The sequence below is a fragment of the Streptomyces sp. NPDC058308 genome, assembly GCF_042880275.1.
Classification (GTDB): Bacteria; Actinomycetota; Actinomycetes; order Streptomycetales; family Streptomycetaceae; genus Streptomyces.
The window spans coordinates 163,108-205,054 of the sequence record NZ_JBHVZA010000017.1 but is presented as its reverse complement, the minus strand read 5'-3'; the positions used below and the strand labels follow the sequence as shown (position 1 = coordinate 205,054).

The 41,947-nt window shown below is 70.6% G+C and carries 41 protein-coding genes and 1 pseudogene; 14 read left to right on the top strand and 28 right to left on the bottom strand.

Annotated elements, in window-relative coordinates:
* The 5 genes from ACFVYL_RS23765 to ACFVYL_RS23745 form a co-directional block, all read left to right on the top strand.
* On the top strand, positions 1-227 hold a 227-nt coding region (locus ACFVYL_RS23765), incomplete at its 5' end, for a pyridoxine 5'-phosphate oxidase C-terminal domain-containing protein (protein ID WP_389719246.1).
* Between the two features lie 75 nt (positions 228-302).
* A complete protein-coding gene (locus ACFVYL_RS23760; RefSeq protein WP_389719244.1) occupies positions 303-809 on the top strand; it encodes a PhzA/PhzB family protein in 507 nt (168 codons plus the stop codon).
* A 56-nt stretch (positions 810-865) separates the two neighbouring features.
* Positions 866-1,891, top strand: coding sequence for a methyltransferase (locus ACFVYL_RS23755; protein WP_389719243.1), 1,026 nt, complete (start codon positions 866-868; stop codon positions 1,889-1,891).
* A gap of 64 nt (positions 1,892-1,955) precedes the next feature.
* Entirely contained in the window at positions 1,956-3,101 is a 1,146-nt protein-coding gene (locus ACFVYL_RS23750; RefSeq protein ID WP_389719241.1) for a phage tail sheath family protein, read from the top strand.
* Positions 3,102-3,295: 194 nt separating this feature from the next.
* Positions 3,296-3,781: a hypothetical protein gene (locus ACFVYL_RS23745; protein ID WP_389719240.1), complete on the top strand. Its 486-nt coding sequence runs from the start codon at positions 3,296-3,298 to the stop codon at positions 3,779-3,781.
* Between the two features lie 134 nt (positions 3,782-3,915).
* On the opposite strand, the gene aroC is transcribed toward ACFVYL_RS23745, so the two are convergent.
* From aroC to ggt, 15 genes are all read right to left on the bottom strand, one after another.
* A complete protein-coding gene (aroC, locus tag ACFVYL_RS23740) occupies positions 3,916-5,100 on the bottom strand; it encodes a chorismate synthase (RefSeq protein ID WP_389719262.1) in 1,185 nt (394 codons plus the stop codon).
* 16 nt (positions 5,101-5,116) lie between these two features.
* Positions 5,117-6,406, bottom strand: a complete 1,290-nt coding sequence (gene aroA, locus ACFVYL_RS23735; protein WP_389719239.1) for a 3-phosphoshikimate 1-carboxyvinyltransferase — start codon at positions 6,404-6,406, stop codon at positions 5,117-5,119.
* A 150-nt stretch (positions 6,407-6,556) separates the two neighbouring features.
* Positions 6,557-7,543 carry a 3-oxoacyl-ACP synthase III family protein gene (locus ACFVYL_RS23730; RefSeq protein WP_389719238.1) on the bottom strand — a complete coding sequence of 329 codons (987 nt, stop codon included), beginning with the start codon at positions 7,541-7,543 and terminating at the stop codon, positions 6,557-6,559.
* 137 nt (positions 7,544-7,680) lie between these two features.
* Positions 7,681-8,856 (bottom strand): hydroxymethylglutaryl-CoA synthase, encoded by a 1,176-nt coding sequence (locus ACFVYL_RS23725; RefSeq protein WP_389719237.1) that lies wholly within the window; start codon positions 8,854-8,856, stop codon positions 7,681-7,683.
* 3 nt (positions 8,857-8,859) lie between these two features.
* Positions 8,860-9,921, bottom strand: coding sequence for a hydroxymethylglutaryl-CoA reductase (locus ACFVYL_RS23720; RefSeq protein WP_389719235.1), 1,062 nt, complete (start codon positions 9,919-9,921; stop codon positions 8,860-8,862).
* A complete protein-coding gene (gene fni / locus ACFVYL_RS23715) occupies positions 9,918-11,009 on the bottom strand; it encodes a type 2 isopentenyl-diphosphate Delta-isomerase (protein ID WP_389719234.1) in 1,092 nt (363 codons plus the stop codon). The genes ACFVYL_RS23720 and fni overlap by 4 nt, the downstream gene beginning before the upstream one ends.
* Positions 11,006-12,124, bottom strand: coding sequence for a phosphomevalonate kinase (locus ACFVYL_RS23710; protein WP_389719232.1), 1,119 nt, complete (start codon positions 12,122-12,124; stop codon positions 11,006-11,008). The genes fni and ACFVYL_RS23710 overlap by 4 nt, the downstream gene beginning before the upstream one ends.
* Complete coding sequence (gene mvaD / locus ACFVYL_RS23705) at positions 12,124-13,218, bottom strand: diphosphomevalonate decarboxylase (protein WP_389719230.1); 1,095 nt, start codon at positions 13,216-13,218, stop codon at positions 12,124-12,126. Before mvaD ends, ACFVYL_RS23710 begins: the two co-directional genes overlap by 1 nt.
* Positions 13,208-14,245 carry a mevalonate kinase gene (gene mvk / locus ACFVYL_RS23700; protein WP_389719228.1) on the bottom strand — a complete coding sequence of 346 codons (1,038 nt, stop codon included), beginning with the start codon at positions 14,243-14,245 and terminating at the stop codon, positions 13,208-13,210. The genes mvaD and mvk overlap by 11 nt, the downstream gene beginning before the upstream one ends.
* A 171-nt stretch (positions 14,246-14,416) precedes the next feature.
* Entirely contained in the window at positions 14,417-15,319 is a 903-nt protein-coding gene (locus ACFVYL_RS23695) for an aromatic prenyltransferase (RefSeq protein ID WP_389719226.1), read from the bottom strand.
* A 418-nt stretch (positions 15,320-15,737) separates the two neighbouring features.
* On the bottom strand, positions 15,738-17,129 hold the full coding sequence (gene hydA, locus ACFVYL_RS23690) for a dihydropyrimidinase (protein ID WP_389719225.1): 1,392 nt from the start codon (positions 17,127-17,129) through the stop codon (positions 15,738-15,740).
* A 102-nt stretch (positions 17,130-17,231) separates the two neighbouring features.
* Complete coding sequence (locus tag ACFVYL_RS23685; RefSeq protein WP_389719224.1) at positions 17,232-18,515, bottom strand: aspartate aminotransferase family protein; 1,284 nt, start codon at positions 18,513-18,515, stop codon at positions 17,232-17,234.
* Entirely contained in the window at positions 18,512-19,354 is an 843-nt protein-coding gene (locus ACFVYL_RS23680; protein ID WP_389719223.1) for a nitrilase-related carbon-nitrogen hydrolase, read from the bottom strand. Before ACFVYL_RS23680 ends, ACFVYL_RS23685 begins: the two co-directional genes overlap by 4 nt.
* 247 nt (positions 19,355-19,601) lie before the next feature.
* A complete protein-coding gene (locus tag ACFVYL_RS23675; RefSeq protein WP_389719222.1) occupies positions 19,602-21,047 on the bottom strand; it encodes a hypothetical protein in 1,446 nt (481 codons plus the stop codon).
* A 187-nt stretch (positions 21,048-21,234) separates the two neighbouring features.
* Positions 21,235-23,064 (bottom strand): gamma-glutamyltransferase, encoded by a 1,830-nt coding sequence (gene ggt, locus ACFVYL_RS23670; RefSeq protein WP_389719220.1) that lies wholly within the window; start codon positions 23,062-23,064, stop codon positions 21,235-21,237.
* A 104-nt stretch (positions 23,065-23,168) separates the two neighbouring features.
* On the opposite strand from ggt, the gene ACFVYL_RS23665 reads away from it, so the two are divergent.
* From ACFVYL_RS23665 to ACFVYL_RS23655, 3 genes are all read left to right on the top strand, one after another.
* Positions 23,169-23,924 carry a hypothetical protein gene (locus ACFVYL_RS23665; protein WP_389719218.1) on the top strand — a complete coding sequence of 252 codons (756 nt, stop codon included), beginning with the start codon at positions 23,169-23,171 and terminating at the stop codon, positions 23,922-23,924.
* Positions 23,925-24,057: 133 nt separating this feature from the next.
* The gene (locus ACFVYL_RS23660) at positions 24,058-25,248 is read left to right on the top strand and encodes an Ig-like domain-containing protein (protein WP_389719217.1); all 1,191 of its coding nucleotides are present in this window, start codon (positions 24,058-24,060) and stop codon (positions 25,246-25,248) included.
* Positions 25,249-25,364: 116 nt separating this feature from the next.
* Positions 25,365-26,975 (top strand): CocE/NonD family hydrolase, encoded by a 1,611-nt coding sequence (locus ACFVYL_RS23655; RefSeq protein ID WP_389719215.1) that lies wholly within the window; start codon positions 25,365-25,367, stop codon positions 26,973-26,975.
* 51 nt (positions 26,976-27,026) lie between these two features.
* Here the strand turns inward: ACFVYL_RS23655 and ACFVYL_RS23650 are convergent, their stop codons facing one another.
* From ACFVYL_RS23650 to ACFVYL_RS23630, 5 genes are all read right to left on the bottom strand, one after another.
* Positions 27,027-27,914, bottom strand: coding sequence for an amino acid ABC transporter permease (locus ACFVYL_RS23650; RefSeq protein WP_389719213.1), 888 nt, complete (start codon positions 27,912-27,914; stop codon positions 27,027-27,029).
* Complete coding sequence (locus tag ACFVYL_RS23645; RefSeq protein WP_389719212.1) at positions 27,911-28,555, bottom strand: amino acid ABC transporter permease; 645 nt, start codon at positions 28,553-28,555, stop codon at positions 27,911-27,913. The genes ACFVYL_RS23650 and ACFVYL_RS23645 overlap by 4 nt, the downstream gene beginning before the upstream one ends.
* A 9-nt stretch (positions 28,556-28,564) precedes the next feature.
* Entirely contained in the window at positions 28,565-29,470 is a 906-nt protein-coding gene (locus tag ACFVYL_RS23640) for a glutamate ABC transporter substrate-binding protein (protein ID WP_389719211.1), read from the bottom strand.
* 30 nt (positions 29,471-29,500) lie between these two features.
* Positions 29,501-30,244 (bottom strand): amino acid ABC transporter ATP-binding protein, encoded by a 744-nt coding sequence (locus ACFVYL_RS23635; RefSeq protein WP_389719210.1) that lies wholly within the window; start codon positions 30,242-30,244, stop codon positions 29,501-29,503.
* Between the two features lie 114 nt (positions 30,245-30,358).
* Positions 30,359-30,802 (bottom strand): DUF6278 family protein, encoded by a 444-nt coding sequence (locus tag ACFVYL_RS23630; RefSeq protein ID WP_389719209.1) that lies wholly within the window; start codon positions 30,800-30,802, stop codon positions 30,359-30,361.
* 265 nt (positions 30,803-31,067) lie between these two features.
* On the opposite strand from ACFVYL_RS23630, the gene ACFVYL_RS23625 reads away from it, so the two are divergent.
* The 4 genes from ACFVYL_RS23625 (at position 31,068) to ACFVYL_RS23610 (ending at position 34,487) form a co-directional block, all read left to right on the top strand.
* Positions 31,068-31,214, top strand: coding sequence for a hypothetical protein (locus ACFVYL_RS23625; protein WP_389719208.1), 147 nt, complete (start codon positions 31,068-31,070; stop codon positions 31,212-31,214).
* Positions 31,211-31,981, top strand: coding sequence for a PRC-barrel domain-containing protein (locus ACFVYL_RS23620; protein WP_389719207.1), 771 nt, complete (start codon positions 31,211-31,213; stop codon positions 31,979-31,981). Before ACFVYL_RS23625 ends, ACFVYL_RS23620 begins: the two co-directional genes overlap by 4 nt.
* Positions 31,978-32,430 (top strand): hypothetical protein, encoded by a 453-nt coding sequence (locus ACFVYL_RS23615; protein WP_389719205.1) that lies wholly within the window; start codon positions 31,978-31,980, stop codon positions 32,428-32,430. Before ACFVYL_RS23620 ends, ACFVYL_RS23615 begins: the two co-directional genes overlap by 4 nt.
* Positions 32,431-32,708: 278 nt before the next feature.
* Positions 32,709-34,487 (top strand): SGNH/GDSL hydrolase family protein, encoded by a 1,779-nt coding sequence (locus ACFVYL_RS23610; protein ID WP_389719204.1) that lies wholly within the window; start codon positions 32,709-32,711, stop codon positions 34,485-34,487.
* Positions 34,488-34,500: 13 nt separating this feature from the next.
* Here ACFVYL_RS23610 and ACFVYL_RS23605 read toward each other — a convergent pair whose 3' ends face one another.
* The 6 genes from ACFVYL_RS23605 to ACFVYL_RS23580 all read right to left on the bottom strand — a co-directional run bounded on the left by ACFVYL_RS23605 (position 34,501) and on the right by ACFVYL_RS23580 (position 39,884).
* Positions 34,501-35,280 (bottom strand): exodeoxyribonuclease III, encoded by a 780-nt coding sequence (locus tag ACFVYL_RS23605; RefSeq protein WP_389719202.1) that lies wholly within the window; start codon positions 35,278-35,280, stop codon positions 34,501-34,503.
* A gap of 245 nt (positions 35,281-35,525) precedes the next feature.
* A complete protein-coding gene (locus tag ACFVYL_RS23600) occupies positions 35,526-36,158 on the bottom strand; it encodes an MBL fold metallo-hydrolase (RefSeq protein ID WP_389719261.1) in 633 nt (210 codons plus the stop codon).
* A 55-nt stretch (positions 36,159-36,213) separates the two neighbouring features.
* Positions 36,214-37,512, bottom strand: coding sequence for a 4-carboxymuconolactone decarboxylase (gene pcaC, locus ACFVYL_RS23595; RefSeq protein ID WP_389719201.1), 1,299 nt, complete (start codon positions 37,510-37,512; stop codon positions 36,214-36,216).
* A 379-nt stretch (positions 37,513-37,891) separates the two neighbouring features.
* A complete protein-coding gene (locus tag ACFVYL_RS23590; RefSeq protein ID WP_389719200.1) occupies positions 37,892-38,440 on the bottom strand; it encodes a phosphatase PAP2 family protein in 549 nt (182 codons plus the stop codon).
* Between the two features lie 255 nt (positions 38,441-38,695).
* Positions 38,696-39,121, bottom strand: coding sequence for a tautomerase family protein (locus ACFVYL_RS23585; protein WP_389719198.1), 426 nt, complete (start codon positions 39,119-39,121; stop codon positions 38,696-38,698).
* A 61-nt stretch (positions 39,122-39,182) separates the two neighbouring features.
* Positions 39,183-39,884 carry an SDR family oxidoreductase gene (locus ACFVYL_RS23580; protein ID WP_389719197.1) on the bottom strand — a complete coding sequence of 234 codons (702 nt, stop codon included), beginning with the start codon at positions 39,882-39,884 and terminating at the stop codon, positions 39,183-39,185.
* A gap of 90 nt (positions 39,885-39,974) precedes the next feature.
* Between ACFVYL_RS23580 and ACFVYL_RS23575 the strand changes: the two genes are divergently transcribed.
* Complete coding sequence (locus tag ACFVYL_RS23575) at positions 39,975-40,463, top strand: winged helix-turn-helix transcriptional regulator (RefSeq protein WP_389719196.1); 489 nt, start codon at positions 39,975-39,977, stop codon at positions 40,461-40,463.
* Positions 40,464-40,519: 56 nt separating this feature from the next.
* Here the strand turns inward: ACFVYL_RS23575 and ACFVYL_RS23570 are convergent.
* A pseudogene (locus ACFVYL_RS23570) lies at positions 40,520-40,687 on the bottom strand (IS5/IS1182 family transposase); the annotation flags it as partial.
* Positions 40,688-40,927: 240 nt separating this feature from the next.
* Here ACFVYL_RS23570 and ACFVYL_RS23565 point away from each other — a divergent pair.
* Complete coding sequence (locus ACFVYL_RS23565) at positions 40,928-41,299, top strand: hypothetical protein (protein WP_389719263.1); 372 nt, start codon at positions 40,928-40,930, stop codon at positions 41,297-41,299.
* Between the two features lie 387 nt (positions 41,300-41,686).
* Here the strand turns inward: ACFVYL_RS23565 and ACFVYL_RS23560 are convergent, their stop codons facing one another.
* Complete coding sequence (locus ACFVYL_RS23560; protein ID WP_389719195.1) at positions 41,687-41,899, bottom strand: hypothetical protein; 213 nt, start codon at positions 41,897-41,899, stop codon at positions 41,687-41,689.
* Positions 41,900-41,947: the final 48 nt, after the last annotated feature.

Genomic DNA, 41,947 nt, shown 5'->3' with positions numbered 1-41,947 from the left:
CCCAGAGCGAACCCCTGCGCGACCTCGACCACGCCGAAGAACTGCGCACCCAGGCCCTGGAACTGGCCGCCCTGCAACGCCCGCTGCCCTGCCCCACAGCCTTCGCCGGCTACCGCCTGCGCCCGGCCAGCGTGGAGTTCTGGGCCAACGGCACCGACCGCCTCCACGAACGCCTGCGCTACGACCGCACCCCCACCGGCTGGCACCCCACCCGCCTCCAGCCCTGACACCGCGGCGCCCTCGCCCGCGGGCCACACCACGTCGTCCGTCCCGCCCCTGCTGGCCTTCCGTCCGGAGAGATCATGACCACGTCACCGCCCGCCGAACCCGCCGCGTCCGCCCCGGTGTTCACCAACCACCTCGAGCTGCGCGCCCGCAACCGGCGGGCCGTGGAGCAGTACATGGAGATCGGGCCCGAGGCCCGGCTGCGCCGCTACACCCTCTACACCGAGGACGGGACCGCGTCCCTGTTCAACACCGACATCGGCCGCCCCATCACCGTCCAAGGCCGCGAGAAGCTCCAGCGCCACGGCGAGCTCTCCCTCAAGGTGCTGCCCGACTGGGAGTGGTTCGACGTGCAGATCTACGAGACCCAGGACCCGGCCGTCATCTGGGTCGAGTGCGACGGCGAGGGAACCATCCGGTTCCCCGGTTATCCCGAAGGCCGTTACCGGAACCACTTCATCCACGGCTTCACCCTGCGCGACGGACAGATCGCCGCCAGCCGCGAATACACCAACCCCATCGAGCACATGCGCGCCCTGAGCATCGAGACCCCTCACATCCAGCGGGACTGGATCCCCTCCTGAACCGCCGGAGCGACCCCGCCCCCGCCCCGTACCCACCATCCGCATGGAGAGAGATCATGACCCCCGACAATGCCCCCCGGCCGGCCGCCCGCGCCGCCATCGACCTCGTCACCGCCGCCTGGCACACCCAGGCCGTCTACGCCGCGGTCAAGCTGGGGCTGCCCGATCTGATCGCGGCGGGACACACGGGTCCGACGGACCTCGCCCGGGCCGCCGGCGCGGACGAGGACGCCGTCCGGCGACTGCTGCGCCTGCTCCTGCGGCTCGGCGTGGTCGACGGTGACGAGAACGACGGCTACCGCAACACCGACGTGGGCGAGCTGCTTCGCGATCAGCCCGGATCGCTACGCGATGTGTCGCTGCTCTACGGCGAGGAGTTCTACCAGGCGTGGGGCAGCTCCATCGAGACGTTCCGCACCGGCAAGACCGGTTTCGAGAAGGCGTACGGGACGTCGCTCGTCGGCTACCTGCGTGAGGACGCCGACGCCGCGAAGCGCTTCCAGCGCGCCATGCAGGCCCAGGCGAACAACTTCGCCTTCGACGCGGTCCCCCAGCACATCGACTTCACGGCCGACCGGCACGTCGTCGACATCGCCGGAGGCAGCGGTCAGCTGCTGGCCAGGGTCCTCGGCTCCGCCCCCGAGGCCCGCGGCACCCTGCTCGACCTGGAGCACACCCTCCCCATCGCCCGCGCGCACCTGGAACAGAGCGTGGGCACGGACCGCACCGAACTGATCGCCGGTGACATGTTCACCACCCCGATGCCCAAGGAAGCGGACACCTACCTGCTGTCCCGGGTTCTCGGCGACTGGTCGGACGACGACTGTGTGCGCCTCCTGCGGTCCATACGTGAGGCCATGGCCTCGAAGTCCCGCCTCCTGATCATCGAACTGGTCGTCCAGGAAGGCAAAGCCGGCCTGCTGGCCCCGCTCTGGGACCTCCACCTGATGGTCGTCAACGGCGGGCATCAGCGTTCCATCGGCGAGTACCGCGATCTTGCGGCCCGTTCGGACCTGGCCATCGAGCGCTCCGTACCGCTTCCCATGGAGGCATCGGCCCTCATCCTCACCCCCGCGGGCTGAGGACCGGCCGGGGCGGACCGGCGAGCGAGCACCTTCCGGAAACCGTCGTGACCGAGGAGTCCGCATGTCACCACAGCAGCCGCATCAGCCGCGTACAGCCGGCGCCACCGGGCCCTTCGGCCCGGACACCGGCCGGGAAGCGGGCCACGGAGCGCCCGTCATCCACGGCGTGCCCACAGCGGTGGCCGCTTTCGTCGGGGACGCCCGGAGCCTGCCGGAAAAGCCGGCCTACGTCCGCCATCCGCAGGAGTTCATCGAGGCGTTCTCGACGCGCGGGACCGACGACGAGGCGCTCTCTCATGTGCACGATGCCGTGCTCGGCCACTTCCGCAACGGGGGTGGCGGGGCATGGCTCCTCGGCACGGCCGGCGGCGGAGACCGGGTCGCCGCCTACCGTGCCGCTCTCGCCCGGCTGGAGAAGCTTGTGGAGGTCACCCTCGTGGTGACCCCGGACCTGTGGCGGGTGGAGAGCGACGCGCACGCCATCGCACGGGCGGTCGCCGAGCACTGCGGCCGCCTGGGCAACCGGGTCGCACTGCTGCACACCCGGCAGGGCATCGCCCCCGCCGACGTGCGCAGACCGTTCGAACTCGCCGAGCCGGAAGCCCAGTTCGTCGCCGTGCACTACCCATGGATCACCGTGACCGCGGCCGACGGCACGGAACGCCTGGTGCCGCCCTCGGGGCACGCGTCCGGACTGTGCTGCCGCGTCGACATCGAGCGCGGCGTGCACACGGCCCCCGTGGGCGCCCTGGTGGGGGTGGTGAAGCAGGAGTGGGAGATGTCCGCCGACGAGCGGGAAACGATCAACGATCTCGGGGTGAACTGCCTCCGGTTCGTGCCGGGGCGGGGCATCCGGGTGACGGGCGCGCGCACGCTGTCCACCGAGCCCGACTGGGCGGACCTCGGCGTGCGGCGTCTGGTGAACCACGCCCGCGCCTCACTCGCGCAGGGAACCCGGTGGGCCGCCTTCGAGACCGACACCGCCCAACTGCGGGCGCTGGTCCGCCAGTCCGCCGTGACCTTCCTGCGGGGACTGTGGCGCCGAGGGGCGCTGCGCGGCGGCTCCGCGGCCGAGGCGTTCGAGGTCGTGTGCGAGAAGGGTACGGCGGGCGGCCGGCTGGCCCTCGGCATCGGCCTCGCCGCCGTACGGCCGGCCGAGTTCATCACTTTCCGCATCGAGCACCCAGCCGAGAACAGAGTTCCCTGACCAGAACCTACCGGCCATCAAGGCGATGCCTTCTAAGGAGATTCAAAGCAATGGAGAGTCATTCATGCTCGCGGAACCACGGACAGGAACTGCGCGCAGCCGCAGGACCCGTCCTCTGTGACCCTTGCGTCAGAAAACTGGAACGCAATCTGCGCGCTCTTCCCGGACTGCACCAAGAGGGTCTGCACCACGTCATGGCGACCTCTCGGCGGCGTAATCCGACCAAGGTCTCCGGGAGCCGCAAGCGCGATCATCTGAATGTCGCCGCGCTCGACGCGAGGAGCAACATCCTTGCCATTCTGGAGGCGTGGGCGCATTACGCGGCGGACGAGCTCGGCATTCCGGCCCCGGCCCGTTCCGTCCCGCACCTGACGTGTTTCCTCCTGCTCCATCTGGAGTGGCTGGCGGTCCAGCCCCCTGCGGCGGACTTCGCGGACGAGATCCAGGAACTCCACGTCGAACTGATGCGTGTCATCGAGCCCGACCGCGGTGACCACCGCTCCCTCACCAGGCAGTGCGTGGTGGACAGTTGCACGGGGACGATCGACGCCTCACCGCAGCACGCCGCGACCGCGGGAGCGGGCAGCAGCATCAGCTGTTCGTCGGGGCACTCGTGGGAGATACGGGAGTGGCTGGTCCTGCGGCACCTCATGGACCGGCAGAGCAGGGAAGCGGCCTGACACCGCCGCGACGGCCTTGAAACACGGCCGGCACCGTCCTTCGTCGGGCCTGTTCAGCGGGAGAGAGCAGGACGGAACGAGGCGGGGCCGGCCCCGTGTTCAGCCCGCCGTCGTCCCCGCGACGCCGGAACCGGTCACCGGATCTGCAGGTTGTCGAGGTAGGACCGCACGTTGCGCCGGGTCTCCGGCACGCTGTCGCCGCCGAACTTCTCCGCCACCGCATCGGCCAGGACCAGCGCGACCATCGCCTCCGCGACGATCCCCGCCGCCGGCACCGCACACACATCGGACCGCTGATGATGCGCCTTGGTCGCCTCACCCGTCGCCACATCCACCGTCGCCAGCGCCCGCGGCACCGTCGCGATCGGCTTCATCGCCGCCCGCACCCGCAACAACTCACCCGTGGTCAGACCACCCTCCGTACCACCGGAACGGCCCGAGGTGCGCCTGATCCCGTCATCCGTGGCGACGATCTCGTCATGCGCCCGCGACCCCGGCACCCGCGCCAACTCGAAACCGTCCCCCACTTCCACACCCTTGATCGCCTGAATACCCATCAGCGCAGCCGCCAGCCGCGCACCCAGCCGCCGGTCCCAGTGCACGTGCGAACCCAAACCGACCGGCACCCCATACGCCAGGACCTCGACCACCCCACCCAGGGTGTCCCCGTCCTTGTGCGCCTGATCGATCTCCGCGACCATCGCCTTCGAGGCATCCGCGTCCAGACACCGCACCGGATCCGCATCCAGCTTCCCGACATCAGCAGGCGTCGGGTACACCCCGTAGGGGGCCTTCGCCGCCGCCAGCTCCGTCACATGCGAGACGATCTCGATCCCGGCCGTCTCCTTGAGGAAGGAGCGGGCCACCGCACCCAGCGCCACCCGCGCCGCCGTCTCCCGCGCCGAAGCCCGCTCCAGGACCGGGCGGGCCTCCTCGAAGCCGTACTTCTGCATCCCCGCCAGATCCGCGTGCCCCGGACGGGGCCGGGTCAGCGGGGCATTACGCGCCAGATCGGCCAGCACCGCCGGATCGACCGGATCGGCCGACATCACCTGCTCCCACTTGGGCCACTCCGTGTTCCCGATCATCACCGCGATCGGCGAACCCATGCTCAGCCCGTGCCGCACACCACCCAGGAACGTGACCTCATCACGCTCGAACTTCATCCGCGCACCACGCCCGTACCCAAGACGCCGCCGCGCCAGATGATCCGCCACCATCTCCGTGGTGACCGGCACGCCGGCGGGAAGCCCCTCCAACGTCGCGACAAGCGCGGGTCCGTGCGACTCCCCCGCGGTCAGCCAACGCAACCTGCTCAACGGATGCTCCTCATGCTCAGCGGGATGTGCTCGACGCAAGCGCGTAGCCGGTGAACAGGCGTCGCATCTCGTCGTGGAACTCTGGGAAGGTCTTCGCCACGCAGTCCGGGTCGTCCAGCGAGATCGTGTCCGGTACGGCGAGCCCGAGGACCGAGAACGACATCGCGATCCGGTGGTCGCGCCGGCAGTCGATGCGGGTGGGGCGCGGCACTCCGGGGTGGACGGTGATCCAGTCCGGTCCCTCGGCGGTCTCGATGCCGCAGGCCCGCAGGTTCGCCGCCACGGCGGCGACGCGGTCGGACTCCTTCAGCCTCGCGTGCGCGACACCGCGGATGGTGATGGGTGCGTCGGCCAGGGGCGCGATGGCGGCGAGGGTCATGAACGTGTCCGAGATCTCGCCCATGTCGACGGTGAAGCCGCCGCGCAGCGGTCCGGTGCCCGTCACCGTGGTGGCCGTCGCGCCCACGTGCACCTCGGCGCCGGTGCGTGCGAGGACCTCGACGAAGCGGAGGTCGCCCTGGAGGCTGTCGGCGCCGAGGCCGGGCACGGTGACGCTGCTTCCGGTGACGGCCGCGGCGGCGAAGACGTACGAGGCGGAGGACGCGTCGGGCTCGACCGCGACGTCGGTGGCGGCGTACGGCCGCGGTTCGACGTGGAGGGTGCCGTCCTCGCCCTCGTCGACGCGGGCTCCGAAGCGGCGCATCAGCGCCAGTGTCATGTCTACGTAGGGCCTGCTGACCAGGCTTCCGGTGCGGATCCGCAGGCCTTCGCGCATCAGGGGCGCGGCCATCAGGAGCCCGCTCAGGTACTGGCTGCTCAGCGACGAGTCCACCGTGAGCTCGCCACCCGCCAGGCCCTGGGCGCGGATCAGTAGGGGGAGTCCGTTGCCGGGGCCGGGTTCCAGGTCGGCGCCCAGCGCGCGGAGCGCGTCGAGCAGGGGTCGCTGCGGGCGGGCCCGGAGCTGTGCCGAGCCGTCGAAGAGGAAGGCGCCGTGTCCGGTGGCGGCGAACGGCGGCAGGAAGCGGGCCGCGGTGCCGGCGTCCGCGCACCAGGGCCGGGCGGAGCCGGACGGTCCGCGTCCCGTGCCCGTCACGTCCCAGTACTGGTCCCGCGGGCCGGTCCGCACGGTGTGGCCGCACGCGCTCAGCGCCTCGCGGAACGCGACGGTGTCCTCGCTCACCAGGGGAGCGTGCACTCTGCTCGTGCCGTCGGCGGCGGCGGCCAGCAGGAGCAGTCGGTTGGTCAGGCTCTTGGATCCCGGTATGCGGGCGGCCAGGCCGGTGCCCGGCTCGTTCTCCGTGATCACGCGGGTGCCTCCGTGCGGCGGGGTGATGGGGGGGACCAGGCCGGGGAGCTCTCGCGGGGGAAGGGGGAGCTCCCCGGCCCGGTCGGGGGACGGTGGCCGGCCGGGACCGTCAGGAATCCGGCCGGACGCACCGGGCGAACGGCGGCGACGTCACCATTCGAGCAGGGCGAGCCCCGCTGCCATGCCGCCGCCGAAGCCGGCGAGGAGGACCAGGTCGCCGGGGCTGAAGGCGCCCTTGCGGGCGGCCGCGTCCAGGGTGATCGGGATGGAGGCGGCGCCCGTGTTGCCGTACTCCTCCAGCGTGAGGTGTGTGGTGGCGCGGGACAGCGACAGGTCCTCGACCACGGTGTCGAGCATGACGCCGTTGGCCTGGTGCGGCACGAAGTGCGCGATGTCGTCCGGCACCACGCCCGCCTCGTGCAGGAACTGCTTGGTCAGCTGCGGCAGTTGCTCGACGACGAAGCGGCGCACCTCGCGCCCGTCCATCGTGAAGTACTGCAGCCCCGCATCGAGCGCGGCCCGGTCCGGGGGGACCCGGCTGCCGCCCGCGGGCACCTGGATCAGGTCCGACAGATCACCGAAGGTGTGCAGCGCGACATGGCGTATCTTCGGGCCGCGGCCGGGGCCGAGGACCATCGCGCCGGCCCCGTCGCCGAACAGCACGACCGTCTTGCGGTCGGCCGGGTTCAGGATCCGCGAGTACACGTCGGCGCCGATCACCAGCGCGTGACCGCCGGTCTTCGACAGCATGCCCTCGACCACCGACAGCGCGAACACACTGCCGGAGCAGACCGCGTTGACGTCGAAGGCCGCCGCGCCGAGGGCGCCCAGCTGCTGCTGCACGAACACCGCGGTCGGCGGCTGCGGCCGGTCCGGTGTGGACGTGGCCACCACGATCAGGGACAGCTGTGCCGCCGTGATGCCCGCGGACTCCAGCGCGGCGCGGCCCGCCGCCGCCGCCAGGTGCGAGGTGGCCTGCCCCGGCGCGGCCCAACGCCGTTCCCTGATCGCGGTCTTACGGACGATCCACTCGCCGTCGACCCCGGCCGGAGCCCCGACCTCGTCATTGGAGACGATGCGGTCCGGCACCTGGGAGCCCGTACCGAGAACTGCGATATCGGTTGCGATACCGGTCATTCGCCTGCCCTACCCTCAACGCGACGTGAATGGACTGTGCTCATGGCCGGCGCCTGGACGGCCCCGCCGCACCCGCGCGCGGCGTGCGCGGGCAGCCTCCACGGGCCGCCCGCGCACTGGTGGACCCGCACGATGCCCTACCGCCGCTCGTAGATCCGCTTGTGGCCGCGCAGGGCGGCGAGACGGAACTGCCCGCTGCTCTGCACCGGCGTCGGGTAGTCCCCGCCGTCGGTGGGGAAGGACCGCTCGTGCAGCTCGCGGTAGCCCGCGTAGTCCAGCGGCTTGCGCCGCTCGATCGACGCGCGGTGCTCCGCCGTGCGCAGCTGCTCCCGGTAGCCGGGCACGACCTGTCCTGCGAAGAACTCGGCGACGCTGCCCGAGCCGTAGCTCAGGAAGCCGATCGAGCGGCCGGTCAGGTCCTCGGCCTGGTCGAGGAGCGCGGCCAGGCCCAGGTAGACCGACGCCGTGTAGCTGTTGCCGATCACCTTGTTGTACGCGGTGGTCCGTCCGAGCGCGTGCTCGATCGCGTCCTTGTCGGTGTCGTAGCCGCAGTAGTTCAGCAGGTGCCGGTGGGCCTTGTAGGCCATCTTCGTGAACGGCTGGTGGTAGCAGAACGCGGCGAACTCCTCCAGGGGGTGTCCGCCCTGCTCCGTGTAGTCCTTCCAGCAGCCCTCGACGGCCTGGAGGTAGGCGGAGATCGACTCCTGCCCGTCCACCAGCGCCGCGTCCCGGTAGTTGGGCCGCCAGAAGTCCATCACGTCCGCGGTGAACAGCCCCGAGGGGCCGTCGAGCCGCAGCAGTGCGGGGTCCGCGCCCACCAGCATCGCCACCGCGGCGGCGCCCTGGGTGGCCTCGCCGGGGCTGTCCAGTTCGTACTTGGACACGTCACTGGCGATCACGAGGACCTGCTGGGAGGGGTCGCGCGCGACGAGGCCCAGCGCGAACTGCAGCCCCGCGGTCGCCCCGTAGCAGGCCTGCTTCAGCTCCACCACCCGCGCCGCCGACGGCAGCCCGAGCAGCGAATGCACGTACACGCCACCGGACTTGGCCTGGTCGATCGAGGACTCGGTCGCGAAGACGACCGTACGGATGCGCTCGCTGCCGTGCCGCTCGATGATCGGCGCGGCCGCTGATGCGGCCAGCGTCACGATATCCTCGTCGGCCGCCGGCACGCTCATCGACTCCTGGCCGATGCCTATGTGGTACTTGCCGATCTCCGTGCCGTTGTACGCGGCGAGCGCCGTGTGCGGCAGAACGAACTCGGTCGTCGCGAACGACAGATCATGAATACCTATGCCTGAACCACTGGCCATGACTCACACACCGACCTTTTCCGTCTGGTTGTCGCGCTCCAACTGGACGTGCGCACGCATCAGTTCACCGGGGTTCGTCTGGGCGGCGAGGAGCGAGAGCTCTCCGCACAGGACCGTCGCCGCCCCGATGACCGCGAGCCTGCGGGCGTTCTCCCCGGGCTCGCGCTCTTCCCGGCAGCCGAGCCGGGCGAGGTTGGTCTCCACGAACTCGAGCCCCTTGCCGTTGCCCACGGTGCCGACGATCAGGTTCGGCAGGGTGCAGGCGAAGTAGAGGTCGCCGTCGCGGTCCTCGGCCATCGTGACGCCCTGGGAGCCCTCGACGATGTTGGCCGCGTCCTGGCCGGTCGCCAGGTAGAAGCCGAGCAGCATGTTGGCGTAGTGGGCGTTCGCCGAGCGGATGCCGCCGGCGAGCAGGGTGCCGAGCATGTTCTTGCGGATGTTCAGCTGGACGACCTTGGCGGCCGTCGTGTGCAGGACATCGGTGACGATGTCACGGGGGATCAGCAGCTCCGTGACCACGTTCTTGCCGCGGCCGAGGATGCCGTTGATCGCGGTGGCCTTCTTGTCCGTGCAGTAGTTGCCCGAGATCGACCCGTAGGAGATGCCGGGGATTGTCTCGAGCAGGTGCTTCAGGAGCGCGTCGGACGCGAGGGTCGCCATGTTGTGCCCGGACGCGTCACCGGTGGTGAACTCGAACCGGATGAACAGCAGGTTGGCGTTGATCTCGTGCCGGATGTTGATCAGCTGGGCGAACCTGCTGCAGCCGCGCACGACTTCGCGCAGCTCGTCGATCCGCGCGTCGATGGCGCGGGCGGCCACGTACGCGGTCTGCGCGTCCGTCGCCTCCACAAGGACCGAGCGGGTCATGCGCTCGTCGACGAGGGTGGCGACGATGCCTTCCTTGACCAGCCGGGACACCTTCGCGCCGCGGCCCACGGAGGGCCACAGCGGCGTCTCGTACGTGGCGAGCGGGACCTGGGTCTCGGTGGTGGCGACGTTCCCGGAGATGCGCACGGGTCCGACCCAGCGCATCGGGACGCCTGCTATTGCGTGTGTCTCGGTCATCGGGTGCTTCCCGTCAGCTCGTGGGCGGCCTCGGCGGAGCGCGAGCGCTGGGCGAAGGGCCCCGTCTCGATGCCCCGGTCGGCGCAGAAGTTACGGAGTTCGCCGTGGATCAGGAGATCGCAGCGCCGCAGGTCGGCGGGGGTGCGGGCGCCGAGCATGGTCTGCATGGCCGCCAGCTGGTCGAGCCAGGTCGAGATCTGCGCGATCAGCGCGGAGACGCCCTCGTCCTTCAGCGTGCGCAGGAACCCGCCGGAGACGCCGACGCCGGACGCGCCGAGCGCGAGGGCGCGGACCACGTCGAGCGCGTTGCGGACGCCGCCGGAGGCGAGGACGGGGATGCCGACGTCCTGCGTGTCGAGGAGGCACGCGGCGGTGGACTGGCCCCAGCCGTGCAGGAACGCGTACTCGCGCAGTTCCCTGCGGCCGTTCTCGATGCGGGCGAAGTCCGTGCCGCCCCGGCCGCCGAGGTCCGCGACCTGGACGCCCAGGGTCTCCAGGAGCAGGACGGTCTCACGGCTGAGGCCGTTGCCGACCTCCTTGACGATCACGGGGACGTCGACGGCCGCCGCGATCTTCTCGATCTGCGGGACCCAGGACGAGAACGACCGGTCGCCCTCGGGCATCGGCGTTTCCTGGGCCGTGTTGATGTGGATCTGCAGGGCGTTGGCCTGCACCAGGTCGATGGCGCTCTGTGCCTTGTCGACCGACGCGGTCGCGTTGACGTTGGCCAGGACGAACCCGTTGGGGTTCTCCTTGCGCAGCACGCTGAACGTGTCGGCGCACGACGGGTCCTTGAAGTACGCGCTCATGGAGCCGGAGGCGACGGCGACACCGGTCTCGCGGGCGGCGATGGCCAGGTCGCGGTTGATGACGCCGGTGCTGACGCTGCCGCCGGTCATCGCGTTGATGTAGAGGGGCACCGGCCAGGAGATGCCGGCGAAGGTCGTGGCCAGGGACACGTCCGGCCGGTCGATCCCGGCCAGGGCGTGGTGGACGAACGACACCTCGTCGAACTGGTTGTGTCCGCTGTGCTGACGCTGGTGCTCGACAGCGAGCCGGACGTGGTCGTCCTTGCGTTGAGAGATCATTCTTCGTTCCCTTCCATGGCGGGACGGATCGGCAGGGGCCGCACACCCGCCGTGGTCCACCGTTTCTGTACGTGAGCGATGTCCTGTGACACCTCGGCGTCGAGCAGCGCGATGCCGCAGTCGCCACCGCCCGCCCCCGAGGGCTTGGCCGCGCCGCCGACGGCTTCGGCGGCGTCGCACAGCGCGGTCAGCTCGGTCGTGAAGATGCCGAGCCCGACCGTTTCGTCGAGGCGCGCCAGCTCCTGTCTCGCCCGCCGGATCTGCCGCAGCAGGTCCTCGCGGTTGCCTTGCTCCAGTGCGTCGATCGAGGCACGCACGAAGTCGTTGGTGGTCTGCAGGAACCTCTGGTGGGAGGCGGTGCCCCGCCACGTCCGCCGGTGCAGGCCGGAGACGAGCGAGGAGGTCGAGGCGGGTGTGCCGGTCCAGCCGACCTCCAGCGAGAGGCCTTCGGGCGGGGGCAGCCTGCGCACCGCGAACCCCGGCCAGGGCTCCCGCAGCGCCTTCTCGACGCCCGATCTTCGGGCCAGGTCGAGCACGGCGGTACGGTCGGGCGCCTGATAGGCGAGCCAGCCGCCCCAGGTGCTCGCGGCGAGATCACCGCCGGAGGCCTTGGCCTCGATGCCCGCCGTGGCGAGCATCGCGAGGCGGTACCGGGCGTCGCGGGACAGATCGAGGCCGCAGAAGGCGGCCACCGCGTCGACGGTCGCCACGGTCACCGCGCCGCTGGACCCCAGCCCGAACTTCGTGCCGTTGTCGTGCAGCCCGCTGGCCACCGAGACGTCCAACGCCGGTGCGGGCAGGCCGCGTTCGGCAAGGAGCAGGGTCACGGTCTCGACGGCCGCCGCCACATGGGCCAGGCCGTCGCGGAGTAGCTGTCCGTCCTGCGGCTGCGCTCCGCCGAGCCGGCCGTCCCGCCACCGGCAGTGCGCCGTGCGCGGCAGGAGGTCGGAGGAGAGGCTGACGCCGCCGGGGGCGCCGGGTTCGGAGACGGTGACGGTGACGTAGCGGTTGACCGCCACCAGGATCGCCGGGTTGCCCGGCTCCACCACCGCGTACTCGCCCGCGACGAACAGCTTGCCCGGCGCGCGCCGGGCGACCGTCCGCTGCGGGGACATCACCCGTCCTCGTTCAGCAGCCGTGCTCCCGGGCCGGGTCGCGCGATGTGGATCGCGCCGCCCTGCGCGGCGCCGCGCACCACGTCGGCGACCCGGTCCGCGTCCGCGCTGCGGCAGAGCACCTTCACGTTCGGCCCGGCGTCCATGGTCGCGTAGGCCGCCACGCCGTCGCGCCGGAGCCGCAGCACGCTGTCGAGCACGGTGAGCGTGGCGGGCGAGAGGTAGCGCACCGCGGGACGGGCCGCCAGCATCGTGGCGTGCATGCCGAGCGCGTTGCGCTCCGCGATCTCGCCGACCGCTTCGAGGTCGCCGCGGCCGAGCGCCAGGCGCATGTCGGCCAGGTCGTCCTTGCTGGAGACGGCCCAGGGCTCGTAGAGGGGCGAGGTGTCGACGGTGCGTCGCATGGCCGCCCGGCTGGACACGTCCTTGGGTCCGGCGTTGACGACGGCGACGACGAGGGCGGGGTCGAGGGGGCCCGCGGGCACCGGCTCGGCGTACGAGCTCAGGTCCGCCTCCTCGTCCGTGCCGTCCGCCCGGCCCGCGTGCCAGACCACGAAGTCCCCGAAGAGGGACCGGGAGGCCGATCCGGAGCCGCGCCGGGCCAGGCGCGACAGCGCGGTGACGTCGAGGTCGAGGCCGTAGGCGGCGGCCGCGGCCAGGGCCAGGGCGGCGAATCCGCTGGCGGAGGAGGCGAGGCCCGCCCCGGTGGGGACGGTGTTCTCGGTGTCCACGACGGCCGGGTGGCCGACCCCGGCCAGCTCGCGCACCAGGTCGAGGAAGGTGATGATGCGCTGTCGCGCGTCGCCCTCCGCGGGCTTGCCGCCGAGCGTCACCTCGTCGTGACCGGCGTCGGGGGCGAGTCGGACCCGGGTGGTCGTCGGGAAGATGTCCAGGGTCATGGAGAGGCTGTCGGTGCGCGGCAGGATGAGCCGCTCGTCGCGCTTGCCCCAGTACTTGATGAGGGCGATGTTCGGGTGCGCCACGGCGGTCGCGGCACCCGCCGTGTCCGTGGCCGCGCGCACCGCCGTGTCCGCCGCGCGCACTGTCGTGTCCGTGGCCGCCCGCACCGCGGTGGCCTGCTGTTCAGCGCCCATGGCCGGCGAACCCCCTCAGCGGTACGACCCACGTCTGTACGGCGCCGGCCTCGTGCAGCTGCCGGGTCACCGCGCTCGCCTGTTCCGACTGGGTCAGCGCGATCACGCAGCCGCCTATGCCACCCCCCGTGATCTTGGCGCCGAGGCTGCCCGCCCCGAGCGCTCCCTCGACCAGTGCGTCGATCCGACCGGTGCTCAATCCGGCGGCGCGCAGCAGCTCGTGATACTCCGTCATGCGCGAGCCCAGCTCCTCGGACTTGCCGTCCGCGAGGGCGTGCCTGGACTCGTCGGTGAGCTCCGTGGCACGGCGTACGAACCGCTCCTGCGCACCGGAGTGGCGCTGGAAGCCTTCGCGCAGCAGCCCGACGGCGTCCTTGGTGCGTCCCACCTCGCCGCTGTCGGCGACGATGAACAACCCGTCGCAGCCGATCGGCAGTTCCTCGGCCAGGCCCTGCTGGAACAGCAGGGGCCCGGACGCGCCCACCGCGATGGCGTCGACGCCGCTGGCGCGGCCGTGTGCGACGTTCTCGGCGGTCTGCACCAGGTCGAAGGCGGTCTGCGGGGTGACCTCGCGGTCGAAGAGGTCGGCAAGGGCGAAGACGACCGCCCGCGCGCAGGCCGCGCTGGATCCGAGGCCGCGGCCCGGCGGGATCGCGCAGTCCAGGATCACGTCGAGGTGTACGCCGTCGGTCACGTCCATGGTCGACCGGAATTCGGCGGTCAGCCGCCGCAGCCAGTCGGACGCCTGCGTCGCCACCGGCCGCGAGGCGGAGCCGGTCATCGTCAGGGACACGCCGCCGGTGTCGTCCGGCGTCCTGGCGGACCAGCCCGCGCTGGCCGTGACGGTCAGTTGGGGCACCGGAAGCGCCAGGGCGGGAGCGCCGTAAACAACCGCGTGCTCCCCCAGCAAAATGGTCTTCGCATGGGCGCGGCCGATACCGACCGAGCGAACGCGACGGATTTCTGACACCCCCTCCGCCGAGGCCGGTGGCGTCAACGCACTCAGCTCCCTTTGTCTTTTCTGCATGGAGATCGCATCATCCTGAGTTCTGGGTAGGAATGAAGCCGGCCCGGTGCCGACAGAGCCTCGGCCGTTCCAGAAGAATGGGCTTGGTGAGAAGCAGTGAATTGCTTCTCACCAAGCCCTTTTTTCTTCTAGCCTCTGGGCGTGCGACGCCCGGCGAGGATGGCGATCGTCTCACGCATCGGAATGCAGGAGCTTCTCAACACGCTTCTGCCACTGGTAGTACGTAGCGATCTTGTGGTACTCGCCCTTGGGCGTCGACGCGATGCCGTAGACATAGTTGTGGCCCTCGAAAGGAGCATCCTTGATGATGCGCTCGAAGGTCGGGGCCAAGTCCACGGGAAGGCCGAGCGGCTCCGGCGTCATGACGGAGTAGGTGAAGCGCTCGATCTTCGGGGAGTCCCAGCTCAGGGTGGTGTAGATGGTGAACGACCGCTCGCAGAACTTGAGCAGCTCCTCGCTCGGCGCCGCCAGCCCGAGTTCGCCGAGAATCGCCTTGACCCCCTTCTCCTGGAAGACCTCGGCCGGTACCCGGTCGCCGACGCCGCCACCGAAGTACAGGTTGACCGTGCGCTTCGCGTAGTCGATCCCGAGCACGCTCACCATGTCGGTGAGGCCCCACTTCTCGAAGAAGCCGAGATTCGCGGCCACACTCGGCGGGACCGAGGGGAGCTTGACGAGATCGGAGAGCTTCACCAGCTTCTCCGCGTCGGGGAAGGCCCAGCCCTTCGTGAATCCGCCCGCGACTCCGAAGTCGACGCCGTAGCTGCCGATGGGGAGTTCTTGGTGGATCTCCTTCAGCAGACTGCCGACGGCGTGGTCCGTCTTCGGGGTCAGGCCCTTCTCCAGAGCGCGGCCGTAGAGGTCCACGTCCTTCGGGAGCATCGTGAAGCGGCAGTCGAGGTCGTCCGCGCTGCTGCCGGTCGAGGCCCGGAAGGAGATCACGGACTGTCCGATCACGTCCTGGAAGGCTTCCAGAATGGGCCAGACCTTGTCGCGCGAGGCGGTGACGTCCACCAGCTGAGCCGTCTTCTCGAGGATCGAGTACAGCTTCGTCAACTCGGCGGTTTCCGGCATTTTTCCTCCATTGATCGATCTCGGCTTCAGGTGGCGACGAACACGTCATGGGGGCACACCAGAAGCCCGTACGGCCTCATCGCGGCACGACGAAAGGGCTGCAAAGGAAAGCGTCCACGCCCGGGCAGCTCCCTGACCCGGCCTGTCGGCGGCGACTCCGGGCGCACCGGGCAGGACCACGCGCCGACGACGTGCGGGAAGGGAAGGGGAATCAGCACTGCGCCGAGCAGAAGCCTGGCCTCATCCGCACGAGCGGGCGGCCACGGCAGTCAACCCGGCGTCTCGCGGCGGGTTTTGGGCATAATCGGCGTGCAGAAATAGTGACACGGGGGGAGCCGCCGAGCCAAGGGGTCCATAAGTGACGCGGGTCACACCGCGACCCGCGTGCGCGCCCCTCGGCTCGGCGCGGCGGACGTCATCACACGTACTGGCAGATCCCCCGCGGCAGATACGAGCCGTGTCCCGCGCGCCCCGCGTACGTCCGGCCCTCGATCACCGGCACGCCCCGGGACAGCACGGTCTCCACCCGTCCCGTCACCCGCTTGCCCTCGTACGCCGAGTAGTCGACGTTCATGTGGTGCGTCCGAGCCGACATGGTCTGCTCGGCGTGCGGGTCGTAGATGACGATGTCCGCGTCGGCACCCGGGGCGATCGTGCCCTTCTTCGGGTACAGGCCGAACATCCGGGCCGGCGTCGCGCAGGCGACCTCGATCCAGCGGCGCCGGCTGATGTGCCCGTCGACGACGGCCTGGTGCAGCAGGTCCATCCGGTTCTCGACGCCCGGCATGCCGTTCGGGATCTTCGAGAAGTCGTCGCGGCCCATCTCCTTCTGCCCCTTGAAGCAGAAGGGGCAGTGGTCCGTGGAGACCACCTGCAGATCGTTCGTGCGGAGCCCGCGCCACAGCACCGCCTGATGCTCGCGCGGCCGCAGCGGCGTCGAGCAGACGTACTTCGCGCCCTCGAAGTCGGGCTCCGCGAGGTTGTCGGTCGACAGGAAGAGGTACTGCGGGCAGGTCTCCCCGAAGACCGGGAGCCCCTCGTCCCTGGCCCGGGTGAGTTCGGCGACGGCCTCCTGCGCCGACACGTGCACCACGTACAGCGGGGCGCCCGCCACCTGGCTCAGCTTGATCACCCGGTGCGTCGCCTCGGCCTCCAGGAGCGCCTTCCTGACCTCCCCGTGGTAGCGCGGGTCCCGCTCACCCCGTGCCAGCGCCTGCTCCACGAGGACGTCGATGGCCAGGCCGTTCTCGGCGTGCGTCATCACCAGACCGCCGTTGGAGCTCGCCTGCTGCATCGCCCGCAGGATCTGTCCGTCGTCGGAGAGGAAGACACCGGGATAGGCGGTGAAGAGCTTGAACGAGGTGACGCCACCGGTGACGAGCCGGTCCATCTCCTTGAGCGACGACGCGTTCACGTCGGACATGATCATGTGGAAGCCGTAGTCGACGGCGCACCGCCCGGCCGCCTTCTCGTGCCACGCGTCGAGGCCCTCCGCGAGGGTCCCGCCCTTGGGCTGGATCGCGAAGTCGATGATGGTGGTGGTGCCGCCCCAGGCCGCGGCGCGGGTGCCGGTCTCGAAGGTGTCCGCGGCGAGGGTGCCACCGAACGGCATCTCCATGTGCGTATGGGCGTCGACGCCGCCCGGGATCACGTACTTCCCGGTGGCGTCGAGCACGCGGTCGGCGGTCCACCCGTGGCTTTCGCGGGTGGCCATGGCCGCGACACGGCCGTCCTCCACCAGCACGTCGACGGGCAGTTCGTCGGAGGCCGTGATGACCAGGCCGCCGGTGATCAAGGTGCGGTTACTCATGTGGTGCGCTCCCTTTCCTGCGGGCCTGTGAGGCCGTACGTACGTGAGGTCGCCGCGGCTAGGCCGCCCTCCGGGCGAACGACGCGAGTTTGACGACAGGGCCTAGGCGCTCCGCAGCGCCCGCTCCAGAATCGCGGCGCCCTCCTCCGCCTCCGCCACGGTCAGCGAGAGCGGCGGGGCGACGCGCAGCACGCTGGTGTCGTGCCCGCCGCCCTTGCCGATGAGCAGGCCGCCCTCGCGGGCCGCCTCAAGCACGGCGGCGGCCGCCCGCGGGTTGGGCCGGTCCGTGCCGGGCTCGACCAGTTCGACGCCGATCATCAGGCCCCGGCCGCGCACCTCGCGCACGACGGGAAGTTGGGCGCAGATCGCCCGCAGCCGCTCGATGAGGAGTCCGCCGACGCGCCGGGCGTTGCCCTGGAGGTCGTGCTCCAGGAGGTACGCGAGGTTGGCGAGGCCGGCCGCCATGGTGACCGGGGAGCCGCCGAACGTCGAGATGGAGTTGGCGTCGAGGGAGTTCATCACCTCGGCGCGGGCCACCACACCGCCGATCGACATGCCGTTGCCGATGCCCTTGGCGAAGGTGAGGATGTCCGGCGGGCCGCTCTGCGCGTGCGCCTGCCAGCCCCAGAAGTGCTCGCCCGTGCGCCCCCAGCCGGTCTGCACCTCGTCGGCGATCCACAGGATGCCGTGCTCGTCCAGGACCTCGCGGAAGGCCGCGTACAGGCCGTCGGGCGGCGAGGTGAAGCCGCCGACTCCCTGGATCGGCTCGGCGATCAGCGCGGCCACTCCCCCGCGGCCCTGCCCGAGCATGTCCCGCAGGTCGGCGACGCAGGCCGCGGTGAACTCGGCGTCGCTCAGTTCCGCGTACGGGCCGCGGCTGCGGACACCGCCGTGCACGTACAGCGTCTGGAGCGGCGAGAGGCTGGTCGGCGACCACGACTGGTTGCCGGTGATGCCGACGGTGGTGAAGGAGCGGCCGTGGTAGCTGTTGCGCATCGCCAGGATCTGGTTCGAGCGGCGGTGCGCGGTGGCGAGCAGCAGCGCGGCGTCGTTGGCCTCGGTGCCCGAGGTGGTGAAGAAGACGCGGGCGTCGGGGATGCCGGACAACGCCGCGATTCGCTCGGCGAGTTCGACCATCGGCCGGTTGAGGTAGAGGGTCGAGGAGTGGACGATCCGGCCCGCCTGCTCGCTCACCGCCTTGGTGACCTCGGGCAGGGCGTGTGCCGTCATCGTGGTGAGGATGCCGCCGAAGAAGTCGAGGTACTTCCTGCCGTCGGCGCCCCACACGTAACGGCCCTCGCCGTGCGTGAGCTCCATGGGCCGCTGGTAGTAGAGCGCGAGCCAGTCGGGCAGTACCGCTTTGTGGCGGTCGTACAGGTCGGTCACGGCTGCACCAGCCCTTCGTAGGCGTCGGGGCGTCGGTCGCGGTAGAACGCCCACTGCTGGCGTACTTCCTCGATGAGGGCGAAGTCGAGGTCCCTGACGACGAGTTCTTCGTTCTTGTCACTCGCGGCCTCGCCGACGAACTGCCCCCGGGGGTCGACGAAGTACGACGTCCCGTAGAAGTCGTTGTCGCCGTACTCCTCCTGGCCGACGCGGTTGATCGCGGCGATGAAGTACTCGTTGGCGACGGCGGCCGCGGGCTGTTCGAGCTGCCAGAGGTGGGCGGAGAGGCCGCGCGAGGTGGCGGAGGGGTTGTAGACGATCTGGGCGCCACCCAGGCCCAGCTGCCGCCAGCCCTCGGGGAAGTGGCGGTCATAGCAGATGTAGACGCCGACCTTGCCGACGGCGGTGTCGAAGACGGGCCAGCCGGCGTTCCCCGGCTTGAAGTAGTACTTCTCCCAGAATCCCTTGACCTGCGGGATGTGGTGCTTGCGGTACTTGCCGAGGTAGCTGCCGTCGGCGTCGATCACGGCCGCGGTGTTGTAGTAGAAGCCGGACTGCTCGATCTCGAAGACGGGGACGACGATGACCATGCCGGTCTCGCGGGCGAGCTCCCGCATGCGCGTGACGGTGGGTCCGTCCGGCACGGGCTCCGCCCAGCGGTAGTGCTCCGGCTCCTGGACCTGGCAGAAGTAGGGGGCGTTGAAGACCTCCTGGAACCCGATGATCCGCGCGCCCTGCCGGGCGGCCTCCCGGGCGTGCTCCTCATGCTTGGCGATCATGGATTCGGTGTCGCCTGTCCAGGTCGCCTGGACCAGTGCGGCGCGTACGACGTTGACCATGAGCTGCTCCTTCGCAGGTCCTTGAGAGGACGTCAGAGAGCTTCTACGCACGTAGACTTGCTGCGTGGATTAGGAGAACGTAAGCCTCCGCCGACGGGCTGAGCAAGACCATCGCCGTCAACCGGCGGAGTCGATCATGTTTCGCACCCGAGCGGGCCAGAAACGGGCGGAAAGCGGCAGAAGCACGGCAGCGCGGGGCCCGCCCGGGCGGCCGCCAGGCCCAGTGGCTCCCGCGGGACGGCTTCGGTCAGGCGCTGAATCCCGCGACGCGCAGGGCATGCACCAGGTCCCAGTGGTGTTCGTCCGAGACCGCCTTGGCCGTCTCCAGGAGGACGGGGATGAGGCGGTGCGGGTCGGTGTGCGCGCAGCGGGCCACGTCCTCGGGGGTGCGGACGCGCAGGTAGGAGTCGAGGAGCGCGCGGGCCTCCCGCTCGCGGCCCGCGTCGATCAGCGCGAGGATCGCCTCGGCGATCTCGGGAGCGGGGCGCGCGACGCCCTGGCGCAACAGCTTCCTGCAGTCGTCGCCGCGGCCGGCCCCGGCGAGCGCGTCCGCCAGCGCCACGAGCCGGTCGGGCGGCAGGGACGCGGCCTCCCACAGCAGGGTCGCCCAGTCCGCGCCGAGGCCCGCCCGGTGCAGCTCCCCGGCGAACAGGGGCAGCCGGGACGCGGGCCAGGCCGCGGCCTCGACGAGCACGCCGTGCGCCTCGCCGCTGCGGCCCTCGCCCCGGAGCCGGATGAGGTCCCGTACGGCGTCGGAGGTGATGCGCTCCTCGGAACCGGCGTCGGCATCGGCGTCGGTACCGCCACCGACGTCGGCGGGCGGCGGTGGCTCCTGCGCGGCGGCGGACGCGAACCGCGCGCCGCGGGGCGCCCTCCCCGCCTCCGCCGGGGCCTGCGGCGCCGTGCCCGGGCCGGCCACGCCCTCTCCGCCGCCGTCCCCGAGCCCGGCGAACCGTGCGCCGCGCGGGCGCCGCCGGGACCGCTCTGCGCGCTCCGGAGTCGCTCCCGGCGCCGGATTCTGCCGGGGCACGCGGAGTTCGCCCTCCGCCACGTCGAAGGGGTGGGGCGAGGCGTGGGCGTGCTCATCCACCGGGGCGTACGCGCCCTCGGCGGACTCCGCACCGGCGGCCCCGCCGAAGCCCCGGTCGAAGGCCTCGCCGACGTCCCCGCGTGCGGTTCCGGCGAAGTCGCCGCCCGGCGCCGGAGTGCCGAGGTCGACCCACGAGGGGCGCGCCGTCTCGGTCAGGCGGTCCATCCGCTCCTGGAGTTCGGCGCAGCGGGCGGTCGCCCGCTCCTGGTCGTCGCGCACCCACGCGAGGTCGAGGTTGACGCGGTCCACGTCGTCGGCGTGGACCGCCTCGGCCAGCTGCTGCGACAGGTCCGCCTGCCGCTCCAGGGCGACCCGCTGCTCCCTGAGCATCATGTCGAGCCGGTCGCTGAGGAGTTCGCGCCCGCCCGGCCGGGCGTCGTACGCGTCGAGGGAGGCCCGGTGCAGGGCGCGTGCCCTGCCCGTCTCCCGCTCGGCCTCCGGGACGCCGCGGTCCGCCGCGAGGTCGTGGAGCAGCGCCTGCACCACGTCCCAGGGCGGCACCTCGGCGCCCTCCAGGCAGGCGCGCATGCCGTCGGGGTCGCGCTGCCAGAACACGCCGCACCAGCCCGCGTCCTGGTCGAGCAGCCCGACCAGACTCCTCAAATACCTTGCGAACTCCCTGACTTCTTCCGGGAGTTGTCCTACTGACATCTGTCCAGCACCGCCCCGTGGAGACTTGGAGTCTTCCGGTCCGGAAGATAACACCAGATGAGTTACGGGACGACTACATGCGGTTTGCCGCTCCCTGGCACATGCGGTTTTCCGCCCCCTGGTACATACGGTTTTCCGCTCACTGGTCGGGACGTACCACCATCGCCGATCCGCCGCCCCTGCGGACCTTCTCCGCGGCCGCGAGCCACTTGCCGCCGGGCAGCCGCTGCACGCCCGTGGCCGCGCCGATCTCGGGGTTCTGCTTGAAGGAGTGCCCGACCGCCTCCAGGGACTTACGGGTCCGGCTGTTCCAGAGCTCCGGTTCGAGCTCGGTCTGCGCGGCGTTGCGCTGGCTCGCGCGCGGCGCGGCGATCGCATCGACGAGGGGAAGGCCCCGGTCGACGAAGCCCGTCAGGGTCTGCAGGACGGTCGTGACGATGGTCGCGCCGCCCGGCGAGCCGAGCGCCACCACCGGCTTGCCGTCCTTGAGCACGATGGTCGGGGCGATCGAGGAGCGCGGCCGCTTGCCGGGGCCCGGCAGGTTCGGGTCGTGCACCGCCGGGTCGGCGGGCGCGAAGGAGAAGTCGGTGAGTTCGTTGTTGAGCAGGAAGCCGCGGCCCGGGACGGTGATGCCGCTGCCGCCCGTCGATTCGATGGTGAGGGTGTACGCGACGACGTTGCCCCACTTGTCGGCCACCGTCAGGTGCGTGGTGTTCTCGCCCTCGTACGTGGTCGGGGCCGCCCGGCCGCCCGCGCGGCACGCCCGGGGGTGGCGCGGATCGCCGGGCGCGAGCGGGCTCTTGAGGACGGCGTCGTCCTTGATGAGGCACTCCCGCGAGTCGGCGAACCGCTGCGAGAGGAGCTGCTTCGTCGGTACGTCCTCGAAGGCGGGGTCGCCCACCCAGCGCCCCCGGTCGGCGAAGGCGACGCGGCTGGCCTCGATGTAGCGGTGCAGGTACTTCGTCCTGGACGCCTCGGAGAGGTCGGTGCGCTCCAGGATGTTGAGGGCCTCGCCGACGGTCGTGCCGCCGGAGGACGAGGGGGCCATGGAGTAGACGTCGAGACCGCGGTAGGAGGCCTTCGTGGGCTTCTGCCGCTTCACCCCGTACTCCGCGAGGTCCCTGACGGAGAGGGCGCCCGGCCGGACGACGCGGCCGGATTCCGGGTCGACGGGCGGCTTGTTCACCGTGCGCGTGATGTCCTTGGCCAGCTTGCCGCGGTACAGCGCGTCGACGCCCTCACGGCCCAGTTCCCGGTAGGTGCTCGCCAGGTCGGGGTTCTTGAACGTGGAGCCGACCACCGGCAGCCTGCCGTGCGGCAGGAACAGTTCCGCCGTGGCGGGGAAGTCCTTGAACCGCGCCTGGTTGGACTTGGTCTGCGCGCGGAACGTCGGGTCGACGGTGAAGCCGTCGCGCGCGAGGCGCTCGGCGGGCTTCAGGAGCGTGCGCAGGCTTTTGCTGCCCCAGGTGTCGAGCGCCGAGCGCCAGGTGGCGGGCGTGCCGGGGGTGCCGACGCCGAGGCCGCTGGTGACCGCGTCCGCGAAGGGGATCGGCTTGCCGTTCTCCAGGAACAGCCCGGAGTCGGCGGTGCGCGGGGCCGTCTCGCGGCCGTCGATGGTGCTGACCTCGTGGGTCCTTGCGTTGTAGTGGACGAAATACCCGCCGCCGCCCACGCCCGCCGAGTACGGCTCGGTGACGCCGAGCGCGGCGGCGGTGGCGACGGCCGCGTCCACGGCGTTGCCACCCTTCTTGAGCACCTCGATGCCGGCCGCCGAGGCGTCCGGGTCGACGCTGGCGACGGCGCCGCCCTCGCCGACGGCGACCGGCACCTTGGCCGGGGTCCTCACCGGCCCGTGTGCGGGTGCCGGTTCCGCTGAGCGCGCGGGCGAAGGGGGCGCGGCCGCACCGACCGACACCAATACCCCTCCGACCGTCCATAGCGTCAGATTCCGTACGACAGCGCGACGCATCCGTACCTCCAGTCAACAACCGTCTGCGCAGCGTAACTTCGCAGCCCCCGTCGCGTCAGGACCTCCTCGAACACGGGTCCGGCAGCCCGCTAGCATGCGCCCCCATGACTGAAGACGTGCGGAACATCGTCCTCGGCCTGATCGCGGTCGGCATCAGCGCCGTCCTTGGCTGGCTCCTCCGCGGCCACCTGTGGAAGCGCAGGCTCCGCCGCAAGCAGGCCTTCTTCGGGCTGCCCGACAACTCCGAGTCGCTCCTTGTGGTGAACCGCGACGCGGGCGGCCCGGAGCTCATGGTGGTGCGCCAGGACGTGTTCGCGCTCATCGAGCTGGCCGCGGTGATCAAGGAGTGCGGCGCGCACGCCCAGGTCGTCGCGCACGACGCGGCCCAGCAGGGCTTCGGCGAGCGCACCGAGTTCTGTGTGGGGTCTCCGGTGGCGAATCGCCGCATGGCGGCCCATATGCACTCCCTGCTGCCGGGCGTCCGGGTGAACACCGAGCCGGAGCCGGTCCCCGACCGCGGCGCCTTCCAGATCGGCAGCGAGCGCTACCGCCTGGAGTCGGGCCTCACCGAGCACGTGATCCTCGCGCGGCTCACCGCGGACCAGGGCCAGGCCGCGCGCCCCGTCTTCCTCTTCTGCGGCCAGCGCGCGGTCGCCAGCCAGGCGGCCACCCGCTATCTGGCCCGCCACCACGAGAAGCTCGCCCGCAAGCACGGCAACAACTCCTTCGTGCTGCTCCTGAAGATCGTCAATTCGCAGGCGTACGGACCCGACGTCGTCGAGCTCGTCGCGGACGTGACGCGCGAGGCCCGGGCCCCGCTGCCCGTACCGGCCGCCCGCTCCTCCCATCGCGCCAAGTGACGCGCCCCTCACGGAGCGCCGACACCATTCGGGCTCTTCTGTGACCTAGCAGGCATTTTCCGGACAACAGACAACCCGTCGGGGCGATCCGCCCTCTCTCCGTGCAGTCCACATTCGCACGGAGGTACGTTCCTTGACCCCCCAGAGCTCTTCGAGCCGCCGACGCCCCCTTCGCACCCGCCACGCGGCGGCAGCGGGCCTCGCGGTGCTCACCGCCGCACTGACCGCCTGTTCCGGCGGCAGCGGCTCGTCCGGCGCGGAGGCCGCCGAGAAACCGAAGATCTCGGTGAACCTCTCCGGACAGCAGGCGAAGGCGGGCGGCCCGGTCACGGTGAAGCTGGCCGACGGCCGGCTCAAGGAGGTGACGGTCGCCGACGACAAGGGCGCGAAGCTGCCCGGCAGGATATCCGCGAACGGCACCACCTGGACCTCGCAGCGCACGGTGGCGCCCGGCACCGCGTACCGGGTCGAGGCGAGCACGGACAAGGGCGGCAGCGCGAAGTCGTCCTTCAGGACGGCCGCGCCCGACCAGGTCAACAAGGTGACCCTCGCCCCGGGCAAGGGCACCACGGTCGGCATCGCCCAGCCCCTGTCGATCACCTTCGACCACCCGGTGCGCAACAAGGCCGAGGTCGAGAAGGCCCTCAAGGTGACGACGTCGAACGGCACCACCGGGTCCTGGGGCTGGATCAAGAACTACGACGGCAAGGACCGCGTCGACTGGCGCCCCAAGGAGTACTGGAAGTCCGGCACGAAGGTGAAGCTGGACGCCCGCCTGAACGGCATCGACTCGGGCGGCGACGACTGGTTCGTCCGTGACTACGCAACGAACTTCACCGTCGGCAAGAGCCAGGTCGTCAAGGTGGACCTGGACAGCAAGACGGCGACGCTGAAGCGCGACGGCAAGACGGTGAGGTCGATGCCCATGTCGGCCGGCACCCCCGGCGGCGAGAAGGCCTCCTGGGGCGGCACCTCCGTCCTGATGTCGAAGGAGGGCACGATCAACATGCGCTCCGAGACGGTCGGGCTCTCCGGCAGCAACAGCTACAACAAGATGGTCGACGACTCGATGCGCCTGACCTGGTCGGGCATGTACGCGCACGCGGCCCCCTGGAACGCCTCGTACTTCGGCAACACCAACCACAGCTCGGGCTGCATCGGCATGAGCGACGGCGACGCGGGCTGGCTCTACGGCCAGGCCCAGCCGGGCGACCCCTTCGAGGTCACCGGCAGCGGCTCGAAGGGCGTCCCGGACCCGGGCAACGGCTACGGCGAGTGGAACCTCTCCTGGTCCGACTGGCAGACGAAGAGCGCGCTGAAGTAGTCGCCACCTCTTCAACTATCGTTACCGGGGCGTAACTTACCGATGGGTTACCCCCGGTAAAGCATCGCGGTTACCGTCGGGTCACTTTGCACTTTCAACGAGTGAGGAAGTGATCCGTGAGAGCTCCGCACCCGCACCGGGCCCTGCGCACGACCACCGTCGGCGCCGTCTCCGCGACCCTCGTCGCCGGCGCCGCCTTCGGTATCGCCCCGACGGCGCAGGCGGCACCGGCCGCCGCGCCGCCGGCCGCGAGCTCCGGCGCCACCGCCGAGGCTCGCTTCGTCGACATCCCCGGCGACGGCGGCACCGTCCTCAAGGCCAACGTCTTCACCCCCAACGGCGCGAAGCCGGGCGCCAGATACCCCTCCATCGTGCTGCCCACCAGCTGGGCCATGCCCCAGATCGAGTACGTCGCCCAGGCCCAGAAGCTCGCCGACACGGGCTACGTCGTGGTCAGTTACAACTCGCGCGGCTTCTGGCAGTCCGGCGGCGAGATCGAGACCGCGGGCCCCGAGGACATCGCCGACGCGTCCAAGGTCATCGACTGGACGCTGGAGAACACCCCGGCCGACCCCTCGAAGGTCGGCATGGCGGGCGTCTCGTACGGCGCGGGCATCAGCCTGCTCGCCGCCGGGCACGACAAGCGCGTCAAGGCCGTCGCCGCCATGAGCGGCTGGGGCGACCTCATCGACTCGATCTACAGCGGCCGCACCCAGCACGCCCAGGCGGCGGCCCTGCTCGGCGGCGCGGGCGCGCTCACGGGCCGGCCGAGCGCCGAACTCCAGCAGACGCTGAAGGACTTCCTCGGCTCCCACCTGGACAAGGAGGACGAGATGATCGCGTGGGGCGCCAAGCGCTCCCCCGCGACCTACCTCGACCGGATCAACGAGAACGGCGCCGCCGTCATGCTCGGCAACGCCTGGGGCGACACGCTCTTCCCGCCGAACCAGTACGCCGAGTTCTACGAGCGCCTGACCGGCCCCAAGCGCCTGGAGTTCCGCCCCGGCGACCACGCGACGGCCGAGGCGACGGGCCTGCTCGGCCTGCCCAACGACACCTGGACGTCCACGCGGCGCTGGTTCGACCACTACCTCAAGGGCGCGGACAACGGCATCGACAAGGAGCAGCCGGTCCAGCTCAAGTCCCGTTCGGAAGGCGACTACGAGGGCTACCCGGACTGGAAGTCGGTGGGCCCCACCCGCAAGAAGATCGCGATGGCCGGGAACACCACGATCCGCACGAACGTCGACTCGGGCGCCAACGGCGGCATCGCCATCCTCTCCAACGCCCTCGACCAGTTCCTGAAGATCCCGCCGATGGCCTCGGTGCCGCTGCTCCCGCGCCGCTACACGGGCGTCTGGCAGTCGGAGCGGTACGCGTCGGTCCAGAAGGTGCGCGGGACCGCGAAGCTGCACACGACGCTCTCCAGCACCAAGGAGAGCGGCACCCTCGTCGCGTACCTCTACGACGTGGGGCCGCTCGGCCTCGGCAAGCTGGTCAGCAACGCGCCGTACACCTTCCACGGCAAGACGCCCGGAAAGCCGTTCGGCGTGGACCTGGAGCTGTTCTCCACGGCCTACGACGTACCGGCGGGGCACAAGCTCGCCCTGGTCGTCGACACGGTCGACCCGCTCTACATCGAGCACAACCCGTCCGGCGCGCAGCTGACCTTCTCCTCGCCGGAGGCGGACCCGTCGTACGTGTCCGTTCCCCTGCGCGAGCAGTGATCTCCGGCTGCTGCCGAATCGGGTCTGGCCCTTCGAGCTGCTGCACTCCCCCTACGGCCCCAACGGCGTGGGGGGACCCCCGGGCAGCAGCGTCCCTGGTTCCGCCGGGGCCACATCCGCGGCCTCGGTCTTGGGATTGCGCCGCTGACGCCTGGACACCCACTGGGCGAACCACGACAGCAACATGCACATCCCGATGTAGATCGGTGAGATCACCATGACCACGGGGATGAAAGGCAAATCGTAGTCGAGGTTCGAAGCGATCAGCTTCCCGGCGTGGAGGAACTCCTCGTAGGTGATCAGATAACCGAGCGAGGTGTCCTTCAGGGCCACCACCAACTGGCTGATGATGGCGGGCAACATGGCACGAACGGCCTGCGGTACGAGGACGTGTCCCATGACCTGTGTCTTGCGCATTCCGAGTGCGTAGGCCGCCTCCCGCTGCCCCCTCTCCACGGAGTTGACGCCGGATCGGAAGACCTCGGCGAGTACGGAACCGTTGTAGAGCGTGAGTCCGGCGACCAGCGCGGGAAGCGGCTGGACCTTCAGCGCCACGAAGACGAAGAAGATCATCACCAGCACCGGCATGGCCCGGAAGAACTCCACGACGAGTGTGGCGGCCCAGCGCACGGGCCGGTGGTCGGAGAGCCTGCCCGTGGCGAGCAGGCCGCCGAGCGCGAGCGCGAGGACCGCGGAGATCGCGAAGGCCTTGAGCGTGTTGCCGAGGCCGCGCAGGAGGAGTTCCTGGATGCCCTGGTACTCGAAGGGCGTCCACTTCGTCGACGTGAACTGGTCGGTGTCGAAGAGCAGGTACAGGATCCAGCCGACGAGCGCGAGCACGATCAGGGTGGAGATCGCCCCGTACAGCTTGTGCCGTCGGACGGTTCGGGGGCCCGGGATGTCGTAGAGGGCGGTGGAATCGTGGGAGAGGGCTTTCATCGGGCGACTCCCCAGCGCTTTTCGAGGACATTGAAGATCGCGCTGATGGCGAGGGTGATGACGAGGTAGCCGACGGCGATCCAGACGAACGTCCAGATGATGCTGTAGCCCAGCTCGTTGAGGGTCTTGTACGTGCCGAGCAGCTCGGTGACGCTGAACGCGCCCGCGATCGCCGAGTTCTTGGCGAGCGCGATGAGGTTGGAGCCGACCGGCGCGATGACGGACCGGAAGGCCTGCGGCAGGACCACCATGGACAGGGTCTGGCCGAAGGACATGCCAAGGCTCCGGGCCGCCTCGCCCTGCCCCTTGGGCACGGTGTTGATGCCCGAGCGGAGCGCCTCGCAGATGAAGGCGGAGGTGTAGCAGCCGAGGGCGAGCACCGCGAACACCTTGAAGGGCAGCACAAGGCCGAAGCGCGGCAGCCCGAGCAGCACGGCGAAGAAGAGCAGCGTGAGCGGGGTGTTGCGCAGGACCGTGACCCAGGCCGTGCCGAACGCCCGGAAGGAGCCGACGGGCGCCACCCGGAACGACGCCATGACGAAGCCGAGCACGAGGGCGAGGACCGAGGCGTAGACGGTGAGTTCGACGGTGCCGAGGAAGCCCTTGCCGAACGTGGAGAAGTTGTCTGTCAGTACGTCCACGACGCCTCCTCAGCTCGCCGGGTAGCGGTCGATGGCGGGCGGCTTCGGCGCCGGGACCCCGGAGAGGCCGAGCGTGGCGTCGTACGCCTTCTTCCAGTCGCCGTTCTTCTCCCCGGCCGCCAGGGCGTCGTCGACGGCGAGCCTGAGGGCGTTGTCGCCGCGGGGCACGCCGATGCCGTACGGCTCCTTCGAGAACGGCTTGCCGACCACTTTGAGCTCGTCGGGCACCTTGGCCGCGTAGCCGATCAGGATCGCGTCGTCGGTGGTGACGGCGTCGACCTGATAGGTCAGCAGGTTGTCGACGCAGACCGAGTACGTGTCGTAGGCGACGAGGGTGGCCTTCGGGTAGTCCTGCTGGATTCGCTGGTAGGGCGTGGAGCCGGCGGCCGAGCAGACGCGTTTGCCCGCCAGGTCCTGCGGGCCCTTGATGCCGTCCTCGTCGCTGCGCACCAACAGGCCCTGGCCCGCCATGTAGTAGGGCCCGCCGAAACCGACGAGCTTCTTGCGGTTGTCGTTGATGGTGTAGGTGCCTACGTAGTAGTCGATCTGCCCGTTCTGCAGGGCGGTCTCGCGGTTCGCCGACGCGATGGTCTTGAACTCGGTCCTGGCCGGGTCGAGGCCGAGCGAGGCCGAGATCATCTTGGCGATCTCGATGTCGAAGCCGGAGTAGCGCCCGTTCGCCGGGTCCTTCTCGCCGAGGTAGGGCTGGTCCTCCTTGGCGCCGACGACGAAGCGGCCGCGGCTCCTGGCCTTCTTCCAGGTCCCCGACGCGGGCAGCTGGAAGCCGGTCGCCACCTGGTACTTGGGCAGTTCCTCGGCCGCGGGCCCCTTGGTGGGCGGGCTGCCCTCCTTGCCGCAGGCAGCGGCGGCGCAGGCGGCGAGGGCGAGCGCCGCGAGCAGGCGTGTCGTACGCATGGTGTGTCGCTTCACGAACACGTCCCCCCGTCAGTGCTTGAGGATCTTGGAGAGGAAGTCCTTGGCCCGCTCGCTCTCCGGGTGGGTGAAGAAGTCCTCGGGGGTCCGGTCCTCGACGATGCGGCCGTCGGCCATGAAGACGACCCGGTTGGCCGCGGAGCGGGCGAAGCCCATCTCGTGGGTGACGACGACCATGGTCATGCCCTCGCGGGCGAGCTGCTGCATGACTTCGAGGACCTCGTTGATCATCTCGGGGTCGAGGGCCGAGGTCGGCTCGTCGAAGAGCAGCGCCTTGGGGTCCATGGCCAGTGCGCGGGCGATGGCCACGCGCTGCTGCTGGCCGCCGGAGAGCTGTGCCGGGTACTTCTCGGCGTGCGCGGAGAGGCCCACGCGCTCCAGGAGCTCCCGGGAGCGCTTGTCCGCCTCGTCCTTCTTGCGGCCCCGCACCTTGACCTGCGCGAGGGAGACGTTCTGGAGGACGGTCTTGTGCGCGAAGAGGTTGAAGGACTGGAAGACCATTCCGACTTCCGTGCGGAGCCTCGCGAGCGCCTTCCCCTCCTCGGGCAGTGGCTGCCCGTCGAGTCTGATGGTGCCCGACTGGATGGTCTCGAGCCGGTTGATCGTGCGGCACAGGGTCGACTTGCCCGACCCCGACGGGCCGATGACGACGACCACCTCCCCCTTGCCGACGGTGAGGTCGATGTCCTGGAGGACATGCAGCTCTCCGTAGTACTTGTTCACATCACGCAGCTCGATCAACGGATCGACGGCCATGGCAAGACCTGCCCACTCTCAGCTGTGTACGTCCGCGCAAACTATCCACGTTAAAACGGGACTTACTGGACGACACGCACTTATGGGCATTAACCGTATTTGAGGCAATTCGGGTTACGTCTCGGAAGCCTCCGCGTAGACCTGGGAGAGCTCGGGCGCCCCGTGGACCGCCCAGTCGAGTCCCGCCGCGACGACCTGGATGTCCCGCCCGGTCTTCAGCCGCACGACGGGGCTGCCGCCGGGCCAGACGTGCCAGGTCGCGCCCGGCACCGTCCGCACCACGACGGAACCCAGGTAGAGCCCGGCGTCGTTGCCGAGCCACGGCAGCATCTCCGGGTCGTCGCGCCAGCGCGGAAGGAGCTGGTCCAGGGCCGCCAACGAGGCCGGGGAGTCGTCGAGTTCGAGCCCGGCGGCACTCGCCTGCGAACGCAACAGCTCACACTCGGAGAGCAGTTCGCCGACGCCGTCCGGATCCTCCTGGAAGACGGCCGCGAGCCCCTCGGCCGGATCGGTCGCGGAGTGCCGTCTGCGCCACTTGTCGAGGAACGGGATGTTCATGATCGGCCTCTCCGTTGGGGGGTCGCGGGAGATCATCTCCCTCTCGTGCCCGGGCCTGCCGCGTCAACCTCCGTTGCCCGGGGGTGCCGATGTCCGTGAACCCACGAATGTATCTTGCTTCAGTTGATCACGGAATCGGGCGAATTGGGCTCCGGATCCCGTGCGGGCCCAGACCGCATACCTCGCTCCGGAGGTGACTGGTTCGCCCGGAAGGGGTACCCGGGAGTACCTGAGGGTCATTCCGGGTCGGTCCGGGAGGTGGACGATGGTGTGGTGGGCGTGGTTGGTCGCCGTCGTCGTCGTGTTGGGTCTGCTGGTCGCCGCGGTGGTCGGCGTGCAGGCCCGGCGGCGGCGCGGCGGAGTGATCGTGGTGCGGCGCGGCCGGCGCCCCGGGCGAGGGCGGGTGCGATGACGGCGCCCCTGCCCGCGGTGCTCTCGGCCGGCGATCTCACCAAACGGCCGGTGGTCACGCTGGGCGGCGAAGCGGTCGCCCAGGTCAAGGATGTGGTGCTCGACGGCGCGGGGGGCCGGATCGCCGGGTTCACACTGGCCGGGCGGGGACTGCTGTCCGGTCCGATGCGCAAGAGCCTGCCGTGGGCGGCGGTCCACGCCCTGGGCGCCGACGCCGTGATGATCACCTCGGCGGAGGCCCTGGAGGACAAGTCGGCGGTCGCCTCCTGGGAGGAAACCTCGGGCGGCCTGGTCCGCGGTGCCCGTGTGCTCACGGACCAGGGCGTGCAGGTCGGCACGGTGCTCGACGTGCTGATCGAGGCAGGCCGGGAAGGGCGGGTGGTCGGCGTCGAGATGACCTCCACGGAGGCCCTCGGCCGGCACGAGCGCAAGGTCTTCCTGCCACTCGGCGGCCGTCCCGCCATGACCGGCGACACGCTGATGGTCCCGGCGCGGGACACCGAGCTCGTCGTCGAGGAGCTCGGCGAGCTGGCGGCGGCGGTGTGGCGCATCCGGCGCGCCGAGACGGCCGGGCCCGGCGAGACGCGTGGGCTCGGCGAGACGCGCGGCCCCGGCGAGACGCGCGGCCCCGGCGAGACGCGTGGTCCCGGCGAGACGCGTGGGCACCCGGAGACGGGACGGCCTACCGGGACGGGACGGCCCACCGGGACGGGCGGGCTCGCCGGATCGGCCGGGCCCGGTGCCACGGGTGAGGAGCGGACCTCATGATGCTGCTCAGCCAGACCGTGGGACGTCCGGTCGTCAGCGCGTCGGACGCCGCGCACATCGGCACCGTGGCCGGGCTCGTCGTCGAACCGGAGGGCCCCGAGGGCGCCCTGATCAGCGCCGTACGCCTGGGAGGCGTCAAGGACGGCGGTGACGTCGTCGCCTGGGCGGACGTCCACGCGGTGGGGCCGGACGCGGTCGTCGTCGGGGCGCCCACGGCGGCCAGGTTCACCTCGGCGGACTCCTCCGACAGCCAGAACCTGCTCGGCAAACGCCTGTTGACGGAGCTGGGCGACACCATCGGGACGCTGGCCGACGTCGCCTTCGACCCCGAGTCCGGCCGCATCGACACCCTCCACGGCTCGCGCGGCGACCGGATCCCCGGCGCCCGACTGCTCGGCGTCGGCTCGTACGCCGTGGTGATCCGCGCCGGCGCGGCGGGCGGCGGCTGACGGGCCGTCCTCCACGGGCAGCAGGAGACCCGGCTGCCCGCCGAGCTCGGCGCCCGGGACCGGGTGCGGCTGTTGATCACCGCGTACGAGATACGGGAACGGGCTGATGCCGACGGCGCGCTGCGGCGGCCGGTGTGTCCGGCGAGTTCGCGTCGTGTTCACGCGTCCCTCATTGACTCGCCTCCGGCGCCTCCTTAGCTTCGTGGCGCATCCGTCGTCACCCATCGACCGGTCGCCCGCCGCTCATCATCGGGCCATCACACGCGGGAGGGTCTGTCGTGCGCCGACACATCTGGGGAGCGGCCGCCGTGCTCGCCCTGTTCACGGGGCTCCTGCCGGCGGCACCGGCACAGGCCGGCACCTCCGCCGCGGACGGACCCGGGCCGCTCCCCCTGGAGCGGCTCTTCGACAACCGCGCGGTCAGCGACGACGCCCGCCCCGCCGACGCGGACTTCGACGGCGCGGGCGGCTCGCTGTCCGCGCGGGACCTGGCCTCCGCGGGCTGGACTCCCGGGCGGTCCCTGGCCGTCGACGGGGCCCGCCTCACCTGGCCGCGCACCGCGCCGGGCGCACCGGACAACGTGCGGGCCGACGGGCAGGCGGTGCGGGTGCGCGGCCGCGGGAACGCCCTGGCCTTCCTGGTCGCGGGCACGGGCGGCGAGGCGAGCGGCACGGGCACGGTCCAGTACCGGGACGGCTCGCGGCGCAGCTACCGGCTCGCCGCCCCCGACTGGCGCTCGGGCCCGCTCGCCACCAAGTCGGTCGCACTCCCCCACATCAACACGCCCGGCGGCCAACTCGCCGAGCGGGCACGGCTGTACGTGGTGACGGTGCCGTCGGCCCGCGGGCGCGAGGTCGCCACGGTGCGGCTGCCCCGCGACCCCGGCGCCCCCGACCTGCACGTCTTCGCGGTGTCCGTGCGGGCCGAGACGCGCGGGTGGACGGGCACCTGGTCGGCGCCGACCGCCGGCTACACGGCGGTGGGGCCCTGGGCCGACCGGAGCGTGCGGCTCGTCGTGCACACCAGTACCGGCGGGCCGCGGGTGCGCGTCCGGCTCGACAACACCTTCGCCGCGACTCCGGTGCGGATCGGCGGCGCGACGGTGGCGGTGCAGGAAGCGGGGGCGGGCGCCCGGGGCGAGCCGCGGCGGCTGTCCTTCCGAGGCGCTTCCGGCACGGAGATCCCGGCGGGCGCCCAGGCGTTCAGCGATCCCCTCGACTTCGACGTGCCCGCCGACACCAATCTTCTGGTGAGCTTCCACCTGCCCGGGCCCGTGGCGACGGCGCCCGTGCACAGCCAGGCACTCCAACGGTCCTACGTCAGCACCCCCGGCGACCACACGGCGGACGGCTCCCCGGCCGCGTACACCTCGACGATCACGACGTGGCCGCTGCTCACCGGCATCGACGTGGGCGGCGGGCCCGGTTCCGTGGTGCTGCTCGGCGACTCGATCACGGACGGCGTGAAGTCGACGCCGGACGCCAACCGGCGCTGGCCGAACATCCTGGCGACCCGGCTCCTGAACCAGTCCGCCGTGCCGCGCTACGGCGTGCTGGGCCAGGGCATCTCCGCGAACCGCGTGGTCGCCGACCGCTACCCCGGCGACGGCGTCTCCACCGACACGGGCGGTGTGAGCTCGCTGCACCGCCTCGACCGGGACGTCCTCGCCCAGACGTCGGCGCGCACCATCGTCGTCTTCCAGGGGATCAACGACGTGCGGTGGGGCGCTTCCGCGGACCAGTTGACCGCCGGTCTGCGGGAGATCGCGCACCGCGCCCACGCGCGCGGGCTGCGGGCCGTGGCGGCGACGATCGCGCCCTGTGAGGGCGAGTCGCTCTGCACGGCGGCCGCGAACGCACAGCGGGAGGCCGCCAACGCCTACCTGCGCGGGAGCGGCGACTTCGACGCCGTGCTCGACTTCGACGCGGTGCTGCGGGACCCCGCGCATCCGGCGCGGCTTTCGCCCGCCTACGACAGCGGGGACCATCTGCATCCGGGCGACGCGGGGCTCGCCGCGCTGGCGGATTCGGTGGACCTGCGGCTGCTCGTGCCGTAGCCCGCCGGGCGCGCTACACGTCCAGGTCGACCACGACCGGGGCGTGGTCGGACGCGCCCTTGCCCTTGCGCTCCTCACGGTCCACGTACGAGTCGGAGACGGCCTTCGCGAAGGGGCCGTTCCCGTACACGAGGTCGATGCGCATGCCCCGGTTCTTGGGGAAGCCCAGCTGGCGGTAGTCCCAGTACGTGAACGGGTGGTCGTACTTGAGGGGGCGGGGCACGATGTCGGTCAGGCCCGTCTCGCGCAGGGCGGCGAGGGCGGCGCGCTCGGCCGGGGTGACGTGCGTGGCGCCGACGAAGAGCGACGGGTCCCAGACGTCGTCATCGGTCGGCGCGACGTTGAAGTCGCCGAGGACCGCGAAGGGGCGCGGGCCCGCCGCGTCCTCGGCGACCGCCGCCTTCAGGGCCTCGAACCACTGGAGCTTGTAGGCGTAGTGCTCGTGGTCGACCTCGCGGCCGTTGGGCACGTACACCGACCAGACGCGGACGGGGCCGCAGGTCGCGGAGATCGCGCGGGGCTCGTCCAGGCCGTCGTACCCGGGGCCGCCCGGCAGGCCCTTGACGACGTCGTCGAGGCCGGCCTTCGAGACCACTGCGACGCCGTTCCACCGTCCTGTCGCGTTCACCGCCGACTCGTACCCCAGCTCGCGGAGCTCGGCGGCGGGGAACTGCTCGGCCGTCGTCTTGGTCTCCTGGATGCACAGCACGTCCGTGCCGGTGCTCTCCAGCCAGGCCAGGAGCCTCGGCAGACGGGCGGTGATCGAGTTCACGTTCCAGGTGGCGATGCGCATGTTCTCCAACCTACCGGGCGCCACCGACAGTCAGAGCCTGTCTTTGAACCCCGTCGTCCGCGCGAAGCGCGGGCGCAGCGGCGGATTGGGGCCTCCCCTGCTCGAGCGGAGCCGAGAGCTTGGGGAAGCGTGCGATCGGTGTGCGGAGCTCCAGGACAGGTGGCTCCGCCACCTGTCCTGGAGCTCCGTGCGCCGAGCGTGCGTGCCGGGCGTCGGGGCGCAGGCGGGGGTTCAAAGACAGGCTCTCAGAGCTCGGCCGACTCTCCTGGCGTCAGACGCAGGTGCTCCGTGCCGCCCAGGGAGCCGATCTGGTTGTCGTAGACCGGCCGGGCGAGGTCGGTGAGGAGCGCGTCGTGGACGTCGTAGGCGCGCTGCGGCCGGACCTCCCGTACGTAGTCGATCACTTCGGAGATCTTGTTCCACGGGGCCATGACGGGCAGCATCAGCGTCTCGACGGGCTGGTCGGGAACGGTCAGCGCGTCGCCCGGGTGGAAGACCGAGCCGTCGACCAGATACCCGACATTGGTGATCCGCGGGATGTCCGGGTGGATCACCGCGTGCAGCTCGCCGTGCACCTGGACGTCGAATCCGGCGGCCGTGAAGGCGTCACCGTGCCCGACGGTGTGCACGCGCCCGGGGAAGGCCGCCGAGATCTGGTCCGCGACGGACTTGAGGGTCCAGATCTCGGCGCCGGGGCGTGCCTCCATGGCGGCCCGCAGCCGGTCCTCGCTGAAGTGGTCCGGGTGCTCGTGCGTGACGAGGATGACATCGGCGCCGAGCGCGGCGTCCTCCTCGCTGAAGCCGCCGGGGTCGACGACGAGCGTGCGCCCGTCCTTTTCGAGCCGCACGCACGCGTGGGACTTCTTCGTGAACGTCATGCTCTTCGCGCGGGCGGCGTGGGTCTCGGGAGAAGTCGTCATGCCTCCCATCCTGCTACTCCTGCGGCGTGGTTTCCTCACGGATCACGGCCTGCGCGACCCGGAAGGCCGAGTTCGCCGCCGGGACGCCGCAGTAGACGGCGGCCTGCAGCAGGACCTCCTTGATCTCGGCGGGGGTGAGCCCATTGCGCAGCGCGGCCCTGGTGTGGAAGGCCAGTTCGTCGAGGTGGCCGCCCGCGACGAGCGCGGTGAGCGTGACGCAGCTGCGCGAGCGGCGGTCCAGGCCTGGGCGGTTCCAGATCTCGCCCCAGGCGTAGCGCGTGACGAGCTCCTGGAAGTCCCCGGAGAAGTCGTCGGCGGCGGCGAGGGTCCGGTCGACGTGCGCGTCGCCGAGTACCTCGCGGCGGACCTTCATCCCGGCGTCGTACACGTCCGGTCGCACCGCGCCCGGCACGGCCTCGGGCTGCTCCACGGCGGCGATCTCACCGACGGGCGCGACGGGCGGCGGGGCGAGGACGGGCTTGACGGGCGGCGCGCCGATGGCCGACTGGCCGAGCGTCGCGTCGGCGGCGGGCTGCCAGGCCGACGAGAAGTGGCGTACGAGGAGGTCGGTGACGGCGGCGGGCTGCTCGACCGGCGCGAGGTGCGAGGCGCCCGGCACGACGGCGAGCCGCGCGTCGGGGATCCCCGCGACGAGCGTGCGCGCCTCGCCCTGCCCGGTGACCTGGTCCTCGGAGCCGACGAGCACCAGCGTCGGCACGCCGATGCTGCCCAGCTCGGCGCGGACGTCGAACGCGGCGAGCGCCTCGCAGGCGGCGATGTAGCACCCCGGGTCGGTGGTGCGCACCATCTGCACGGCCCAGTCGGTGATGGCGGGCTGAGCGGCGGCGAAGCCGGGCGTGAACCATCGGTCGGGCGCCGAGCGCGCGATGGGATCGAGGCCGTTGCTGCGTACGATCACGCCGCGCTGGCGGAACTCGTCGGCCGTGCCGAACCGCGGCGAGGCGGCGATCAGCGCGAGTGAGGCGACGCGCTGCGGGTGCCGGAGCGCGAGCTCGACCCCTATGGCGCCGCCGAAGGCGCAGCCCGCGTACCCGAAGCGGTGCACTCCGAGCTCGTCGAGCGTGGCGAGCAGCCGGTCGACGAGCTCTCCGACGGACCCGCACGGGTGGGCGGGCGCTCCACCGTGACCGGGCATGTCGAAGCGGAACACCCGCCATTGCCGGATCAGCTCGGGTATCTGCCGATCCCACATGTGCCATGTGGTGCCGAGGGACGCGCCGAGGATGAGGACCGGGGCGTCTTCTGGCCCGTCAAAGCGGTATTGCAGGGTGTTCGTCGGTGTCTCACTCACCCGCCAGACCCTCTCATCTGTCACGAGATGTCACATCGCCGGGGGTGAACCTAGCTCATCGCAACCCTCTCGCGACGGCGGGCCCGGACGCTTGCCCGAACCTTGAAGACGTGCGTTCTCCGATGCCCCCTCCCGATTACGGCCACCGGCCACCGGTCCACAACCAACAGTCGGATTCTGAATCCGCCCCATCGCGCTGGCCCCCATCGCGCGAGGAGGTGGTCCGGCACGCCGTTGTCGGCCAGGTAGGTGAAACACGACGAGTGGGCGTCGTAGAGCCTGACGCGACGGAGGCCGAGAAGCTCCATGAGCCGATACGCGCGCCGACGAAGTTGCTTGATCGTGAAGACTTCCTCGTCGTGGACGTGAATCGAAGAGGTCACAACAGACGGCGCAGCACCAGTTGGGGCGTGCGGTGGATGAGCCAGGCACTGGCCAGTCCGATCACGGCGCCGACGGCCACGTCGCTGGGGTAGTGCGCGCCGGAGTGCACCCGCTCGACCGCGACCGCCACCGTCGGGACCGCGCAGGCGGCGCCCCAGCCGGGGGAGGTTGCGGCGACGGTGGCGGTGAAGCCGACGGCGGCAGCAGTGTGCCCGGAAGGAAACGAAGAGCTGTCCGGGCGGTCGTGGACATCCTGGTGAGGGATCAACTCCTTGGGCGGCCTGCGCCGTTCGTAGAGCTGCTTGCACACCGCGTTGGACGCCAGCTCCGCGACCCCCATGCCGACCAGTCCGGCGATCGCGGCTTTCCGCTCCCGGTAGCCGCCGGTGGCGGACATGAGCGCCGCCGCGGCCCACCACAGTTTGGTGTGCTCGGCCGCCGACTCCACAGCGGGCAGTACGCGCCGGGTCAGGGGCGTGGTCCAGTGCGCCACGCGACGGGTGAGCCGTTCGTCGCCTTCTTTGACATCCGCCGAGTCGATCATGTGGGGCAGGTTCCCGCTCTCGCTTGTGGCATACGCAGGTGACGTGGTTCCGTTTGCCCCCGTCTTCGGGGCTCGCTCTGGACGGTGCCCCGCAAGTACCGATGTCGTACACGACATCATGATTCGTTCCCGCGCAAGATGATCAGCTCGGCGGAGCCAGCCTGCCAGAGGGCACGGGCGTCTGGATGAGGGCGCACCTCAGCGACCTGCTGGCAGTGCGCCTCGTCCGTTCCGGGAACCGTGCCGGTGGCGCGGTCAGTAGGTGGACGCTGAGTTCTGCTTCGCCCAGTTCTTCTCGGCGTCGGAGCCTCCTGGGGGCGGCACGATTCCGTTGATCATCCAGAGGTCCTCGCTGGTTTCGTCGACGTGGAACTCCCAGTGCAGCCCGGCGTGCTGTTCGAGGCGGGGCTGCAGCATGCCCCTGATCCACTGGGCGGTCCGGCGGCGGGTCTCCTGGTCCGGGTTACGCCGGGCGATGTGGTCGATGGCGATGCGAACCCCGGCCGGGGTGGGTTCCCCGCCGACATAGAAGTCCTCGGGCCGGGTCTCGTGGAACAGCGTGACCACGTAGAACCGGGGCAGTCCGACCTTTTCGTAGTGGTCGGCGATGCGGGAGGCGAGTTGGTGTTTGTCGTCGTCGGTGAAGATTCCGGGGGTGTGATGAATGGACCACAGTGGCATGGCGGTTCGGTGCTCCTTGGGCAAGGGGATGAGATGTCAGCCGGCGTGATGAGATGAGATGTCAGCCGGCGGCTGAGAAGGTCAGGTGCTCCACGGGGCCGGAAAGCGCTGCTTTGACCGCGACGGTGACGTCGTCGGCGAGCACCTCCGTGTCCCCCGCCTCAAGGCCGTCGACGATCCGCGCGGCGATCTCGGCGGGCGTGGCCTTCGGCCGTTCGATGGCGGAGACCATGTCGGTGTCGATGAATCCAGCGTGCACGCCGACGACCTGGGTGTTCTGGGGCGCCAGTTCGAGCCGGAGCGAGTTCGTGACAGACCACGCCGCAGCTTTGGATGCCCCGTAGGCGCCGCTGCCGGCCAGCCAGGACAGCACGGAGTGCATGTTTACGAGTGCGCCCCCGCCATTGGTGGCCAGGATCGGCGCGAACGCCCGCGCCACCCGCAGCGGCCCGAAGACGTTGACGTCGAATGTCTCGGTGGCGTTCTCGACGTCGCCTGTCAGCAGTGCGGCCGGCAGCAGGACGCCGGCGTTGTTGAACACGATCTCGGCGTCGGCGGCGACCTCCGCGAGGGCGGCGACCGACTCCGCCGAGCGGACCTCAAGCTCGGCGGTGACCACCTCTGGGCGGTCGTCGATGTACGCCGAGCGCGCGGTGGAGTACACCTTTCGCGCCCCGCGCGCCAGCAGCTCGTCCACCAACGCCGCGCCGAGCCCCCGCCGACCGCCCGTCACCACGGCAACCCTGCCCGCTACTGCAACCACAGCACCCCTCCACCTGGATAACGATGTCGTTAGTGAGAGAGATGGAATCACGCCGCACTGGGTAACGCAAGCGTTAGTTATAATGGTGGGATGGCGATGGAGTTCGAGGAGCGGTTGCGCGACCGGGATGCCTGGTCGATCGGCGACGGGTGCTCGGCGGAGCGGGTGCTGGACCTGCTGAGCACCAAGACGGTGTTCCTGGTGGTCCGCGAATGCTTCTACGGCACCACCAGGTTCGAGGACTTCGTGGTGCGGGTCGGGAGCTCCGCACCCGCGGTGTCACGGGCGCTCAAACAGTTGGAGTCCGCACGGGTCGTCGCGCGCGTCCCCTATCGGGAACCGGGCAGGCGGGCCCGAGACGAGTACCGGCTGACCGAGGCCGGTGAGGACCTGCTGCCGGTGTTCCTGTCGCTGATGCAGTGGGGCGACAAGCATCTGCAGGAGGGCCGCCCACCCCTGTCGTTCGTCGAGAGCGACACCGGCCGTGCGATGCGGGTCCGCGTGACCGCCGAGCCGACACCGGAGATGGCGTCCGACGACATCGAGATCCGGCTGAACCCCGCCTGGCAGCGCGGCTGAAGGGTGTTACAGAAGGCTCACGTAGCCCGAAGTGGGCGGCTGGCCTGCCTGCTGGTTCACGCGGCGAGGGCGAGGTTGTGCAACGGTGGCGACGACTGGACGGCGTGGTGGAGGCCGTCGCCCCCGAGGTGGCAGTCGCGCAGGATCTTCCAGTTCCTCATCCGGGCGAAGGTGTGCTTAACGCGAGCGCGGACCTGCTTGTGGGACTTGTTGCGGGCCTGTTCCAGACGAAGCGCGTGGCCGCATGCATCGGCGCCGTCGGGGCCTTCGTCGCGGGCAATGCCCTGCTCATCTCCAAGGCCGCCAAGTACGGAGGCGTCGTCAAGGGGGCCAAGCTGATCGCCCAGGCCGGCAACCGCGAGGAACGCCTGAAGCTGGCCGTGGCCATTTTCGGCAACGTTACTGGCATCACCGGCATGGTGAAGGGCTGCGGCGGCTGATCCGCCGGCGAAGGAGGTCGCATCATGCAGAACCTGTTCATGGGCGCGTTCGTGCTCGCCGTCATCGTGCAGAGCATCACCATCTGCGTGCTCCTCGCACAGCTCTGGCACTTCCTGAAGCACAAAGGGCCTGAGCCCACCGCTCTGGAAGGACTCGACGCCCTCACCGGTGCCGCGCTGTTCGGCGCGGCCATGACCGTTCTCCAGTGGATGACCTCCACGTGGGACGACGTGAGCTGGTCGGACATGCTCGTGTTCGCCGCGGTGTTCGGAATCGCCACCGCGGGATGCATGACGGCGGCACGACGGGCTGGACACACCAAGGCCCCGAACGTGCTGCTCCTCATCCCGCTCGGCTTCGGAGTCATGGCAGGGGCCTCGGGAGCTTCCTTCTGACCCCTCGGAGGACTTCGGGCCGGTGACTGAACCGCTCCGGGATCGGTGGAGGTTCTATGCGTTGACTCCAGCCGCTGGTTTGGGGTGGCGCCGAGCGTAGTAGTTGATCTCGTGTTGGTGGAAAGCAGTGTGGTCCATATTTCCGCCCGCACCTGCAGAGTCCGTGGGTGGTGCAGTCGTCCGGCCCAACGGCCGTGTGGAACTGAAGCTGCCCCGAAGCAGAGCAGAGACCAACTCCGCCTCCCCCGCCGCCTCCCAAGAGCGTGCAGATCTCGGCGGAGCTACGGGCGTTCGGTGTGGAGGCGACCGCCGCGGCGAAGCTGGTGCTCGGCGACCACTACGGGGAGGCGGAGATGCCCTTCACGGAAGTAAGCACTCCAGGGCCGGTCAGATCCAGTCGTCGCCCGGTGCGACGGCGAAGTACGTGCCGGTGTTGATGCGCGCGGCGATCTTCCCGTCTGTGCCGTGGACGATCAGGTCGGCCTTCTGGTCGGCGTTGACGTCAGCGAAGTAGAGGGAGCCCTTGCCGGGCTGGCCGAGGTAGTTGCCCCAGCCCGCACTCCATTCGGCACCACCGTCGAAGTAACTCCCCTTGTTCATACGCACAGACACCTTCCCGTCCGTGCCATGGACAACCAGATCCGCCCG

What these genes read in the sequence shown, in the direction of transcription:
- ACFVYL_RS23755 (WP_389719243.1), top strand. Translation starts at nt 866, where the DNA reads ATGACCCCCGACAATGCCCCCCGGCCGGCCGCCCGCGCCGCCATCGAC.
- ACFVYL_RS23625 (WP_389719208.1), top strand. Translation starts at nt 31,068, where the DNA reads ATGGTGTGGTGGGCGTGGTTGGTCGCCGTCGTCGTCGTGTTGGGTCTG.
- ACFVYL_RS23760 (WP_389719244.1), top strand. Translation starts at nt 303, where the DNA reads ATGACCACGTCACCGCCCGCCGAACCCGCCGCGTCCGCCCCGGTGTTC.
- ACFVYL_RS23600 (WP_389719261.1), bottom strand. Translation starts at nt 36,158, where the DNA reads ATGACGTTCACGAAGAAGTCCCACGCGTGCGTGCGGCTCGAAAAGGAC.
- ACFVYL_RS23680 (WP_389719223.1), bottom strand. Translation starts at nt 19,354, where the DNA reads ATGGTCAACGTCGTACGCGCCGCACTGGTCCAGGCGACCTGGACAGGC.
- ggt (WP_389719220.1), bottom strand. Translation starts at nt 23,064, where the DNA reads ATGCGTCGCGCTGTCGTACGGAATCTGACGCTATGGACGGTCGGAGGG.
- ACFVYL_RS23665 (WP_389719218.1), top strand. Translation starts at nt 23,169, where the DNA reads ATGACTGAAGACGTGCGGAACATCGTCCTCGGCCTGATCGCGGTCGGC.
- ACFVYL_RS23585 (WP_389719198.1), bottom strand. Translation starts at nt 39,121, where the DNA reads ATGCCACTGTGGTCCATTCATCACACCCCCGGAATCTTCACCGACGAC.
- ACFVYL_RS23750 (WP_389719241.1), top strand. Translation starts at nt 1,956, where the DNA reads ATGTCACCACAGCAGCCGCATCAGCCGCGTACAGCCGGCGCCACCGGG.
- ACFVYL_RS23565 (WP_389719263.1), top strand. Translation starts at nt 40,928, where the DNA reads ATGCAGAACCTGTTCATGGGCGCGTTCGTGCTCGCCGTCATCGTGCAG.
- ACFVYL_RS23695 (WP_389719226.1), bottom strand. Translation starts at nt 15,319, where the DNA reads ATGCCGGAAACCGCCGAGTTGACGAAGCTGTACTCGATCCTCGAGAAG.
- mvk (WP_389719228.1), bottom strand. Translation starts at nt 14,245, where the DNA reads ATGCAGAAAAGACAAAGGGAGCTGAGTGCGTTGACGCCACCGGCCTCG.
- ACFVYL_RS23620 (WP_389719207.1), top strand. Translation starts at nt 31,211, where the DNA reads ATGACGGCGCCCCTGCCCGCGGTGCTCTCGGCCGGCGATCTCACCAAA.
- ACFVYL_RS23725 (WP_389719237.1), bottom strand. Translation starts at nt 8,856, where the DNA reads ATGGCCAGTGGTTCAGGCATAGGTATTCATGATCTGTCGTTCGCGACG.
- ACFVYL_RS23560 (WP_389719195.1), bottom strand. Translation starts at nt 41,899, where the DNA reads ATGAACAAGGGGAGTTACTTCGACGGTGGTGCCGAATGGAGTGCGGGC.
- ACFVYL_RS23730 (WP_389719238.1), bottom strand. Translation starts at nt 7,543, where the DNA reads ATGACCGGTATCGCAACCGATATCGCAGTTCTCGGTACGGGCTCCCAG.
- ACFVYL_RS23605 (WP_389719202.1), bottom strand. Translation starts at nt 35,280, where the DNA reads ATGCGCATCGCCACCTGGAACGTGAACTCGATCACCGCCCGTCTGCCG.
- mvaD (WP_389719230.1), bottom strand. Translation starts at nt 13,218, where the DNA reads ATGGGCGCTGAACAGCAGGCCACCGCGGTGCGGGCGGCCACGGACACG.
- fni (WP_389719234.1), bottom strand. Translation starts at nt 11,009, where the DNA reads ATGATCTCTCAACGCAAGGACGACCACGTCCGGCTCGCTGTCGAGCAC.
- ACFVYL_RS23745 (WP_389719240.1), top strand. Translation starts at nt 3,296, where the DNA reads ATGGCGACCTCTCGGCGGCGTAATCCGACCAAGGTCTCCGGGAGCCGC.
- ACFVYL_RS23650 (WP_389719213.1), bottom strand. Translation starts at nt 27,914, where the DNA reads ATGAAAGCCCTCTCCCACGATTCCACCGCCCTCTACGACATCCCGGGC.
- ACFVYL_RS23635 (WP_389719210.1), bottom strand. Translation starts at nt 30,244, where the DNA reads ATGGCCGTCGATCCGTTGATCGAGCTGCGTGATGTGAACAAGTACTAC.
- ACFVYL_RS23640 (WP_389719211.1), bottom strand. Translation starts at nt 29,470, where the DNA reads ATGCGTACGACACGCCTGCTCGCGGCGCTCGCCCTCGCCGCCTGCGCC.
- ACFVYL_RS23575 (WP_389719196.1), top strand. Translation starts at nt 39,975, where the DNA reads ATGGCGATGGAGTTCGAGGAGCGGTTGCGCGACCGGGATGCCTGGTCG.
- ACFVYL_RS23615 (WP_389719205.1), top strand. Translation starts at nt 31,978, where the DNA reads ATGATGCTGCTCAGCCAGACCGTGGGACGTCCGGTCGTCAGCGCGTCG.
- hydA (WP_389719225.1), bottom strand. Translation starts at nt 17,129, where the DNA reads ATGAGTAACCGCACCTTGATCACCGGCGGCCTGGTCATCACGGCCTCC.
- ACFVYL_RS23710 (WP_389719232.1), bottom strand. Translation starts at nt 12,124, where the DNA reads ATGTCCCCGCAGCGGACGGTCGCCCGGCGCGCGCCGGGCAAGCTGTTC.
- ACFVYL_RS23720 (WP_389719235.1), bottom strand. Translation starts at nt 9,921, where the DNA reads ATGACCGAGACACACGCAATAGCAGGCGTCCCGATGCGCTGGGTCGGA.
- ACFVYL_RS23630 (WP_389719209.1), bottom strand. Translation starts at nt 30,802, where the DNA reads ATGAACATCCCGTTCCTCGACAAGTGGCGCAGACGGCACTCCGCGACC.
- ACFVYL_RS23590 (WP_389719200.1), bottom strand. Translation starts at nt 38,440, where the DNA reads ATGATCGACTCGGCGGATGTCAAAGAAGGCGACGAACGGCTCACCCGT.